Annotated in this window: 50 protein-coding genes, 5 tRNA genes and 2 pseudogenes (1 of these 57 only partly in view); 16 read left to right on the top strand and 41 right to left on the bottom strand. The window is 67.2% G+C overall.

The genetic code is table 11. From position 1 onward, the window contains the following. The 27 genes from rplC to ACFOLC_RS13770 all read right to left on the bottom strand — a co-directional run. Positions 1–488, bottom strand: partial view of a 50S ribosomal protein L3 gene (gene rplC / locus ACFOLC_RS13900; protein ID WP_386759856.1) — the 5' portion only. Its footprint begins 166 nt before the window's first position; 488 of the gene's 654 nt are visible here — the first part of the coding sequence; the start codon lies at positions 486–488; its stop codon lies off the left edge, out of view. 10 nt (positions 489–498) lie between these two features. Next, positions 499–810, bottom strand: a complete 312-nt coding sequence (gene rpsJ, locus ACFOLC_RS13895) for a 30S ribosomal protein S10 (RefSeq protein ID WP_027070119.1) — start codon at positions 808–810, stop codon at positions 499–501. Positions 811–1267: 457 nt separating this feature from the next. Beyond that, positions 1268–2458 (bottom strand): elongation factor Tu, encoded by a 1191-nt coding sequence (gene tuf, locus ACFOLC_RS13890; protein ID WP_386759845.1) that lies wholly within the window; start codon positions 2456–2458, stop codon positions 1268–1270. 84 nt (positions 2459–2542) lie between these two features. Next, complete coding sequence (gene fusA, locus ACFOLC_RS13885; protein ID WP_386759855.1) at positions 2543–4663, bottom strand: elongation factor G; 2121 nt, start codon at positions 4661–4663, stop codon at positions 2543–2545. Positions 4664–4812: 149 nt separating this feature from the next. Beyond that, the gene (gene rpsG, locus ACFOLC_RS13880; RefSeq protein ID WP_386759854.1) at positions 4813–5280 is read right to left on the bottom strand and encodes a 30S ribosomal protein S7; all 468 of its coding nucleotides are present in this window, start codon (positions 5278–5280) and stop codon (positions 4813–4815) included. A gap of 54 nt (positions 5281–5334) precedes the next feature. Beyond that, positions 5335–5709 carry a 30S ribosomal protein S12 gene (gene rpsL, locus ACFOLC_RS13875; RefSeq protein ID WP_036115437.1) on the bottom strand — a complete coding sequence of 125 codons (375 nt, stop codon included), beginning with the start codon at positions 5707–5709 and terminating at the stop codon, positions 5335–5337. Between the two features lie 270 nt (positions 5710–5979). Next, positions 5980–10200: a DNA-directed RNA polymerase subunit beta' gene (gene rpoC / locus ACFOLC_RS13870; protein WP_386759853.1), complete on the bottom strand. Its 4221-nt coding sequence runs from the start codon at positions 10198–10200 to the stop codon at positions 5980–5982. A 118-nt stretch (positions 10201–10318) separates the two neighbouring features. Continuing rightward, positions 10319–14470 (bottom strand): DNA-directed RNA polymerase subunit beta, encoded by a 4152-nt coding sequence (rpoB, locus tag ACFOLC_RS13865; protein WP_386759852.1) that lies wholly within the window; start codon positions 14468–14470, stop codon positions 10319–10321. Positions 14471–14761: 291 nt separating this feature from the next. Continuing rightward, on the bottom strand, positions 14762–15133 hold the full coding sequence (rplL, locus tag ACFOLC_RS13860) for a 50S ribosomal protein L7/L12 (protein WP_386759851.1): 372 nt from the start codon (positions 15131–15133) through the stop codon (positions 14762–14764). Between the two features lie 67 nt (positions 15134–15200). Continuing rightward, positions 15201–15737, bottom strand: a complete 537-nt coding sequence (gene rplJ / locus ACFOLC_RS13855; protein ID WP_386759850.1) for a 50S ribosomal protein L10 — start codon at positions 15735–15737, stop codon at positions 15201–15203. Between the two features lie 445 nt (positions 15738–16182). After that, on the bottom strand, positions 16183–16881 hold the full coding sequence (gene rplA / locus ACFOLC_RS13850) for a 50S ribosomal protein L1 (protein WP_386759849.1): 699 nt from the start codon (positions 16879–16881) through the stop codon (positions 16183–16185). Positions 16882–16884: 3 nt separating this feature from the next. Then, a complete protein-coding gene (gene rplK / locus ACFOLC_RS13845) occupies positions 16885–17313 on the bottom strand; it encodes a 50S ribosomal protein L11 (RefSeq protein WP_386759848.1) in 429 nt (142 codons plus the stop codon). A gap of 191 nt (positions 17314–17504) precedes the next feature. Next, positions 17505–18092: a transcription termination/antitermination protein NusG gene (gene nusG / locus ACFOLC_RS13840; RefSeq protein ID WP_386759847.1), complete on the bottom strand. Its 588-nt coding sequence runs from the start codon at positions 18090–18092 to the stop codon at positions 17505–17507. A 13-nt stretch (positions 18093–18105) separates the two neighbouring features. Beyond that, a complete protein-coding gene (secE, locus tag ACFOLC_RS13835; RefSeq protein ID WP_386759846.1) occupies positions 18106–18483 on the bottom strand; it encodes a preprotein translocase subunit SecE in 378 nt (125 codons plus the stop codon). Positions 18484–18568: 85 nt separating this feature from the next. Next, a tRNA-Trp gene (locus ACFOLC_RS13830) sits at positions 18569–18644 on the bottom strand. Between the two features lie 192 nt (positions 18645–18836). Beyond that, complete coding sequence (gene tuf, locus ACFOLC_RS13825) at positions 18837–20027, bottom strand: elongation factor Tu (RefSeq protein ID WP_386759845.1); 1191 nt, start codon at positions 20025–20027, stop codon at positions 18837–18839. 90 nt (positions 20028–20117) lie between these two features. Continuing rightward, positions 20118–20193, bottom strand: a tRNA-Thr gene (locus ACFOLC_RS13820). Positions 20194–20230: 37 nt separating this feature from the next. Beyond that, positions 20231–20304 (bottom strand) — tRNA-Gly (locus ACFOLC_RS13815). A 58-nt stretch (positions 20305–20362) separates the two neighbouring features. After that, positions 20363–20448: transfer RNA gene (locus tag ACFOLC_RS13810), tRNA-Tyr, on the bottom strand. A gap of 128 nt (positions 20449–20576) precedes the next feature. Further along, positions 20577–21668 carry a redox-regulated ATPase YchF gene (ychF, locus tag ACFOLC_RS13805; RefSeq protein ID WP_386759844.1) on the bottom strand — a complete coding sequence of 364 codons (1092 nt, stop codon included), beginning with the start codon at positions 21666–21668 and terminating at the stop codon, positions 20577–20579. Between the two features lie 85 nt (positions 21669–21753). Next, a complete protein-coding gene (pth, locus tag ACFOLC_RS13800) occupies positions 21754–22335 on the bottom strand; it encodes an aminoacyl-tRNA hydrolase (protein WP_386759843.1) in 582 nt (193 codons plus the stop codon). A 69-nt stretch (positions 22336–22404) separates the two neighbouring features. Further along, positions 22405–23061, bottom strand: a complete 657-nt coding sequence (locus tag ACFOLC_RS13795; RefSeq protein ID WP_386759842.1) for a 50S ribosomal protein L25/general stress protein Ctc — start codon at positions 23059–23061, stop codon at positions 22405–22407. A 118-nt stretch (positions 23062–23179) separates the two neighbouring features. After that, positions 23180–24139 (bottom strand): ribose-phosphate diphosphokinase, encoded by a 960-nt coding sequence (locus ACFOLC_RS13790; RefSeq protein ID WP_386759841.1) that lies wholly within the window; start codon positions 24137–24139, stop codon positions 23180–23182. An 83-nt stretch (positions 24140–24222) separates the two neighbouring features. After that, positions 24223–24299 (bottom strand) — tRNA-Gln (locus ACFOLC_RS13785). A gap of 47 nt (positions 24300–24346) precedes the next feature. Next, complete coding sequence (ispE, locus tag ACFOLC_RS13780; protein WP_386759840.1) at positions 24347–25222, bottom strand: 4-(cytidine 5'-diphospho)-2-C-methyl-D-erythritol kinase; 876 nt, start codon at positions 25220–25222, stop codon at positions 24347–24349. Then, complete coding sequence (gene lolB, locus ACFOLC_RS13775) at positions 25219–25845, bottom strand: lipoprotein insertase outer membrane protein LolB (RefSeq protein WP_386759839.1); 627 nt, start codon at positions 25843–25845, stop codon at positions 25219–25221. Before lolB ends, ispE begins: the two co-directional genes overlap by 4 nt. Then, complete coding sequence (locus tag ACFOLC_RS13770) at positions 25842–27521, bottom strand: tetratricopeptide repeat protein (RefSeq protein WP_386759838.1); 1680 nt, start codon at positions 27519–27521, stop codon at positions 25842–25844. The genes lolB and ACFOLC_RS13770 overlap by 4 nt, the downstream gene beginning before the upstream one ends. Before the next feature lie 118 nt (positions 27522–27639). Between ACFOLC_RS13770 and hemA the strand changes: the two genes are divergently transcribed. From hemA to ppk2, 7 genes are all read left to right on the top strand, one after another. After that, positions 27640–28944, top strand: coding sequence for a glutamyl-tRNA reductase (gene hemA, locus ACFOLC_RS13765; RefSeq protein ID WP_386759837.1), 1305 nt, complete (start codon positions 27640–27642; stop codon positions 28942–28944). Between the two features lie 63 nt (positions 28945–29007). Further along, positions 29008–30093 carry a peptide chain release factor 1 gene (gene prfA, locus ACFOLC_RS13760; protein ID WP_386759836.1) on the top strand — a complete coding sequence of 362 codons (1086 nt, stop codon included), beginning with the start codon at positions 29008–29010 and terminating at the stop codon, positions 30091–30093. Positions 30094–30113: 20 nt separating this feature from the next. Beyond that, positions 30114–30593: a GNAT family N-acetyltransferase gene (locus ACFOLC_RS13755; RefSeq protein ID WP_386759835.1), complete on the top strand. Its 480-nt coding sequence runs from the start codon at positions 30114–30116 to the stop codon at positions 30591–30593. Then, complete coding sequence (locus ACFOLC_RS13750) at positions 30590–32356, top strand: O-linked N-acetylglucosamine transferase, SPINDLY family protein (protein WP_386759834.1); 1767 nt, start codon at positions 30590–30592, stop codon at positions 32354–32356. Before ACFOLC_RS13755 ends, ACFOLC_RS13750 begins: the two co-directional genes overlap by 4 nt. 27 nt (positions 32357–32383) lie before the next feature. Then, the gene (gene moaB, locus ACFOLC_RS13745; protein WP_386759833.1) at positions 32384–32905 is read left to right on the top strand and encodes a molybdenum cofactor biosynthesis protein B; all 522 of its coding nucleotides are present in this window, start codon (positions 32384–32386) and stop codon (positions 32903–32905) included. An 18-nt stretch (positions 32906–32923) separates the two neighbouring features. Further along, on the top strand, positions 32924–33268 hold the full coding sequence (locus tag ACFOLC_RS13740) for a helix-turn-helix domain-containing protein (protein WP_386759832.1): 345 nt from the start codon (positions 32924–32926) through the stop codon (positions 33266–33268). Next, complete coding sequence (gene ppk2 / locus ACFOLC_RS13735; protein WP_386759831.1) at positions 33268–34044, top strand: polyphosphate kinase 2; 777 nt, start codon at positions 33268–33270, stop codon at positions 34042–34044. The genes ACFOLC_RS13740 and ppk2 overlap by 1 nt, the downstream gene beginning before the upstream one ends. Before the next feature lie 47 nt (positions 34045–34091). On the opposite strand, the gene ACFOLC_RS13730 is transcribed toward ppk2, so the two are convergent. The 3 genes from ACFOLC_RS13730 to ACFOLC_RS13720 are packed head-to-tail and all read right to left on the bottom strand — an operon-like array spanning position 34092 to position 36230. Then, positions 34092–34361, bottom strand: coding sequence for an acylphosphatase (locus tag ACFOLC_RS13730; protein WP_386759830.1), 270 nt, complete (start codon positions 34359–34361; stop codon positions 34092–34094). A gap of 2 nt (positions 34362–34363) precedes the next feature. Next, a complete protein-coding gene (locus tag ACFOLC_RS13725; protein WP_386759829.1) occupies positions 34364–34957 on the bottom strand; it encodes a TlpA family protein disulfide reductase in 594 nt (197 codons plus the stop codon). Between the two features lie 4 nt (positions 34958–34961). Beyond that, entirely contained in the window at positions 34962–36230 is a 1269-nt protein-coding gene (locus tag ACFOLC_RS13720) for a YihY family inner membrane protein (RefSeq protein ID WP_386759828.1), read from the bottom strand. A gap of 67 nt (positions 36231–36297) precedes the next feature. Here ACFOLC_RS13720 and wrbA point away from each other — a divergent pair, with 67 nt between their 5' ends. The 4 genes from wrbA (at position 36298) to ACFOLC_RS13700 (ending at position 38155) form a co-directional block, all read left to right on the top strand. After that, positions 36298–36891 (top strand): NAD(P)H:quinone oxidoreductase, encoded by a 594-nt coding sequence (wrbA, locus tag ACFOLC_RS13715; protein ID WP_386759827.1) that lies wholly within the window; start codon positions 36298–36300, stop codon positions 36889–36891. After that, positions 36888–37223, top strand: a complete 336-nt coding sequence (locus ACFOLC_RS13710; protein ID WP_386759826.1) for a DUF2069 domain-containing protein — start codon at positions 36888–36890, stop codon at positions 37221–37223. The genes wrbA and ACFOLC_RS13710 overlap by 4 nt, the downstream gene beginning before the upstream one ends. 67 nt (positions 37224–37290) lie before the next feature. After that, positions 37291–37779, top strand: coding sequence for an asparaginase domain-containing protein (locus tag ACFOLC_RS13705; protein ID WP_386759825.1), 489 nt, complete (start codon positions 37291–37293; stop codon positions 37777–37779). Positions 37780–37783: 4 nt separating this feature from the next. Further along, entirely contained in the window at positions 37784–38155 is a 372-nt protein-coding gene (locus tag ACFOLC_RS13700; RefSeq protein ID WP_386759824.1) for a DUF488 domain-containing protein, read from the top strand. Positions 38156–38181: 26 nt separating this feature from the next. On the opposite strand, the gene ACFOLC_RS13695 is transcribed toward ACFOLC_RS13700, so the two are convergent. The 8 genes and pseudogenes from ACFOLC_RS13695 to sufT all read right to left on the bottom strand — a co-directional run bounded on the left by ACFOLC_RS13695 (position 38182) and on the right by sufT (position 49739). After that, complete coding sequence (locus ACFOLC_RS13695) at positions 38182–40185, bottom strand: S8 family serine peptidase (protein ID WP_386759823.1); 2004 nt, start codon at positions 40183–40185, stop codon at positions 38182–38184. Between the two features lie 103 nt (positions 40186–40288). After that, positions 40289–40411, bottom strand: a complete 123-nt coding sequence (locus ACFOLC_RS13690) for a hypothetical protein (protein ID WP_386759822.1) — start codon at positions 40409–40411, stop codon at positions 40289–40291. 59 nt (positions 40412–40470) lie between these two features. Then, positions 40471–42687 (bottom strand): M20/M25/M40 family metallo-hydrolase, encoded by a 2217-nt coding sequence (locus tag ACFOLC_RS13685; RefSeq protein WP_386759821.1) that lies wholly within the window; start codon positions 42685–42687, stop codon positions 40471–40473. A 195-nt stretch (positions 42688–42882) separates the two neighbouring features. Then, positions 42883–45369: a M4 family metallopeptidase gene (locus ACFOLC_RS13680; RefSeq protein WP_386759820.1), complete on the bottom strand. Its 2487-nt coding sequence runs from the start codon at positions 45367–45369 to the stop codon at positions 42883–42885. 529 nt (positions 45370–45898) lie between these two features. Further along, entirely contained in the window at positions 45899–46333 is a 435-nt protein-coding gene (locus tag ACFOLC_RS13675; protein WP_386759819.1) for a hypothetical protein, read from the bottom strand. Positions 46334–46551: 218 nt separating this feature from the next. Further along, positions 46552–46782, bottom strand: a pseudogene (locus tag ACFOLC_RS13670) (proprotein convertase P-domain-containing protein); the annotation flags it as partial. Between the two features lie 138 nt (positions 46783–46920). After that, positions 46921–48654: pseudogene (locus tag ACFOLC_RS13665) on the bottom strand (S8 family peptidase); the annotation flags it as partial. Positions 48655–49181: 527 nt separating this feature from the next. Further along, a complete protein-coding gene (gene sufT / locus ACFOLC_RS13660; RefSeq protein WP_386759818.1) occupies positions 49182–49739 on the bottom strand; it encodes a putative Fe-S cluster assembly protein SufT in 558 nt (185 codons plus the stop codon). Positions 49740–49852: 113 nt separating this feature from the next. Between sufT and ACFOLC_RS13655 the strand changes: the two genes are divergently transcribed. Next, positions 49853–50272, top strand: coding sequence for a hypothetical protein (locus ACFOLC_RS13655; RefSeq protein WP_386759817.1), 420 nt, complete (start codon positions 49853–49855; stop codon positions 50270–50272). A 3-nt stretch (positions 50273–50275) separates the two neighbouring features. Here the strand turns inward: ACFOLC_RS13655 and pdxR are convergent, their stop codons facing one another. After that, positions 50276–51712, bottom strand: a complete 1437-nt coding sequence (gene pdxR / locus ACFOLC_RS13650) for a MocR-like pyridoxine biosynthesis transcription factor PdxR (protein ID WP_386759816.1) — start codon at positions 51710–51712, stop codon at positions 50276–50278. A gap of 125 nt (positions 51713–51837) precedes the next feature. On the opposite strand from pdxR, the gene ACFOLC_RS13645 reads away from it, so the two are divergent. The 3 genes from ACFOLC_RS13645 (at position 51838) to ACFOLC_RS13635 (ending at position 54224) form a co-directional block, all read left to right on the top strand. Next, the gene (locus ACFOLC_RS13645) at positions 51838–52377 is read left to right on the top strand and encodes a hypothetical protein (RefSeq protein WP_386759815.1); all 540 of its coding nucleotides are present in this window, start codon (positions 51838–51840) and stop codon (positions 52375–52377) included. A 350-nt stretch (positions 52378–52727) separates the two neighbouring features. Further along, the gene (locus ACFOLC_RS13640; protein WP_386759814.1) at positions 52728–53603 is read left to right on the top strand and encodes a helix-turn-helix transcriptional regulator; all 876 of its coding nucleotides are present in this window, start codon (positions 52728–52730) and stop codon (positions 53601–53603) included. 66 nt (positions 53604–53669) lie between these two features. Then, on the top strand, positions 53670–54224 hold the full coding sequence (locus tag ACFOLC_RS13635) for a hypothetical protein (RefSeq protein ID WP_386759813.1): 555 nt from the start codon (positions 53670–53672) through the stop codon (positions 54222–54224). Here the strand turns inward: ACFOLC_RS13635 and ACFOLC_RS13630 are convergent. Beyond that, entirely contained in the window at positions 54187–55578 is a 1392-nt protein-coding gene (locus ACFOLC_RS13630; RefSeq protein WP_386759812.1) for an NAD(P)(+) transhydrogenase (Re/Si-specific) subunit beta, read from the bottom strand. The two genes, ACFOLC_RS13635 and ACFOLC_RS13630, sit on opposite strands and share 38 nt — an antisense overlap. Beyond that, entirely contained in the window at positions 55575–55907 is a 333-nt protein-coding gene (locus tag ACFOLC_RS13625; RefSeq protein ID WP_386759811.1) for an NAD(P) transhydrogenase subunit alpha, read from the bottom strand. The genes ACFOLC_RS13630 and ACFOLC_RS13625 overlap by 4 nt, the downstream gene beginning before the upstream one ends. Before the next feature lie 134 nt (positions 55908–56041). Here ACFOLC_RS13625 and ACFOLC_RS13620 point away from each other — a divergent pair, with 134 nt between their 5' ends. Next, positions 56042–56320, top strand: a complete 279-nt coding sequence (locus ACFOLC_RS13620; protein WP_386759810.1) for a hypothetical protein — start codon at positions 56042–56044, stop codon at positions 56318–56320. Positions 56321–56329: the final 9 nt, after the last annotated feature.

The raw sequence follows: 56329 nt of genomic DNA, 5'->3' as shown, positions 1-56329 counted from the left end.
ACGCGGCCCGGCGTCTGGCGCTGGCCGATGGAGCCCGGCGAACGGTGCGACAACGAGTTACCGTGCGTCGCGTCGCCCATCTTGAAGTTCCAGCGCTTGATCGTGCCCTGGAAGCCCTTGCCCTTGGTGATGCCCTGGACGTCGACGATCTGGCCAACCTCGAAGATGTCGGCCTTGATCTCACCGCCGACTTCGAAATCGCCGATCTTGTCGGCTTCCACGCGCAACTCCCACAGGCCGCGACCGGCTTCGACCTTCGCCTTGGCGAGGTGACCGGCTTCCGGCTTGTTGACGAGCGCCGCGCGGCGCACGCCCACCGTGACCTGCACGGCGCTGTAGCCGTCGGTGTCGGGGGTCTTGATCTGGGTAATGCGGTTCGGAGTCGCCTCGATCAGCGTCACCGGCACCGACTTGCCATCTTCAGTGAAGAAGCGGCTCATGCCGGCCTTGCGACCGACGATGCCCAGCGAATATTTCTTCGCAGTCATTGTGGTGGCCTCAGGTCAGCTTGATCTGTACATCGACGCCAGCCGCGAGCTCGAGCTTCATCAGCGCGTCCACGGTCTTGTCGTTGGGGTCGACGATGTCGAGCACGCGCTTGTGCGTGCGGGTCTCGTACTGGTCACGCGCGTCCTTGTCGACGTGCGGGGAGACGAGAATGGTGTAGCGCTCGATCTTGGTCGGCAGCGGGATCGGGCCGCGCACTTGCGCGCCGGTCCGCTTGGCCGTCTCGACGATCTCGCTGGCCGAGCGGTCGATCAGACGATGATCGTACGCCTTGAGCCGGATTCGGATCTTTTGGTCCGCCATGACGGAATTCCTTGGTTAAAAGAGCGACGGGCCGGCCTCTGGGTGTGCCGAACCCCTTGAAAATGCCAATACTCCCGGGCTACACCCTCGCCCCGGAGCCTCCCTGCCTAGAAAAAACAAGGCAGACCGGTCACCCGGCCCGCCCAGACGGAGTAGAACGCACGAAGGGCCCCGTCTAGCGTTCCTTGGAAGCCGTGAACTTATTAAGTTCGGGGCCCGGAACGTACGGAGCGCTGCCGTGCGACATGTCCCTGTCTGGCGAATACGAGGCGCTTCCTGCACCTCATTTCGCTGGTCTGCGGCGGCTGAAATAAAGAAACACCGCAGTGGTCGAGCATTCTAACCGGATATCCACAGAAGGCGCAAGCACCTTCCGGGACTTTCGCCCCGCCCTGGCTTACACCGAGGCGGGGCGAATGCGACTCGAGCCGGATCAATGACCCGGTCGACGTCCGGATTACTTGATGATCTTGGCCACCACGCCGGCGCCGACGGTACGGCCGCCTTCGCGAATCGCGAAACGCAGGCCTTCGTCCATCGCCACCGGGTTGATCAGGCTCACCACCATCTTGATGTTGTCGCCCGGCATGACCATCTCCACGCCCTCCGGCAGCGTCACCGCACCGGTGATGTCGGTCGTGCGGAAGTAGAACTGCGGACGGTAGCCCTTGAAGAACGGCGTGTGACGGCCACCCTCGTCCTTCGACAGCACGTACACCTCGGCCTCGAACTCGGTGTGCGGGGTGATCGAACCCGGCTTGCACAGCACCTGGCCGCGCTCCACGTCGTCACGCTTGGTGCCGCGCAGCAGCAGACCGGCGTTGTCGCCCGCCTGGCCCTGGTCGAGCAGCTTGCGGAACATCTCGACGCCGGTGACCGTGGTCTTCTGGGTCGGACGGATACCGACGATCTCGATTTCGTCACCGACCTTGATGATGCCGCGCTCGATACGACCGGTCACCACGGTGCCGCGGCCCGAGATCGAGAACACGTCTTCCACCGGCATCAGGAACGGCTTGTCGACGTCGCGCTGCGGCTCCGGAATGAACGTGTCCAGCGCCTCGACCAGCTTGATGATCGACGGCACGCCGATCTCCGACTGGTCGCCTTCCAGCGCCAGGCGGGCCGAGCCGTGGATGATCGGGGTGTCGTCGCCCGGGAAGTCGTACTTGCTCAGCAGCTCGCGCACTTCCATCTCGACCAGCTCGAGCAGCTCGGCGTCGTCGACCATGTCGGCCTTGTTCAGGAACACCACGATGTACGGCACGCCGACCTGGCGCGACAGCAGGATGTGCTCGCGCGTCTGCGGCATCGGGCCGTCCGCGGCCGAGCACACCAGGATCGCGCCGTCCATCTGCGCCGCACCCGTGATCATGTTCTTCACGTAGTCGGCGTGGCCCGGGCAGTCCACGTGGGCGTAGTGGCGGTTCGGGCTTTCGTACTCGACGTGTGCCGTCGAGATCGTGATGCCACGCGCCTTCTCTTCCGGCGCCGCGTCGATCGCGTCGTACGCCTTGAACTCGCCGCCGAAACGCTCGGCACCCACCTTCGTCAGTGCCGCCGTCAGCGTGGTCTTGCCGTGGTCGACGTGACCGATCGTGCCCACGTTCACGTGCGGCTTGGTGCGCTCGAATTTACCCTTGGCCATGGTTGTCTCTCTTTAAAAATGAATGCTTTGTTGGTCTTTGTCGCGAGGGCCGGCCATCAGCCGACGCCTCGCGGGATGTCACGCTCAGCCGCCCTTCTTCATCACCGCATCGGCAATGTTGTTCGGCGCTTCGGCGTAATGGTCGAACTCCATCGTGAACGTCGCGCGCCCCTGGGTCAGCGAGCGGATGGTCGTGGCGTAACCGAACATTTCACCCAGCGGAACCATCGCGTTGATGGTCTTGCCCGAGGGCGTGTCGTCCTGGCCCTGCAGCAGGCCGCGACGACGGCTCAGGTCGCCCATCACGTCGCCGACGTACTCTTCCGGCGTCACGACTTCGACCTTCATGATCGGCTCGAGCAGGACAGGATCGGCCTTGCGGAAGCCTTCCTTGAACGCCATCGACGAGGCGAGCTTGAACGCCATTTCCGACGAGTCGACGTCGTGGTACGAACCAAACACGAGCTTGACCTTGACGCCCACGACCGGGAAGCCGGCCAGGGGACCGCTGGTGATCGTCTCGCGCAAGCCTTTCTCGACCGCCGGGATGAACTCCTTCGGAATCACGCCGCCGGCAATGTCGTTGATGAACAGGAAATCGTTCTTGACATCCTCGTTGGCACGGTCGGCTTCGTTCATCGGCGACAGCTCGATGACGACGTGGCCGTACTGACCCTTACCGCCCGACTGCTTGGCGTGCTTGTAATCCGACTTCACGTCCGACTTGCGGATGGTCTCGCGGTACGCAACCTGCGGCTTGCCGACGTTGGCCTCGACATTGAACTCGCGACGCATGCGGTCGACGATGATGTCCAGGTGCAACTCGCCCATGCCGGCAATGATCGTCTGGCCGGACTCTTCGTCGGTGCGCACACGGAACGACGGGTCTTCCTGTGCCAGACGGCCCAGTGCCATACCCATCTTTTCCTGGTCCGACTTGGTCTTCGGCTCGACCGCCATCGAAATGACGGGCTCCGGGAACACCATGCGCTCGAGGGTGATGACGTGGTCCTGAGCGCACAGCGTGTCGCCGGTGGTCACGTCCTTCAGGCCCACGGCCGCGGCGATGTCGCCGGCGCGGACTTCCTTGATCTCGTCACGCTGGTTGGCGTGCATCTGCAGGATGCGGCCCACGCGCTCCTTCTTCGACTTGACCGGGTTGTAGACCTGGTCGCCGGAGTTGAGCACGCCCGAGTAGACGCGGAAGAAGGTCAGCGAACCGACAAACGGGTCGGTCATGATCTTGAACGCCAACGCCGAGAACGGCTCGGAATCGGACGCCTTGCGCGTGTCTTCCTTCTCGTTCTCATCGATGCCCTGCACCGGCGGACGGTCGGCCGGCGACGGCAACAGGTTGATCACGCCGTCGAGCATGGCCTGCACGCCCTTGTTCTTGAACGCCGAACCGCAGAAGACCGGCACGATCTCGACACGCAGGGTGCGCTCGCGCAGGCCCGAGACGATCTCGGCTTCGCTCAGCTCGCCTTCGTTGAGGTACTTGTCCATCAGTTCTTCGGACGCTTCGGCGGCGGCTTCGATCATGAAGCTGCGCGCTTCCTCGGCCTTGCTCTGCAGGTTGGCCGGGATGTCGCGGTACTCGAACACGGTGCCCTGCGAGGCGACATCCCAGTGGATGGCCTTCATCTTGAGCAGGTCGACCACGCCCTCGAAGCCGTCTTCGGCGCCGATCGGCACCTGCATCGGCACGGCGTAGGCGCCCAAGCGCGAACGCAGCTGCTCGACCACCTTGTCGAAGTTGGCGCCGGTGCGGTCCATCTTGTTGACGAACGCCATGCGCGGCACCGCGTACTTGTTGGCCTGGCGCCACACGGTCTCGGACTGCGGCTGCACGCCGCCGACAGCACACAGCACGAACACCGCGCCGTCGAGCACGCGCAGCGAACGCTCGACTTCGATGGTGAAGTCGACGTGGCCGGGGGTATCGATGATGTTCAAGCGGTGCTCAGGCAGGGATTTGTCCATGCCCTTCCAGAACGCGGTCGTCGCGGCCGACGTGATGGTGATGCCGCGCTCCTGCTCCTGCTCCATCCAGTCCATCGTCGCGGCACCTTCGTGCACTTCGCCGATCTTGTGGCTGACACCCGTGTAGAACAGGATGCGCTCGGACGTGGTGGTCTTGCCGGCATCGATGTGGGCCATGATGCCGAAGTTGCGGTAACGCTCGATGGGAGTGGTGCGAGCCACGGGACCCTCTCGTAAGTTTTCAAATTCCAGATGGCCGGACGCCGCCTCTGGGGCGGCCTCCGGTTCGCATGGCGGCTTTCTCGCCGCCGCGGCAGCACGAGATGTGCTGCTGAGGCAGGCGACACCCGATATGGGGTCGCCGACTCAGATCACCAGCGGTAGTGGGCGAACGCCTTGTTCGCTTCCGCCATGCGGTGGGTTTCTTCGCGCTTCTTGATCGCGCCGCCGCGGTTTTCCGAGGCGTCGAGCAGTTCAGCGGCAAGCTTGCGCGGCATGGAGTTCTCGCCACGCTTGCGCGCCGACTCGATCAACCAGCGCATTGCCAGCGCCATGCGGCGCGAGGAGCGGACTTCGACCGGCACCTGGTAAGTGGCGCCACCGACGCGACGCGACTTGACCTCGACGGCCGGCGACACGTTGCCGAGCGCCTTCTCGACCAGCTCCAGGGCGTTCGGGTTCTTTTCCCCGATCACGTCCATGGCGCCGTACACGATCTTTTCGGCGATCGACTTCTTGCCGCTCTGCATGACCATATTGATGAAACGCGCGATCGTCTCGCTGCCGTGCTTGGGATCAGGCAGGACCGAACGCTGCGGAGTGGAACCTTTACGCGACATGTTGCGTACCTTTCGTCAAATCTTCGATTTGCCAGTTCGTCGAACGAACTGCGCTTAGGACTTCGGACGCTTGGCGCCGTACTTGGATCGGCTCTGGCGACGCTTGGCGACACCGGCGGCGTCGAGCGAGCCACGCACGGTGTGGTAGCGCACGCCCGGCAGGTCCTTGACGCGGCCGCCGCGGATCAGCACGACCGAGTGCTCCTGCAGGTTGTGGCCTTCGCCGCCGATGTACGAGATGACCTCGTAACCGTTGGTCAGGCGAACCTTGGCCACCTTGCGCAGCGCCGAGTTCGGCTTCTTCGGGGTGGTGGTGTAGACACGGGTGCAAACGCCACGACGCTGCGGGCAGTTCGCCAGCGCCGGCGAGGCGCTCTTGTAGGTGGTCGCCTGCCGCGGCTTGCGGACCAGCTGATTGATCGTCGCCATCTGGAACTCTTTGATGAAAGGCCGAAGTGGCCTTTGCGTGAAAACGAACGGCAAGCCGGATACAACCCAGCCCACCGAGACGAAAAAGTATAGCCCGCGTCAGACGTCGCCGTCAACGCGGACTAAACCGGATTCCCGGAACTGCCAGCGGCAGGCCCGGAGTACGCTGCGATCCCGCCCTTCCTGGGCCGAACACGAGGCGCTCCCTGCGCCTCATTTCGTGATCTGGACGGCCTCACATGGAGGCCGTCGATAGTGCACAAGTATAGCTTACGAAGCGCTCGATTCGTCGCCGTCGACTTCGGCGGTGACAACCACCTCGGCCGCCACCGGCGCGGCCAGCGCCTCCATCTCCGAGTCGGTCAGACCCGACGCGTTCTTGCGGCGCTGGGTGTGGTACGCCAGGCCGGTACCGGCCGGGATCAAGCGGCCGACGATCACGTTCTCCTTGAGGCCGCGCAGGCCGTCGCGGGTACCGCGCACGGCAGCCTCGGTCAGGACGCGCGTGGTCTCCTGGAAGGAGGCCGCGGAGATGAACGACTCGGTGGCCAGCGAGGCCTTGGTGATGCCCAGCAGGACCGGATCGAACTTGGTCAGGATCTCGTTGCGGGCAGCGAGCTTGGCGTTCTCTTCGATCACGCGCTGGCGCTCGACCTGCTCGCCGTGCAGGAACTTGCTGTCGCCCTGGTCGCTGATCTCGACCTTGCGCAGCATCTGGCGAACGATCACCTCGATGTGCTTGTCGTTGATCTTCACGCCCTGCAGGCGGTAGACATCCTGGATTTCCTTGGTCAGGTACACGGCCAGCGGCTCGACACCGAGCAGGCGCAGGATGTCCTGCGGGCTCGGCTCGCCGTCCACCACGGTCTCGCCCTTCTCCACATGCTCGCCTTCGAACACGATGATCTGGCGGTACTTCGGGATCAGCTCTTCGTGCTCGTCACCGTCGGTCGGCTTGATGATCAGGCGCTGCTTGCCCTTGGTGTCCTTGCCGAACGAGACGACGCCCGAGATCTCGGCGAGGATCGCCGGGTCCTTCGGCTTACGCGCTTCGAACAGGTCGGCCACGCGCGGCAGACCACCGGTGATGTCGCGGGTCTTCGACGCTTCCTGCGGGATCTTGGCGACGACGTCGCCCACGCCCACCGCTGCGCCGTCCTGCAGGTTGACGATCGAGCGCGGCGGCAGCAGGTACTGCGCCGGCAGGTCGGTACCCGGGATCTGCAGGTCCTTGCCGTTCTTGTCGACGATGCGCACGATCGGGCGCAGATCCTTGGCCTGGGCACCTCGGCGCTTCGGATCGGTGATCTCGCGCGAGGCCAGGCCGGTCAGTTCATCTGTCTTCTCGATGACGGTGACGCCGTCAACGAAGTCGATGAAGCGGATGAAACCGGCCACTTCCGACACGATCGGGTGGTTATGCGGGTCCCAGTTGGCGACCTGCTGGCCGGCCTTGATCTCGGCGCCGTCCTTGACGCTGATGGTCGCGCCGTACGGCAGCTTGTAGCGCTCGCGCTCGCGGCCGTGGCCGTCGAGCACCGACAACTCGCCCGAGCGCGACACGGCCACGCGGTGGCCCTGGCTGTGCTCGACGAACTTGAGGTTGTTGTACTTGATCGAACCGGTGGTCTTGACCGTGACGTTGTCGATGGCGGCCGCACGCGACGCCGCACCACCGATGTGGAACGTACGCATGGTCAGCTGCGTGCCCGGCTCACCGATCGACTGCGCGGCAACAACGCCGACCGCTTCACCGTGGTTGACCAGGTGGCCACGACCGAGGTCGCGGCCGTAGCAGTGTGCGCACACGCCGAAGGCGCTTTCGCAGGTGATGGTCGAACGCACCTTGATCGACTGCACGCTGGCGTCTTCCAGCTTCTGCACCCAGCCCTCGTCGAGCAGGGTGTTGCGGGTGACGATCGGCTCGTCGTCGTTGCCCGGCAGGAACACGTCCTCGGCCACGACGCGGCCCAGCACGCGGTCGCGCAACGGCTCGACCACGTCACCGCCTTCGACGATCGGGGTCATGGTCAGACCCTCGAGCGTGCCGCAATCGGTCTCGGTGATCACCACATCCTGCGCCACGTCGACCAGGCGACGGGTCAGGTAACCAGAGTTGGCGGTCTTCAGTGCGGTGTCGGCCAGACCCTTACGGGCACCGTGGGTGGAGTTGAAGTACTCCTGCACGTTCAGGCCTTCGCGGAAGTTGGCCTTGATGGGCGTTTCGATGATCGAGCCGTCCGGACGTGCCATCAGGCCGCGCATACCGGCGAGCTGACGGATCTGCGCCTGCGAACCACGCGCACCGGAGTCGGCCATGATGTACAGCGAATTCATCGACTTCTGGTCGACCATCTCGCCCTTGGCGTTCTCGACCTTGTCGGTACCGATCGCGTCCATCATTGCCTTGGCCACGCGCTCGTTGGTGCGCGACCAGATGTCGACCACCTTGTTGTAGCGCTCGCCGGCGGTAACCAGGCCCGACTGGTACTGCTCCTGGATTTCCAGCACTTCGCCTTCGGCCTCGGCCACGATGCCGTGCTTTTCGTCCGGGATGATCATGTCGTCGATGCCGATCGAGACGCCGGCGCGCGTGGCGTACGCGAAGCCGGTGTACATCAGCTTGTCGGCGAACACGACCGTGTCCTTCAAGCCGAGCATGCGGTAGCAGGAGTTGATCAAGCGGCTGATGTTCTTCTTGGTCAGCTCGACGTTGGCCAGCGCGAACGGCAGGCCTTCCGGCAGGATCTCGCGCAACAGGGAGCGGCCGACTGTGGTGTCGACGATCGAAGTCTTCTGCGCCTTGCTGCCGTCCTCGGCGATCACGGTCTCGGTGATGCGCACCTTGCACTTGGCGTGCAATTGCACGGCGCGGTTGTCGTAGGCGCGCTTGACCTCGGCGACGTTGGCGAACGCCATGCCCTCGCCCGCCTTGTTTTCCAGGGCGCGGGTCATGTAGTACAGGCCGAGCACGACGTCCTGCGACGGCACGATGATCGGCTCGCCGTTGGCCGGCGACAGGATGTTGTTCGACGCCATCATCAGCGCGCGCGCTTCCAGCTGGGCTTCCAGCGAGAGCGGCACGTGCACGGCCATCTGGTCACCGTCGAAGTCGGCGTTGAACGCGGTGCAGACCAACGGGTGCAGCTGGATCGCCTTGCCTTCGATCAGCACCGGCTCGAACGCCTGGATGCCGAGGCGGTGCAGGGTCGGCGCGCGGTTGAGCAGGACCGGATGCTCGCGGATCACCTCTTCGAGGATGTCCCACACCTCGGCCTCTTCGCGCTCGACGAGTTTCTTGGCGGCCTTGATGGTGGTGGCGAGGCCACGACGCTGCAGCTTGGCGAAGATGAAGGGCTTGAACAGCTCCAGCGCCATCTTCTTCGGCAGGCCGCACTCGTGCAGGCGCAGCGTCGGGCCGACCACGATGACCGAACGGCCCGAGTAGTCGACGCGCTTGCCGAGGAGGTTCTGGCGGAACCGGCCCTGCTTGCCCTTGATCATGTCGGCCAGCGACTTGAGCGGGCGCTTGTTGGTGCCGGTGATGGCACGGCCGCGACGGCCGTTGTCCATCAGCGCATCCACCGACTCCTGCAGCATGCGCTTCTCGTTGCGCACGATGATGTCGGGCGCGTTGAGTTCGAGCAGGCGACGCAGGCGGTTGTTGCGGTTGATGACGCGGCGGTACAGGTCGTTGAGGTCGGAGGTCGCGAAGCGGCCACCGTCCAGCGGCACCAGCGGGCGCAGGTCCGGCGGCAGCACCGGCAGCACGGTCATGACCATCCACTCCGGACGGTTGCCGGATTCGAGGAAGGCCTCAACCAGCTTGATGCGCTTGGTCAGTCGCTTGAGCTTGGTTTCCGAACCGGTGCTGGCGATGTCTTCCTTCAGCTGCACCATCTCGGACTGCAGATCGATCGTGCGCAGCAGGTCGTAGACCGCCTCGGCGCCCATCGCGGCTTCGAAGTCGTCGCCATGTTCCTGGCGCGCCTGCAGGAACTGTTCCTCGGTCAGCAGGTTGCCGCGCTCGAGCGGGGTCAGGCCCGGCTCGGTGACGACGTAGGCTTCGAAGTACAGGATGCGCTCGATGTCACGCAGGGTCATGTCCAGCATCAGGCCGATGCGCGACGGCAGCGACTTGAGGAACCAGATGTGCGCGACCGGCGAGGCCAGGTCGATGTGGCCCATGCGCTCGCGGCGCACCTTGGCCAGCGTGACTTCGGTGCCGCACTTCTCGCAGACCACGCCGCGGTGCTTCATGCGCTTGTACTTGCCGCACAGGCACTCGTAGTCCTTGATCGGGCCAAAGATCGCGGCGCAGAACAGGCCGTCACGCTCCGGCTTGAAGGTGCGGTAGTTGATGGTTTCCGGCTTCTTGACCTCGCCGAACGACCACGAACGGATCAGGTCGGGCGAAGCCAGCGCGATCTTGATGGCGTCGAAGTCGAGCGCCGGTCGCTGCTGGTTGAACAGGTTGAGCAGGTCTTTCATGACTTTCTCCGGGAATCGGGAATCGAGAATGGGGAATCGTCAGAGGCGGGAGCCGGGGGGGGGGGGGACTGGGTCGCTGTGCGATTCCCGACTCCCCATTCCCGATTCCCTGCGTTCCTCAGTTCTCTTCCAGCTCCATGTTGATCGCGAGCGAGCGGATTTCCTTCACGAGAACGTTGAAGGACTCCGGCATGCCGGCGACCATCTCGTACTCACCGTCGACGATGTTCTTGTACATCTGGTTGCGGCCCTGCACGTCATCGGACTTCACCGTCAGCATTTCCTGCAGGGTGTAGGCCGCGCCGTAGGCTTCCAGCGCCCAGACTTCCATTTCGCCGAAGCGCTGGCCGCCGAACTGCGCCTTGCCGCCCAGCGGCTGCTGGGTGACGAGCGAGTACGGACCGGTCGAGCGCGCGTGCATCTTGTCGTCGACCAGGTGGTTCAGCTTCAGCATGTGCATGTAGCCGACCGTGACCTGACGCTCGAACGACTCACCGGTACGACCGTCGAACAAGGTGGTCTGGCCGCTGCTCGGCAGCTCGGCGAGTTCGAGCATCTTCTTGATCTCGGCCTCGGTCGCGCCATCGAACACCGGTGTCGCCATCGGCACACCGTCGGTGAGGTTCTTCGCCAGCGTCAGCAGTTCGGCATCGCTGAACTGCTTCAGGTCGACGCGTTCGCCGTGCAGCTTGTTGTCGTGGTTGTAGATCTCGTCGAGGAACTTGCGCAGCTCGGCGATCTTCTGCTGTGCCTCCAGCATGCGCTGGATCTTCTGACCCAGGCCCTTGGCGGCCCAGCCCAGATGCACTTCGAGAATCTGGCCGATGTTCATACGCGACGGCACGCCGAGCGGGTTCAGCACGATGTCGACGGTCTGGCCGTCGGCCATGTACGGCATGTCCTGCACCGGCACGATGGTCGACACCACACCCTTGTTGCCGTGGCGGCCGGCCATCTTGTCGCCCGGCTGGATGCGGCGCTTCACGGCCAGGAACACCTTGACCATCTTCAGCACGCCCGGAGCCAGGTCGTCGCCCTGGGTGATCTTGGCGCGCTTGTCGGCGAAGCGTTTCTCGAACTCCTTCTCGTGCACGTCGATCTGCTTCTGGGCGCGCTCGATCGCCTCGACCGCGTCCTCGTCCTTCATGCGCAGCGTGAACCAGTCGGACTTCTTCAGACCGTCCAGCACCAGGCTGGTGACGGTGTCGCCCTTCTTCAGGCCACCGCCGCCGTTGGCGGTCTTGCCGATCAGCTGGGATTTCAGGCGGTCGTAGATCGCCGCTTCAAGGATGCGGAACTGGTCGTCGAAGTCCTTCTTGACGCGACGGATTTCCGATTCCTCGATCTGGCGGGCGCGCTTGTCCTTCTCGATGCCGTCACGGGTGAAGACCTGCACGTCGATGACGGTGCCGTCCATGCCCGGCGGCACGCGCAGCGAGCTGTCCTTCACGTCGGACGCCTTCTCGCCGAAGATCGCGCGCAGCAGCTTCTCTTCCGGGGTCAGCTGGCTCTCGCCCTTCGGCGTGACCTTGCCGACCATGATGTCACCAGCGCGGACTTCCGCACCGATGTACACCACGCCGGACTCGTCGAGGCGGTTGAGCGCGTTCTCGGAGACGTTCGGGATGTCTGCGGAGATTTCCTCCGGTCCCAGCTTGGTGTCACGCGCGACGCAGGTCAGCTCTTCGATGTGGATCGTGGTGTAGCGATCCTCCTCGACCACGCGCTCGGAGAGCAGGATCGAGTCTTCGAAGTTGTAGCCGTTCCACGGCATGAACGCGACCAGCATGTTCTGGCCGAGCGCGAGCTCGCCGATGTCGGTCGAGGGACCGTCGGCCAGCACGTCGCCACGGGCGATCACGTCACCGACCTTCACCAGCGGCGACTGGTTGATGCAGGTGTTCTGGTTGGAGCGCGTGTACTTGATCAGGTTGTAGATGTCGACGCCGGCATCGGTCTCGCCGACGATCTCGCTCTCGTTGACCTTGACCACGATGCGGGCCGCGTCGATCTGCTCGATCGTGCCGCCACGCAGCGCGTTCACGGTCACGCCGGAGTCGCGCGCCACGGCACGCTCGATGCCGGTGCCGACCAGCGGCTTCTGCGACTTCAGCGTCGGCACGGCCTGGCGCTGCATGTTGGCGCCCATCAGTGCGCGGTTGGCGTCGTCGTGCTCGAGGAACGGCACCAGCGCCGCCGCTACCGACACGGTCTGCATCGGCGAGACGTCCATGTAATGGATTTCGCTCGGCGGCTTCAGCAGCGACTCGCCCTGGAAGCGGCAGGCCACGAACTGGTCGGTCATCGCGCCCTTGTCGTCCTGGGTTGCGTTGGCCTGGGCGATGACGTACTCGTTCTCCTCGATTGCCGAGAGGAACTCGATGTCGTCGGTGACCTTGCCGTCCACGACCTTGCGGTACGGCGTCTCGAGGAAGCCGTACTTGTTGGTGCGGGCGAACACGGCCAGCGAGTTGATCAGGCCGATGTTCGGGCCTTCCGGCGTCTCGATGGTGCAGACGCGACCGTAATGGGTCGGGTGCACGTCGCGCACTTCGAAACCGGCGCGCTCGCGGGTCAGACCGCCCGGGCCGAGGGCCGACACGCGACGCTTGTGCGTGACTTCCGACAGCGGGTTGTTCTGGTCCATGAACTGCGACAGCTGCGAGGAGCCGAAGAACTCCTTGATCGCGGCAGCCACCGGCTTGGCGTTGATCAGCTCCTGCGGGGTCAGGCCTTCAGACTCGGCCATCGACAGGCGCTCCTTGACCGCGCGCTCGACGCGGACCAGGCCGACGCGGAACACGTTCTCGGCCATTTCGCCGACCGAACGCACGCGACGGTTGCCCAAGTGGTCGATGTCGTCGACCGTACCGCGACCGTTGCGGATCTCGGTCAGCACCTTGATCACGTCGAGAATGTCGGACATGCCGCCGCACTCGCCGCGCAGGCGCACCGACTCCTCGTCCTTGCGCTCGGCAAAGTACTTGGCGTCGTACAACACCGAGGCACCGGTGGTTTCCTTGCGGCCGATGCGGCGATTGAACTTCATCCGGCCCACGGCCGACAGGTCGTAGCGCTCGAAGGTGAAGAACAGGTTGTGGAACAGGTTCTGCGCGGCATCCTTGGTCGGCGGCTCGCCCGGACGCATCATCCGATAGATCTCGACCAGCGCTTCCAGCTGCGTCTTCGACGGATCGATTCGCAGGGTGTTGGACAGGTACGGGCCACGATCGAGGTCGTTGACCCAGATCGTGCCGACGGCGTCGATGCCGGCCTTGCGGAACGCGGTGAGCTGGTCTTCGTTGATCTCGTCGTTGGCCGAGGCCAGCAGTTCGCCGGTCTTGGCGTCGACGACGTCGTGCGAGAGGATGCGGCCGACCAGGTAGCTGTCCGGCACGGCCAGCGCGGCCACACCGGCCTGTTCAAGCTGCTTGACGTGGCGCGCGGTGATGCGCTTGCCGGCCTCGACGATGACCTTGTCGCCGTCGGCGAGGTCGAAGTCGAGCGTTTCGCCGCGCAGGCGTTCCGGCACCAGCTCGAGTTGCACGCCTTCCTTCGGATCGATGTGGAAGGTGTTGATCTCGAAGAACTCGGCCAGCATCTCTTCGTTGCTGTAACCGAGCGCGCGCAGCAGCACGGTCACCGGCAACTTGCGGCGACGGTCGATGCGGGTGAACAGCGCGTCCTTCGGGTCGAACTCGAAGTCCAGCCAGGAGCCGCGATACGGAATGATGCGGGCGCTGTACAGCAGCTTGCCCGAGCTGTGGGTCTTGCCGCGATCGTGGTCGAAGAACACGCCCGGCGAGCGGTGCAGCTGCGAGACGATGACGCGCTCGGTGCCGTTGACGATGAAGGTGCCGTTGCCGGTCATGAGCGGAATCTCGCCCATGTAGACCTCCTGCTCCTTCACGTACTTGATGGCCTTGGTCGACGACTCGCGGTCGTAGATCACCAGGCGCACGGTCACGCGCAGCGGCGCGCCGTAGGACAGGCCGCGGTTGCGGCACTCGCGCTCGTCGAACGCCGGCTCGCCGAGCTTGTAGCCGACGTACTCCAGCGCGGCGTTGCCGCTGTAGCTGGCAATCGGGAACACCGACTTCAGGGCGGCGTGCAGGCCGCGGTCTTCGCGCTTGGCGGGATCGGTGTGCTCCTGCAGGAACTCACGGTAGGAATCGACCTGGATGGCCAGCAGGAACGGCACTTCGAGGATCGACCGGCGCTTGCCGAAGTCCTTGCGGATGCGCTTCTTTTCGGTGAACGAGTACGTCATGGTGAGCTACCGCCTCGATGTTTTCTCAGCGGGCCGCGCGTCCGCGACCCTGGGGGATCAAACTTGCTGATCGGGAAGAATTGCCAGTGGGAAGTCGCTGGTATTGCCGGCACCAGCACGCCTTCTCCCGCTACTTCCAACTGTCAACTCGGATACGTGTTGCTTGTGTCGCGATGGCACGCCCTTCGGAGCAACCCTTCAGGAACGGCCAAAGGCCGGGGGCTCTCGCCCCCAGCCTCAGGTGGTCGCCAGTACTACGCTCTGATCAAGAGCAGGCGACGCAAGTGCTGCTTACTTCAGCTCGACGGTCGCGCCGGCAGCTTCGAGGTCCTTCTTGAACTTCTCGGAGTCTTCCTTCGAGACGGCTTCCTTCACGGTCTGCGGGGCGCCTTCGACGAGGTCCTTCGCTTCCTTCAGGCCCAGGCCGGTGATGGCGCGGACGGCCTTGATGACTTCGACCTTCTTCTCGCCGGCAGCCTTCAGGATGACGTTGAACTCGGTCTGCTCTTCGACGACGGCAGCGGCAACGGCCGGGCCGGCAGCGACGACCGGGGCGGCGGCGGAGACGCCGAACTTCTCTTCGATCGCCTTGACCAGCTCCATCACTTCGAGAAGGGTCTTCTCGGCGATGGCGTCGACGATCTGTTCGTTGGACAGGGACATGTTATTAACCTCTGGAAATTGATCTTACGAATCGATTCTGTAAAGCGAGCCCGTGTACGGTCGGCGCTTACGCCGGTTCCGCCACTGCCTCGACTTCGGCGTCGGCAACATCGCCACCGCCCTGCTTGTCGGCCACGGCCTTGACGGCGCGGGCGAACATCGTTGCCGGCTCGTTGAGGACGCGGGCCAGCATGGCCAGGGCCTGTTCGAGGGTCGGCAGCGAAGCCAGGACTTCCACGTGGCTGGCCGGATAGACCTGGCCACCCATGGCGACGACCTTGGCCTGCAGCTTGTCGTTACCCTTGGCGAATTCCTTGATCAGACGCCCGGCAGCGCCGGGTTCTTCCATCGAGAACGCGTACAGCAGCGGACCGACGAGGGCGTCTTGGGCGCACTCGTATTCGGTACCGACGACGGCGCGCGAAGCCAGGGTGTTCTTGACAACTTTCAGGAACACACCGGTTTCACGAGCCTTCTTGCGCATCGCGGTCATCTGACTGACCGTGGTGCCCGCGTACTCGACAGCAATCAAGGAGTGGGCCTTGGCGGCGACGTCTGCCAGCTCGGCGACTACTTCTTGCTTCTGGGACAGATTGAGAGCCATTGCACTCCTCCAAATTGACTCCGCTCACGGCTCCTGCCGCTTGCGGTCCTGGGCGATACCGTCCCTGGCATCGGGGATGCGCGAACATCCCGGTGGTGGCCACTCCAGAAAGATTTCCAGAAGGCACCATCTACGCAGGCCGACCCGAACGAGTCCGGATTAAGCAGCCCCGCTTCCACCGACGGCGATTCCCTGCCATGTCGAGCATCCGTGCCCGTCGCCGGTAGGCGCTGACCGCACCTGCGGTCTTTGACGGCTACCGCTTCGGGTTTACACCCTGGGCGATGCCCTCAAAATTTCGCCCCGTCATTCCCGCGGAGGCGGGAACCCAGGGACTTTGCTTGTTTCTCCGACGACTCCAGGCCGAGACCTGGAGTCGCTGGACCCCCGCCTTCGCGGAGATGACGATTTGACAAAGCCACGCGCCTTGCGCGCGGTCAATTCGTCACTTCAACGTCAGCGAGGCCTGGTCGACGGCAACGCCGGGACCCATGGTCGAGCTGATCGAGATCTTCTGCAGGTACTGGCCCTTGGCGGTCGACGGCTTGGCCTTGATCAGGTCAAGCAGCAGCGCGGTCAGGTTTTCCTTCAACGAGGCGTCTTCGAACGAGGCCTTGCCGATGGTGCAGTGGATGATGCCGGCCTTGTCGGTGCGGTAACGCACCTGGCCGCCCTTGGCGTTCTTGACCGCTTCGGCCGGGTTCGGCGAGACGGTGCCGACCTTCGGGTTCGGCATCAGGCCGCGCGGGCCGAGCACCTGGCCCAGCTTGCCGACGACGCGCATGGCGTCCGGGGTGGCGATGACGACGTCGTAGTTCAGGTCGCCGGCCATCATCTTCTCGGCCAGGTCGTCCATGCCGACGGCTTCGGCACCCGCGGCAACGGCTTCGTCAGCCTTGGCGCCGGCCGGGGCGAACACCGCCACGCGCACCGACTTGCCGGTACCGGCCGGCAGCACGGTCGAACCGCGCACCTGCTGGTCGGACTTCTTGGCGTCCACGCCCAGACGCACGGCCACGTCAACGGACTCGACGAACTTGGCCTTGGTCGCGGTTTTGACGATCTTGACGGCCTCGTCGAAGGAATAAGCCTTGCCCGGAACCACGGCGGCCTTGATTGCTTTTTCGCGCTTGCTGATCGCCATGTCTTAACCCTCCACCACGAGACCCATGCTGCGGGCCGAACCTGCAATCGTCTTCACCGCCGCATCCAGGTCGGCCGCCGTCAGGTCGGCTTCCTTCTGCTTGGCGATGGCCTCGAGCTGGGCGCGGGTGACCTTGCCCACCTTGTCGGTGTTCGGGCGCTTGGAACCGGACGTGATACCCGCCGCCTTCTTGAGCAGCACGGTGGCCGGGGTGCTCTTGGTGACGAAGGTGAACGTACGGTCGGAGTACGCGGTGATGATGACGGGGGTCGGCAGACCCGGCTCGAGCTTGGAGGTCGCGGCGTTGAACGCCTTGCAGAACTCCATGATGTTCAGGCCGCGCTGACCGAGGGCCGGACCCACCGGCGGCGACGGATTGGCCTGACCGGCCTTGACCTGCAATTTGATGTAACCGACTACCTTCTTAGCCATTGCTTTCTCTCCGGGTGCAAGCGCCTGGACCTCAGGCTCCCCATCGCGCCGGGAAAATCACGTGTCCCGACATCACGTTGTTAATGCGTTGTTCTGCAGCACGCCGACGGCCGCCATGCGGCGGCCGGGACTTTGCGCTCGCCCTCAAGGGCAGCGAGCCAGTAACTATATCAGAATTTCAAACCGGAGTTTCAGGCCTTCTCGACCTGGCCGAACTCCAGCTCGACCGGGGTCGAGCGGCCAAAGATCAGCACCGCCACGCGCAGGCGGCTCTTCTCGTAGTTGATTTCCTCGACCACGCCGTTGAAGTCGTTGAACGGGCCGTCGATGACGCGGACCATCTCACCCGGCTCGAACAGGACCTTCGGCTTGGGCTTTTCCACACCTTCCTGAACGCGCTGCAGGATGGCGTCGGCCTCATGGTCGGCGATCGGCAACGGACGGTCGGCGGTGCCGCCGATGAAGCCCATCACCTTCGGGGTTTCCTTGATCAGGTGCCAGCTTTCGCTGTCGATGCGCGGGATGCCCGATTCGTCATGGGTTGCGATCTGCACCAGCACGTAGCCCGGGAAGAACTTGCGCTCGGAACGGCGCTTCTGGCCGGAGCGCATCTCGACAACCTCTTCGGTCGGCACCAGCACTTCGCCGAACCGGTCCTGCATTTCGTTCCGGACGATGCGATCGCGCAGCGCCTGCGCCACCGACTTCTCGAATCCGGAGTACGCATGCACCACGTACCAGCGCTTATTCGAATCCGACTTGTTATTGCTTTCCGACACTTCGGTCATCTCCTCAGCGCCCCAACAGGAATTTCACAGCGGCCTGAATGACCACGTCGAAACCGGCCAGGATCAGGCTCAACACCGCCACCGCGATCATCACCACCCAAGTTGTGCGCATCGCTTCCTGACGGGTCGGCCAGACCACTTTGCGCAGCTCAAAGCGCGACTCCGAGAGGAACTCGCGGGTCTGCACGCCCTTGGCGGTAGTCAGGAACACGACCGCGCCAAGCACCAGCCCCGCTGCACAGGCCAGCGCGCGCAGCGCCCCGGCCCACTGCTCGAAATAGATGTAGGCGAACACGCCGGCGGCCACCAGCAGCAGCGCCAGCGCGTATTTGACGATATCGCCGGCGGAGGAGGATCCGTGTTGTTCGACCTTGCTGTTCATCCGATCCATCGCGCGACGCCAAGCCGCGTTTCTTGTGTAAAAGTCCGACCGCGAGGGCGAGCTTTTGCGGAGGACCCGCATGGTGTGGCACGCCAGGAGGGACTCGAACCCCCAACCTGCGGTTTTGGAGACCGCTGCTCTGCCAATTGAGCTACTGGCGTATCTAAATTGTGCACTTTCCCGAGACAGCGACGGCGAGCCGTCGCCGACTCGCCCTTCGCTCGTCACCGAAGTGCTGCGATCTCTTCAGACCGTCATCACAACGGGAAGTTGCCAATCCGCCTGAACCCCGCCTTCGCGGGGATGACGAACTGGTAACCCCGGGCGCGCTTGTGCGCACCCGGGGCAATTCGTCACTTGATGATCTTGGCCACCACGCCGGCGCCGACGGTACGGCCGCCTTCGCGAATCGCGAAACGCAGGCCTTCGTCCATCGCCACCGGGTTGATCAGGCTCACCACCATCTTGATGTTGTCGCCCGGCATGACCATCTCCACGCCCTCCGGCAGCGTCACCGCGCCGGTGATGTCGGTCGTGCGGAAGTAGAACTGCGGACGGTAGCCCTTGAAGAACGGCGTGTGACGGCCACCCTCGTCCTTCGACAGCACGTACACCTCGGCCTCGAACTCGGTGTGCGGGGTGATCGAACCCGGCTTGCACAGCACCTGGCCGCGCTCCACGTCGTCACGCTTGGTGCCGCGCAGCAGCAGACCGGCGTTGTCGCCCGCCTGGCCCTGGTCGAGCAGCTTGCGGAACATCTCGACGCCGGTGACCGTGGTCTTCTGGGTCGGACGGATACCGACGATCTCGATTTCGTCACCGACCTTGATGATGCCGCGCTCGATACGACCGGTCACCACGGTGCCGCGGCCCGAGATCGAGAACACGTCTTCCACCGGCATCAGGAACGGCTTGTCGACGTCGCGCTGCGGCTCCGGAATGAACGTGTCCAGCGCCTCGACCAGCTTGATGATCGACGGCACGCCGATCTCGGACTGGTCGCCTTCCAGCGCCAGGCGGGCCGAGCCGTGGATGATCGGGGTGTCGTCGCCCGGGAAGTCATACTTGCTCAGCAGCTCGCGCACTTCCATCTCGACCAGCTCGAGCAGCTCGGCGTCGTCGACCATGTCGGCCTTGTTCAGGAACACCACGATGTACGGCACGCCGACCTGGCGCGACAGCAGGATGTGCTCGCGCGTCTGCGGCATCGGGCCGTCCGCGGCCGAGCACACCAGGATCGCGCCGTCCATCTGTGCCGCACCCGTGATCATGTTCTTCACGTAGTCGGCGTGGCCCGGGCAGTCCACGTGGGCGTAGTGGCGATTCGGGCTTTCGTACTCGACGTGTGCCGTCGAGATCGTGATGCCACGCGCCTTCTCTTCCGGCGCCGCGTCGATCGCGTCGTACGCCTTGAACTCGCCGCCGAAACGCTCGGCACCCACCTTCGTCAGTGCCGCCGTCAGCGTGGTCTTGCCGTGGTCGACGTGACCGATCGTGCCCACGTTCACGTGCGGCTTGGTGCGCTCGAATTTACCCTTGGCCATGACAGTCACTTCTCGCTTTAGGACGGATTTACTGGGTGGTTCGCGACCGGGTAGGCCGCTTGAAAAAATTGCACTGCGTGCACCGCAATATGGTGCTCACGAAAGGAATCGAACCTTCGACCTCCTCCTTACCAAGGAGGTGCTCTACCGACTGAGCTACGTGAGCAAGTTGTTCCAGCAAGTCATAACGTCGCGGCGTTCAATGGAGCGGGAGACGGGAATCGAACCCGCACCATCAGCTTGGAAGGCTGAGGTTCTACCGTTGAACTACTCCCGCGCCGGACTGACCTGCTTGGGTATTGCACTGACGGATGGTAACGCCGTCAGCTTGTTGCTGGTGGAGGGAGGTGGATTCGAACCACCGAAGGCGTAAGCCAGCAGATTTACAGTCTGCCCCCGTTGGCCGCTTGGGTATCCCTCCAAAAGAGCCCGCAATTCTGGCGCTGCTTGCGAAGGTTGTCAACGCATTGGACGCGAGATTTTTCGCCCGGAGGCGATTTAGCCCGATCGGGCGCGGACGTCACCGCCCAACCCGACCCGACCGCATTATCAGACGTTGAAACGGAAGTGCAGCACGTCGCCTTCCTGGACACGGTATTCCTTGCCTTCCAGGCGCAGGCGACCGGCGTCGCGGGCGCCGGCCTCGCCCTTGTACTTGATGAAGTCGTCATAGCCGATGGTCTCGGCGCGGATGAAGCCCTTCTCGAAGTCGGTGTGGATCACGGCGGCGGCCTGCGGCGCAGTCGAGCCGGCCTTCACCGTCCAGGCACGGACCTCTTTTACGCCGGCGGTGAAATAGGTCTGCAGGCCGAGCAGCTTGTAGGCGGCGCGGATGACCCGGTTCAGGCCCGGCTCGTCCAGCCCCAGGTCGTGCAGGAAGGTGTCGCGGTCGGCGTCGTCGAGCTGGCTCAGCTCCTCCTCGATGGCGGCCGAGACCGGCACCACCTCGGCGCCTTCGCCGGCGGCACGGGCGCGCACGGCATCCAGGTGCGGGTTGTTCTCGAAGCCGTCTTCGAGCACGTTGGCCACGTACATCACCGGCTTCAGGGTCAGCAGGAACAGGTCGCGGACCGCCGCCTTGTCGTCGTCGGACAGGCCCAGCGAGCGCGCGGACCTGCCTTCGCTGAGGCCGGCACTGATGCGACCGAGCACCTCGGCGCGCGCCTTGGCGTCCTTGTCGCCGGTCTTGGCCGAGCGCTCGGCCCGCTGCAGGGCGCGATCGACCGAATCCAGGTCGGCCAGGGCCAGCTCGGTGTCGATGGTGTCGATGTCCGAGATCGGGTCGATCCTGTTGTTGACGTGGATGACGTCATCGTTCTCGAAGCAGCGCACCACGTGGGTGATCGCGTCGACCTCGCGGATGTGGGCCAGGAACTTGTTGCCCAGGCCCTCGCCGCTGGCGGCGCCCGCGACCAGACCGGCGATGTCGACGAACTCGACCGCGGTCGGGATGCACTTCTGCGGCTTGACGATCTCCGACAGCGCATTCAGGCGCGGGTCCGGCACCGGCACCACTCCGACGTTGGGCTCGATCGTGCAGAAGGGGAAGTTGGCCGCGGCGATGCCGGCCTTGGTCAGGGCGTTGAAGAGGGTCGACTTGCCGACGTTCGGCAGGCCGACGATGCCGCATTTGATGCCCATGATTTAAATCCGTGATTCGTGATTCGTGATTGGTGACTCGTTCGAAGGCGCCTGCTCTTGCCAATCACGAGTCACCAATCACCAATCACGGCCTTGCCGTATGCAGCTGCTTCATGGCCTCGTTGAAATCGCCCGTCACCGCCAGCGGCAGCACGTCCAGCGCATCGTCAATGGCGCGCGCGATCGCGGCCTCGTCGTCGCGGCCGGGCCGGCCCAGCACCCACGGCGTGACTTTGTCCTTGTGGCCGGGATGGCCAATGCCGATCCGCAACCGGTGAAACTGACCGTTCCCGAGCAGGCGCATGGTGTCGCGCAGGCCGTTCTGGCCGCCGTGGCCGCCGTCGAACTTGAGCCGCGCGGTGCCTGGCGGCAGATCGAGCTCGTCATGCGCCAGCAGCGCCTGCTCCGGCTCGATCTTCCAGTAGCGCAGGGCCGCGGCGATCGACTTGCCGGACAGGTTCATGAAAGTGGCTGGCTTGAGCAGCCAGACCGGCTGGCCGGCGATCTCGACCTTGCAGGTTTCGCCGAACAGCTTGGATTCGAGACCGAAACGGCCGCCCAGACGGTCCGCCAAGGCGTCCACAAACCAGAACCCGGCGTTGTGCCGGGTCCGGGCGTGTTCGGGACCGGGGTTGCCCAGCCCGACGATGAGGCGCAAGCCAGCCATCGCGGTCGAATCGGGAAGCAGCACGCGACCCGCCCTGCCCGCGGTAACGGACAGGACAGGCAGACGCGATTACTTCTCGTCGTCCTTCTTGGCGACCTTGGCCGCCGGCACGTCGGCCGACTCGCCTTCCGCCGGAGCCTCGGCCTCTTCCCGGCCGTGCTTGGCGGTGACGACGGCGACGTCGTGCTCCTTGCCCAGCTTCAGCTCGGGAATCTCCACGCCCTTCGGCAGCTTCAGCTCCGACAGGTGGACGATGTCGCCGACCTTCAACGCAGCCAGGTCGATCTCGATGAACTCCGGCAGGTCCTTGGGCAGGCAGCTGACGGTGACTTCGTTGAGCTCGTGCATCACCACGACGTCGGCCGACTTGCCGGCCGGCGACTTGTCTTCGTTGATGAAGTGCAGCGGCACGGCGGCCTTGAGTGCCTGGTTCTCGTCCACGCGCTGGAAGTCCAGGTGCATGATGATCTGCTTGAACGGATGGCGCTGCATGTCACGCAGCAGCACCTTCTGCACCTTGCCGTCGATATCGAGGCTCAGGATCGACGAGTAGAACCACTCGTTCTGGCTGGCCAGCCAGGTCTTCTCGTGCTCAAGCTGGATCGGCTGCGGAGCGGCGGCGCCGCCGTAGACGATGGCCGGGATGCTGGCTGCACGACGCAGGCGGCGGCTCGCACCCTTCCCCTCGACGTTGCGGCCAGTGGCCTTGATGATGTGTTCGGACATTTTCGTTACTCACTGTTGTTGCGTTGATCCGCCTCGCGGCGGGAAGAACGCTCACCCGCGACCAGGTGAGCGGTGGTTGCGATAACGGCCGGAGCCGGCACCGCAGATTTCATAGGCCTCAGTCGACGTAGAGCGAGCTCACCGACTCGCCGAAGGCGATGCGGCGGATCGTCTCGGCCAGCAGCTCGGCGACGCTGAGCTGGCGGATGCGGCCGGTTTCGCGCGCCGCGTCGGTGAGCGGAATGGTGTCGGTCACCACCAGTTCGTCGAGCTGCGACTTGGCGATGTTGGCCAGCGCCGCGCCCGACAGCACCGGGTGCGTGCAGTACGCGACCACCTTGGTCGCGCCCTGCGCCTTCAGCGCGGCGGCGGCGGCGCACAAGGTGCCCGCAGTGTCGACGATATCGTCGACCAGCACGCAGGTCTTGCCGCTGACGTCGCCGATGATGTTCATCACCGTGGCGACGTTGGCGCGCGGGCGGCGCTTGTCGATGATCGCCAGGTCGGCGTCATCGAGGCGCTTGGCGATCGCGCGGGCACGCACCACGCCACCGACGTCGGGCGAGACCACGATCAGGTTGTCGGTGCCGTGCGCGCGCCAGATGTCGGCGAGCAGCAGTGGCGAGGCGTACACGTTGTCGACCGGGATATCGAAGAAACCCTGGATCTGGTCGGCATGCAGGTCAACCGTCAACACCCGGTCGGTGCCGACCGCGCTGAACATCTTGGCCGCGACCTTGGCGGTGATCGGCACGCGCGAGGAGCGCGGGCGACGATCCTGGCGGGCGTAACCGAAGTACGGCACCACCGCGGTGACGTTGCTGACCGAGGCGCGCTTGAGCGCGTCCACCAGCACCAGCAGCTCGACCAGGTTCTCGGCGCTCGGCGCGCAGGTCGGCTGGATCACGAAGACCTCCTGACGACGCACGTTCTCCTCGATCTCGACCTGCACCTCGCCGTCGGAGAAACGGCTCACCAGCGCCTTGCCGGGACGGATGCCGAGCTCCTTGCACACGGCCTCGGCGAGCGGGCGGTTGGCATTGCCGCTGAACACCAGCAGATTACGATCGTTTTGCACTGTCTTACTCCGCTGCGCTCTGACCGGGGCGGGGTGACGTCCTGTCCGACCCGGCACGCACCGGATCAGTCCGCGTGATTAAGTGGCAGGGGCGGTAGGATTCGAACCTACGAATGCCAGGATCAAAACCTGGTGCCTTGGGCCTCTTGGCGACGCCCCTGCGGATTTTGGTTTGGTTGACCTCGAACCCGCTCGCTGGAACGGGCCCTAAAGGCCACTCGCTTCGAGCGCGTCACGCAACGGTGACCGCGCCGCTCCCGGCGCCAGCCAGGCCCGAAGACCCGATGGCAGCCTCGCCAGCGCGGCCTCGGCGGCTTCGCGTGTGGCGAACTCGACGAAACAGCCGCTGCCGGAGCCGGTCAGTCGCGGTGAACCGACCCGCGCCAGCGCAGCAAACGCGGCCTCGACGGCCGGCTCGCGCGCGCGCAGAACCGGCTCGAACGCATTCCCGAGCGGCACACCCGAAACGAAGTCCGACATTGTCGCGGGCGGGGCATCGCGCGTCAATTCGGGAGCACGGAACAGGCTCGCGGTCGGCGCATGCACGCCGGGGTCGGCCAGCACGTACCAGGCCGGCGGCAAGCTGACCGGCGCAAGTCGCTCGCCGACACCTTCGGCCCAGGCGTTGTCACCGCGCACGAACACCGGCACGTCGGCGCCCAGCTGCAAGGCCAGACCGGCCAGCCGCTCGACCCCCAGCCCGGTGCCCCAGAGCGCATCCAGGGCAACCAGCACGGTCGCCGCATCGGACGAGCCGCCGCCGAAACCGCCCCCGGACGGAATGCGCTTTTCGATGACGATATCCGCACCAAGCAGTGCTTTCGTCTCCGTTTGCAGCAGATTGGCCGCCCGCACAGTCAGGTCATCGGCCTCGGCCACACCCGCCACCGACACCCCGTGGCGGCGCACCAGGCCGTCTTCGCGGACCCGCAGCCGGATTGAATCGCCCCAGTCGAGCAGGCGGAACACGGTCTGCAGCAGGTGATAGCCGTCATCGCGACGACCAGTGATGCGCAGAAACAGGTTCAGCTTGGCCGGTGCCGGCCACAGCGACCAGTCGGTCGGCTCGGTGACCGGATTCATTCGCGGCCGCCGACCGACCACTCGTCGACGATCAGGCGCACCCGCGCCTCGCCGCGGCGGGCATCGAGCCGCTCCGGCAAGGCATCGGTCGCGGTCGATTCGGGCCAGCGGTAATCGATGCCCCAGCCGCCCTGCTCGATCCGTGCCGGGCGGCCGTCGGCGCCGTAGCGCACCTGCGCCGGCCCCAGGCCGGCGGCGCGGGCGCCGCGCACCCACTCGGCCAGGGCGACCACCGGAATTTCCCAACCGGTCGTCTCGCGCAACAGCGCGCCGGCGTCCAGCCCCTGGCGCGGGCCGCCTTCGAGGCCCTCCAGCAACGCGCTGGAATCGTCCCCGGACAAGCGCCAGCTCTGCCGGGTCACCGGCGCGCTCAGCGCGACTTCGTAATGGGCGCCGGCCTGCGCCCATTCGATCCGGCCGCTGCCACCCTTGCTGCCGTTCGACACCGCAATGCGCCCCTGCAGCGACCAGGCCTGCTGCGCACGCAGGCCCGCCTCGCGCGCGATCTGCCGGGTTTCGGCGGCCGCGACCTGCTGCTGCGGCAGGGTCGGTCGCGGCGTCTGCGCGGCGCACGCCGCCAGCAACACGGTCAGGGCCGCGGTCGTGAGGGCGCGCCGGCTCATGCCCCGGTCTTTTCCAGCGCGCGCTTGAGCGAGCGGTTGTCCGGGTCGATCTTGCGCGCCTGCTCGAAGTACTTGCGCGCCTCGTCCTTGCGGCCAAGCTCCCACAGCACCTCGGCCAGGTGCGAGGCGATCTCGGCGTCCTTCTGCAGGGTCAGGGCGCGGCGCAGCTCGACCAGCGCCTCCTCCTTGCGGCCGAGCCGGTACAGCACCCAGCCGTAGCTGTCGATGATGGCGGCGTTGTCGGGCTCGGCGGTGCGGGCACGCTCGATCAGCTGCAGCGCTTCCCGGTAGCGGGTGGTGCGATCGGCCAGGGTGTAGCCGAGCGCGTTGAGCGCGGCGACATTGTCGGGTTCGGCGACCAGGATCTTGCGCAGGTCGGCCTCGGCGCGCGGGACGTTGTCGCGGCGCTCCCAGCCCAGGGCACGGGCGTAGAGCAGTTCCGAATCGTCGGGAAACGCAGCCAGGCCGCGCGCGTAGGCGTCGAGTTCGCCGGCGTCGTCCTTGTCCTTCTGGCGCAGCGCGGCCTCGAGCAGGTAGGCGTCACGGCGCGCGTCGTCCTCGACCGCGGCGTCGGACTGGAGATCGCGCAGCGACCGGTAGGCCTCGTCGGACCGGCCCAGCTCGTGCAGCACGTTGGCGCCGCGCAGCCGCGCCTGCAGGCGCTGGGGGCCACCGGGCACGCCGCGGTACCAGTCCAGCGCTTCCTCGTTGCGCTCAAGGAACTCGGCGAGCTGGCCCAGCAGCAGGCGGCGCTGCGGGTCAGGTTGGCTGGCGTTGCCGCGCAGCTCGTCGTAGAGCCGGGTCAGGGTCGGCTTGTCCTCGGCCTGTGCCAGCAATGCGGCGCGCAGGGCGTAGCTCTGGTCGTCCTGCGGGCCCTGCGCGATCACGGCCTCGGCGGCGTGGTAGTCGCCCAGGCCGTGGTACTCGTCGGCGATGGCACGGCGCAGCGGCGCATCGCTGCCGGCCCCGGCCGCCACCGACTCGAGCACCCGGCGGGCCTCGTCGGGCTTGCCGGCCTCGCGCAGCTGGTTGGCGCGTAGCAGGCCGACACGGGCTTCGCCGGGGAAGCGCTTGACCACCTCGGCGACGATGCGCTCGACCAGCTGCGGCTGCTCCAGCCCCTGGGCCAGGCCACCGAACGCGAGCCAGGCCTGCAGCTTGTTGGGGATGGTGCCGTCGTCGACCAGCCGCTCCAGCAGGCGTGCGGCCTGCTGGGGATCGCGCGCGCCGGCACCGAGCACGCCCAGTGCCTGACGCCAGCCGCTGTCGCCGGGCGCTTTCAGCAACTGGGTGAGGTACTTGCGGGCACTGCGCTCGTCACCGCGGCGCGTGGCCAGTACTGCCTGCGCCGCGGCCAGGTTGAGGCCTTCCCCGCCCTGCTCGCGCCACAGCGCCAGCGCCTGCGCGGCACGCTTGTCGTCCTTGGCCAGCAGCGCGATGCGGGTGGCGCGTTCGGCCAGGGCGATGTCATCGGCGGCGCGGGCGGCGCCCAGGTAAGCCTGGGCGGCCTCGTCGAGGCGGCCGGACTGCAGTGCGAACTCTCCGACCAGCAGCGACTCGAGCGAGGCACTGGTCGGATCGGCGGGGGTGGTCTTGCGTTCGGCTGCCGGCAGCGGTCCGCTGGACACGAGCACGGCGGCGAGAATGAAACACAGCGTGCGCGAGGCAACGGGCATCGATCCAGCCTGCAGGGAACCGGGAAGAGACGGGGCCGGTAGAATGGCCACCCATCGGAAGCCAGCAGCTTATCGCAAGCACCTGAACGGAAGAGTCCGGCGCAGTGAGTTCGACGTAATGAGTTTGTTCGTACTAGGCATCAACCACCAGACCGCGCCGGTCAGCCTGCGCGAGCGCGTCGCGTTCTCGGCCGACACCGTGCCGGCCGCGCTCGATGCACTGCGCGCGTTGCCGCAGGTCAGCGAGGTGGCGCTGCTGTCGACCTGCAACCGCACCGAGCTCTATGCCGTCGCCGACGACGACGGCCAGGCGCTGGCCGACTGGCTGGCCACGCACCCGGACGAGGTCGGCGACCTGCACGCCTACCTGTACCGCCACCGCGATGCCGACGCCGTGCGCCATCTGTTCCGTGTCGCCACCGGCCTGGATTCGCTGGTGCTCGGTGAGCCGCAGATCCTCGGCCAGGTCAAGGATGCCTGGGCGACCGCGCGCGGCGCCGGCAGCCTCGGCAGCCAGCTCGACCGCCTGTTCCAGCATGCCTTCACCACCGCCAAGCGCGCCCGCACCGACACCCGCATCGGCGCCAACCCGGTCTCGGTGGCCTCGGCGGCGGTGCGGCTGGCGCAGGAGTCGTTTGCCCGCCTCGACGACTCGACCGTGCTGCTGATCGGCGCCGGCGAAACCATCGAGTTGGCCGCGCGCCACCTGGTGCAAGCCAAAGCGAAGCGCCTGCTGATCGCCAACCGCACCCTCGCCCACGCCCAGGAGCTGGCCAGCCGCCACGGCGGCGTTGCCCTGCCGCTGAGCGAGCTCGACAAGCACCTGGGCGAAGCCGACGTGGTGATCTCCGCCACCGCCAGCCGCGAGCCGATCCTGCACAAGCCGCAAGCCGCCGCCGCGCTGGCCACGCGCAGGCACCGGCCGATGCTGCTGCTCGACCTGGCGGTGCCGCGCGACATCGCAAGCGATGTGGCCGAGCTGCGCGACGTGTTCCTGTACACCGTCGACGATCTGGAGCGCGCCATCGAGGACAACCGTCGCAGCCGCCGCGAGGCCGCCACCGAGGCCGAAGCCATCGTCGAGCTGCAGGTCGCGCGCTTCACCGAGACCCTGGCGGCAAGCACCCGCACCGCCCCGCTCAAGCGCCTGCGCGCGCACGGCGAGCAAGCCAAGGAGGAGGCGCTGGGCAAGGCCCGTCAGCAGCTCGCCGCCGGCGCCGAGCCGGAGGAAGTGCTCAACTTCCTCGCCCACACCCTCACCAACCGCCTGCTGCACGCACCGACCGTGGCCCTGCGCGAGGCCGCGCTGACCGGCAACGCCGACCTGGCCCGCGCCGCCGACAAGCTGTTCCCGGAAACGGGAATCGACAATCGGGAATCGGGAATCGAACAACAGCCGCCAGAATCTGCCGACAATGGCTAGCGCGGTCGCTTGCCGGTTGCCGCAGCTCCGATTCCCCATTCCCGATTGTCGATTCCCGGCTTCATGACTCCAACCCTGCGCCGCAAACTCGAAGCCCTGGCCGAACGGCGCGAGGAACTCGAACGCCTGCTCTCCGATCCCGGCGTGATCGGCGATGCCGAGCGTTTCCGCAAGCACTCGCGCGAGTTTGCGCAGTTGGAGCCAGTCGCCAACGCCCTCGCCGCCGAGGCCCAGGCCCAGCACGACCTGGCCACGGCCGAGGCGATGCGCGGCGACGCCGAGCTGCGCGAGCTGGCCGAGGAAGAGATCGCCGCGGCCAGTGCGCGCCTGCAGCAGCTCGATGCCGAACTGCTCGCCCACCTGATCCCCAAGGACGCGCGCGACGACGGCGATCTGTACCTGGAAGTGCGCGCCGGCACCGGCGGCGACGAGGCGGCGATCTTCGCCGGCGACCTGTTCCGCATGTACGCGCGCTACGCCGAGCGCCAGGGCTGGAAGGTCGAGATCGAATCGGCCAGCGCCGGCGAGCACGGCGGCTACAAGGAAATCATCGCCCGCATCGAAGGCCGCGGCGCCTACTCGCGCCTCAAGTTCGAATCCGGCACCCACCGCGTGCAGCGCGTGCCCGCGACCGAATCGCAGGGCCGCATCCACACCTCGGCGGCGACGGTGGCGATCATCCCGGTCGAGGCCGAGGGCGAGCCCATCGAGATCAACCCGGCCGACCTGCGGATCGACACGTTCCGCTCCAGCGGCGCCGGCGGCCAGCACGTCAACAAAACCGAGTCGGCGATCCGCATCACCCACGTGCCCAGCGGGATCGTGGTGGAAAACCAGACCGAGCGCAGCCAGCACGCCAACCGCGACAAGGCGATGAAGCGGCTGAACGCGATGCTGGCCGAGGCCCAGGCTGTCAAGGCCGCCGCCGCCCAGGCGGAAACGCGCAAGCTGCAGGTCGGCAGCGGCGACCGCAGCCAGCGCATCCGCACCTACAACTTCCCGCAGGGCCGCATTACCGACCATCGCGTCGAGGGCCTGACCCTCTACGATCTGCCCAACGTCATCGAAGGCGACCTGGACGCGCTGATCGGTCGCCTGCAGCACGAGCACCAGGCCGACGAACTCGCCCGGCTCACCGCATCGGCGTGACACCCATCGCAGGAGGCAGCATGCGTACCCTCGCCACCGCCCCGGCCGTCCGCCGTGCCGGGCCCGACGACCTCGACGCACTGGTGCCGCTGTTCGACGGCTACCGCCAGTTCTACCAGCAGCGCAGCGACGAAGCGCTGGCGCGCGAGTTCCTGGGCCAACGGCTGCATCGCAATGAGTCGATCGTGCTGCTGGCGACGCTCGACGGTGCCCCCGCCGGCTTCACCCAGCTCTATCCGATGTTCTCCTCGGTCCGCGCCGCGCGGGTGTGGGTGCTCAACGACCTGTACGTGGCTGCCGCCGCACGCCGTCGAGGCGTGGCGCAGGCGCTGCTGCAGGCCGCGACCGACTTCGCGCGCGACGGCGGCGCGATCCGGCTCGAACTGGAAACCACCGGCGACAACCGCGAGGCGCAGGCGCTGTACGAGCGCACCGGCTGGCAGCTCTACGACGGCACGCTGCGCTACCACCTCGCGCTGACCGCGCCCGCCGCGACGTGAGTGATCCACGCCCCGACAATCCGCGCCTCGACGATCGGCACGGCAACGACCCGCGCCTCGAACTGCGGCGCGTGCTGGAGCGCAATCCGGGCGATGCGTATGCCTGGATCGTGCTGGCCGAGCACGAACTCGATGCCGGCGACGCCCACGCCGGCGAGGTCGCGGCGCAACGCGCGCTGACACTGCGCCCCGGTCATCCGGAAGCTCTGGCCCGGCTCGGCCGCGCGCAATGGATGCAGGGGCAACGCGCCGAGGCGGTCGCCAGCCTGCGCGCCGCCACCGCCAACGCACCGAACCACCCTGGCATCGCGGTCTGGCTCGGTCACGCGCTGGAGGACGTCGGCGAAGCCGAGGCCGCGTCTGAGGCCTACGCCCGCGCGCACGCGCTGGCGCCGGACGAGCCACAGATCGCGGCCTACCTGCTGGCCTGGCGCCGCAAGCTGTGCGACTGGCGCGATCTCGATGCCTTGGCACAGCAGGTGCGCGCGGCAGTCAGTGCCGGAAGCGCGTCAGTCGAGCCGTTCGCGTTTCTCAACGAGGACGCCAGCGCGGCCGAGCAGTTGCGCTGCGCACGACTGCGCGCCCACGCGATCGCGCAGTCGGTGCATCCATTGCCACCGCCGCCCCATGCCGCCGCGAATCCGGACGCCGTGCGCATCGGCTTTCTCTCCAACGGCTTCGGCGCGCACCCGACCGGATTGTTGACGGTGGCGATGTTCGAAGCGTTGCGGGCGCAGGCCGGCATCGAGCTGCACCTGTTCGCGCTCAACCGCGACGACGGCAGTCCGATCCGCCAGCGGCTGCACGCCGCCGCGCACGCGCTGCACGACGTGTCGATGCGGCCGCATGCGCAGGTCGCTGCCGCGATCCGCGACGCCGGCATCGAAGTGCTGTTCGACCTGCGCGGCTGGGGCGGCGGTGGCGCGCCGGAAGCGCTGGCGATGCGGCCGGCGCCGGTGCAGGTCAACTGGCTGGCCTACCCGGGCACGTCGGGGGCGCCGTGGATCGACTACGTGCTGGCCGACCGCTACACCCTGCCGCCGGCGCTGGCGGCGGATTTCAGCGAGGCCGTGGCCTGGTTGTCGCGTTGCTTCCAACCGTCCGACACGACGCGCGCTGCGGCTGTGCCGCCGTCGCGCAGCGAGTGCGGCCTGCCCGCGACCGGCGTCGTCTACGCCTGCTTCAACAACAGCTACAAGCTCAACCCACGCAGCATCGGCCGCGCGCTGGCGGTGCTGCGCGAGGTGCCGGGCAGCGTGCTGTGGCTGCTGTCCGGCCCCGGCCACGCCGATGCACGCCTGCACGCGTTCGCGCAGGCACAGGGCGTCGATCCGCAGCGGCTGGTGTTCATGCGCAAGCAGCCGCATGCGGACTATCTGGCGCGACTGCAGCACGCCGACCTGTTCCTCGACACCGAGCCCTACAACGCCCACACCACCGCCTCCGATGCCCTATGGGCCGGTTGCCCGGTGCTGACCCGGCCCGGCACCACCTTCGCCGCGCGGGTCGCCGGCAGCCTCAACCACCACCTCGGCCTGCCGACAATGAACGTCGACAGCGATGCGGCCTTCATCGCCCGCGCGGTCGAACTCGGCCGCGACCCGCAGGCGCTGGCGGTCTTGCGTGCGCAGCTCGCGCAGCAGCGCCGCGACAGTGGCCTGTTCGACATGAGCGGCTTCGCTGCCGACTTTGCCGCCATCGTCACGCGCATGGCGCAACGCCAGCGGCAAGGACTGCCACCGGCCCCGCTCGGCGACGACTGAGCCGCACGATGCGTTAGGCTGCGCGCCATGACTGCCGAACGCGACCTCATCCCGTTGAACCTGTGCGTGCTGACCGTGTCGGACTCGCGCAGCCTGGCCGAAGACAGCTCCGGCGATTACCTGGTGCAGGCGTTGACCGCGTCCGGCCATCGCCTCGCCGAGCGCCAGCTGCTGCGCGACGATCGCTACCAGTTGCGCGCGACGGTGTCGCAATGGATCGCCGACGACGCCGTCGACGGCATCCTGGTCACCGGCGGCACCGGCTTCACCGGCCGCGACTCCACACCCGAGGCGTTGCTGCCACTGCTCGACAAGGAGATGCCCGGCTTCGGCGAGCTGTTCCGCGCGATCAGCTTCGACGAGATCGGCACCTCGACCTTGCAGTCGCGTGCGTTCGCGGGGCTGGCCAACGGCACCTTCGTGTTCGCCCTGCCCGGCTCGACCTCGGCCTGCCGCACCGCCTGGGAGAAGATCATCCAGGCCCAGCTCGATGCCCGCACCAAGCCCTGCAACCTCGCCACGCTGCGCCCGCGCCTGAAGGAACGCTAGCCCAAACGGAGTGACGCCATGCCGTTCGACACGACCTTGCGCATGCTCGCCAAGGCCCGCGGCCTGAGTGCCGCCGACATCGCCACGGCGATTCCGCGCGTCGGCGCGGCCACCGTCAGCGCCTGGCTGAAGGGCGACAAGCTGCCCGGCCAGGACCAGCTCAATGCGCTCGCCCGTGCGTTCGGCGTGCCGGCCGGCGCCCTGCTCGCGGAACTGGCCGGCACGCTCGACCCCGCCCGCACCCAGGGCGAGCACGATCTGCTCGCCGCCTACCGCGCGCTCAACACGCGCCAGCAGGGCGCCCTGCTCGAAGTCGCGCGCAGCATGGCCGGCGCCAAGCCCACCCGCCGCCGGGGCGCGTGATGGGCAAGCTCAAGCGCAAGGAGTACGAGGCCCTGCTGCTGTCGTTGCAGATCGAGCTGGCGGCGATGGCGCGTTGGGCGCACAAAACCGGGCAGCGCGTGGTGGTGCTGTTCGAGGGCCGCGACACCGCCGGCAAGGGCGGCGCGATCCAGGCCATCGCCGAGCACCTCAATCCACGCCAGTGCCGCGTGGTCGCCCTGCCCAAGCCCACCGAGCGCGAGGCCGCGCAGTGGTACTTCCAGCGCTACGTGCCGCACCTGCCCGCGGCCGGCGAGATCGCCCTGTTCGACCGCAGCTGGTACAACCGCGCCGGCGTCGAAAAGGTCATGGGCTTCGCCAGCGACGCGCAGGTCAAGGCATTCCTGCGGCAGACGCCGACGTTCGAGCAGTTGCTGGTCGACGACGGCATCGTGTTGTTCAAGTACTGGCTGTGCTGCGACCAGGCCAAGCAGGAAGAGCGTTTCGCCGAACGCCTCGACGACCCGCTCAAGCGCTGGAAGCTGTCACCGATCGACCTGCACGCCCGGCAGAAGTACGCCGACTACACCCGTGCGCGCGAAGCCATGCTCAAGGCCACGCACACCGGACACGCGCCCTGGACCCTGGTCGATTTCAACGACCAGCGCCGCGGCCGCCTGACCCTGATCCGCGACCTGCTCGACCGCCTGCCCGACACACACGTGGCCGGCGAGCCGATCGCACTGGCGCCGCTGCCCGGCAAGCCGCGCAAGGAGCGCTACGGCGTGCTCGAGCCCATCGAACCGGTGCGCGATTGAGCGCCGTCGCTTCACCGCGGTCACCTGCGCGCCGCTAGCCGATCACGCTAGCCGATCAAGAACGCGTCGCCCGCCTCATCGTCGCGTGCCGGCAGCCGCTCCAGGTCCTCGACCTGCGCCAGCGGCGGCCCCTGCCGCAACCACGCCGTGAGCGTGTCGAGCGCCAGCGCGTCGCCGGCTGCCAGCACCTCGACGCGGCCGTCGGCCAGGTTGCGCGCATAACCGCTGAGGCCCAGCGCGCGCGCCTGCTCCTGGGTGGCGGCGCGGAACCACACGCCCTGCACCTTGCCGCTGACGATGAAACGCGCGGCGCTCATGGCTACGCGCCTGTCGCCTTGGGACCGCCGGCCCTGGCGATCGCCGCCTCGATGTCGTGCGCGGTGACCGGCCCGAGAAAACGGTCGACGATGCTGCCGTCGGGCCCGATCAGGTACGTCATCGGCAGCCCGCGCGGCGTGTCGAACGCCTTGGGCGGGTCGTAGGTATCGACGATCGCGATCGGGTAGACCACCGGGTGCTTCTTGAGGAAGGCCTGCATGGCGGCCGTGTCGATTTCCTCGTAGGCCAGGCCCAGCACTTCGACGTGGTCGCGCATCGCGTCCAGCGCCGACAGCTCCGGCATCTCCTTCAGGCAGGGTTTGCACCAGGTCGCCCAGAAATTGACCACCACCCATTTGCCGCGATGCGCGGCCAGGTCGTACTGGCCGCCGTCCAAGGTCGCGACATTCAGCTCGGGTGCGGCTTGCGGCGCGGCCGCGTTGGGCTTCACTTCGGACGGCGACGGCGCGGCCGGCGTGGTCGCAGCGGGTGCGACGGGAGCGGGCGGCGGCACCTCGGCGGGCTTGTTGCAGGCGCCCAGCGACAGCGTGATCAGCGCCAAGGCGAGGAAGGGAGAGGTACGGCGGGAAAGCATTCGGTCAGTCCTCGTCGGCGGCGTGGATGGTGGATACGCGGCGCTTCAATAGTTCGCGCAGGGGCAGGCGCAATTCGTCGAGCGCGGCGACCGCGGACTGCCCCAGCGAGTCGTCGCGGCACGGCAGGTGCGTCTCGGCGATCGGGATGCGCAGCTGGCAGGCCTCGTACAGCTCGGCCAGCGACAACTCGTCGAGGTCGCGCGCGAGCAGCCACTCGCCGCTCTCGGCGCGGCGTACCACGTTGATCTCGCACAGCTGCGCCAGCATCTGCTGCACCAGCGAGTCGGTCAGCATCGGTTCGAGCTGCTGGATGTCATCGCTGTGCAGGCCGCGGCCTTCGCGACGGGTCTCGTTGAAACGCGCCAGCAGGCGCAGCAGGCCGTACATCTCGTAACCCAACGGCAGGCGCATGCCGACCGGCTGGTAGCGGAACGCCGAGATCGACGAGGCCAGCGACGCGCCGAGCAGCACCGCAATCCAGCTCAGGTAGATCCACAGCAGCAGGATCGGCACCACCGCCAGCGCACCGTAGATCTTCGAGTACGAGCCGAAGCTGCCCAGGTAGATGCCGATGCCCCACTTCACCGTCTCGAACAGCAAAGTCGCCAGCAACGCGCCGGCAATGGCGTGGCGCCAGTGGATCGTGCGGTGCGGCACCACCCGGTAGATCGCAGCGAAGGCAAACAGCTCGATCAGCATCGGCGCCAGCCGCAGCATCAGGCCCTGCAGGAGGTGGCCGGCCTCGGTCTCGAACACCGACATGGCGAAGAACCGCGCCGACAGCGCCAGGCTCGCCGCGGCCATCAGCGCGCCCAGGGTCAGCACCGTCCAGTACACCAGGAAGCGCCCCAGCCGCGGCCGCGCCGACTTGACCCGCCAGATCCGGTTGAAGGTGGCCTCGACGCCGTTGAGAGTGATCAGCAGTGACACCACCAGCGCGACCACGCCGGCGGTGGTGAGCTGGCCGGCATTGGCGGAGAACTGCTTGAGGTACGCCTCGACCGAACGCGCCGCGCTCGGCACGAAGTTGGAGAAGATGTAGTTGCTGAGCTGGTCGCTCCACTGGCTGAACACCGGGAACGCCGACAGTACCCCGAACACCACCATCGACAGCGGCACCAGCGCGAACACGGTGGTGTACGACAGCGCGCCGGCGGCCTGGAACAGGTTGTCGTCGAGGAAGCGCCGCGCCAGGAAACGGAAGAACGTGCCGGCACGCGCACGGTCGCGCATGCGGTCGCTCCAGCGGTTCAAGGAGTCCAAGGGTTCCATCGTCGCGAGGGTAACCGATGCGCGGTGGCCGCGGCATCGCCTATCCTGTGCGCACGAGGAGAACGCGATGACCGAAATACTGGTGCTCTACTACAGCCGCGGCGGTTCGGTGGCGCGGCTGGCGCGGCAGATCGCGCGCGGCATCGGCGAGGTCGAGGGGGTCAGCGCGCGCATCCGCACCGTGCCGCCGGTGGCGGCCGTGACGCAGACCGCGGCGCCGCCGGTGCCCGAGGACGGCGCGCCGTACGTCGAGGCGCGCGACCTGGTCGAATGCGCCGGCCTCGCGCTCGGCAGCCCCACGCGCTTCGGCAACATGGCCGCGCCGGTCAAGCACTGGCTCGACGGGCTGGTGGCCGAATGGGCCAGCGGCACGCTGGTCGGCAAGCCGGCGGCGGTGTTCACCTCGACCGCGAGCATGCACGGCGGCCAGGAATCGACCCTGCTGACGATGATGGTGCCGCTGCTGCACCACGGCTGCGTGCTGCTGGGCATTCCCTACACCGAGCCGGCGTTGAGCAGCACGCGCAGCGGCGGCACGCCGTACGGCGCCAGCCACGTTGCCGGCAGCGACGACGACCCGCAGCCCAGCGACGAGGAAGCGCAGCTGGCGCGTGCGCTCGGCCGCCGCCTCGCCGCGCTGGTCGCCAAGGTGGCGGCATGAGCGCGCGTCAGGTGCTGGTAGCGGCGCTGCTGGCGCTGACCGGCGTGTTCATCGCCTGGTTCGGGCAGCAGCCGTCGCCGCTGGCCGAACTGCTGGTGTTCGCGCTGCCGCCGCTGGCACTGGCCGCGGGCGCCCTGCGAGGCTCGCGCCGGGCCGCGTTCTGGGCCGGCGTGTTGGCGCTGGCGTGGTTCAGTCACGGCATCATGGTCGCCTACTCACGCCCGGGCGAGCGCGGCTACGCCGTCGCCGAGCTGGTGCTGGCGATCGTGATCGTGTTTGCCGCCAGCCTGCCGGGGCTGCGCGCGCGTTTCGCCAGGAAGCGCACGCCGTAAGGCGGGTCAGGGCCCGCCTGCCCACACCGCTATAATCGCGGCGATTCCCCAGCACGCGACTATCACGATGGACCAGCTCTGCATCGTCACCACCGGCGGCACGATCGACAAGATCTACTTCGACGACAAGTCGGATTACCAGATCGGCGAGCCGCAGATCGGTGGCATCCTGCGCGAGCTCGGCGTCACCTTCCAGTTCAACGTCATCCCGATCATCCGCAAGGACTCGCTGCACATCAGCGCCGATGACCGCGAGCTGATCCGCGCCGCGATCGCCGCGCAGCCGGCCCGGCACGTGCTGGTCACCCACGGTACCGACACCATGGTCGAGACCGCCAAGGTGCTGTCCAGCCTGACCGACAAGACCATCGTGTTGACCGGCGCGCTGAGCCCGGCGCGGTTCCGCGGCTCCGATGCCGAGTTCAATGTCGGCTGCGCGGTCGGCGCGGTGCAGACCCTGCCGCCGGGCGTCTACATCGCCATGAACGGCCGCATCTGGGACCCGGCCAAGGTCCGCAAGAACGTTGCCGCCAACCGTTTCGAGGCGACGGGCTGAGGCCATGCCAGCGCCGCGGCTCAAGCGCGTTTACGACGCCGCCGCGGCCGACGACGGCCTGCGTCTCCTGGTCGACCGCCTGTGGCCACGCGGCCTGAGCAAGGCGAACGCGCACATCGACCGCTGGATGAAGGAGATCGCCCCCAGCAATGCGCTGCGCAAGCAATTCCATGCCCACCCCGAGCACTGGGACGCGTTCCGCAGCGCCTATGCCGAAGAACTGGCCGGCAACCCGGCGCTGGCCGAGTTGCGCAGGCTGGCGCGCGCGCAGACGCTGACCCTGCTCTACGCGGCGCACGATACCGAGCACAACAATGCGCGTGCCCTGGCCGAGATCCTCAAGCAAAAGAAAGCCCCGGCACACGGCCGGGGCTGAAAGGGCGACGCGTTCGCCGCCGCGCCTCAGAAGGTGACGCTCCAGCTGTTGATATAGCCGGTGTCGAGGTTGGCGTTGTCGTTGACGCGCAGCTTCCAGCTGCCGTTGAGCGCTTCGGTCGACAGATTGCGCGTGTAGGTCTGGATCAGGTTGTCAGCACTGCCACCGGTGCGGTTGTGCAGGTTGTAGAGCGTGCCATCCGGCGCCACCAGGTCGACGCGCAGATCGCCGCGGTAGGTGTGGACGATGTTGACCGAGATCGATGCGTTGGTCGGCGCATTGCCGGTCCGTCCCGACACCGTGATCGGGCTGTCGACCGTGGCGTTGTCGTTGACCGGGAAGTCGGCGCTGTTGCTGTAGGTCTGCGGGCCGCTGCCATCACTCACCGTGACCGAGTTGGTCTTGGTGTTCGTCGCACCACCGTTGTCGGTGACCGTGAGCGTGACCGTGTAGGTGCCGGACGCCGCGTAGGTCTTGCTGGGATTGGTCGCGGTCGAAGTGGTGCCGTCGCCGAAGTTCCAGCTGCGCGAGGCGATGGTGCCATCGCTGTCGCTGGAGCTGTCGGTGAAGGTGGCGGTCAGGCCGCTGGTGGTGAAACTGAAGTTCGCCGTCGGCGACACGTTGCCGCCACCGCCGGCCGCATCGACCACGCGCTTGGCGTCGAGGATGCCCGGACCGATCGTCTGCGAGGGCGTGACCGGGAACGGCCGGAAGTTGGCCTTGATCAGCGACTCGACCTGCGCCGGCGTCTTCGGCGTTGCCGCCACCGACTGCAACAGCGCAACCACGCCGGCGACGTGCGGGGTCGCCATCGAAGTGCCGTTGTAGCTGGCGTAGCTTTCAGCGCCCGGCGTGGTGGTGCCGGCATTGAGCGTGGAGGTGATGCTCGAGCCCGGCGCGGCAATGTCGATCAGCGCACCGTAGTTGGAGAAGCTCGAACGCTGGCCGGTGCTGGTGATCGAGGCCACCGCGATGACGTTGTTGCAGTTGGCGGGCGTGAATCCCGAGGTGTTGGCGTTGCTGTTGCCGGCCGCGATCACCAGGGTGGTGCCGCGGCCGACCGCGCCGTTGATCGCGGTTTGCATGGTCGCGCTGCACGAGCCGCCGCCGCCGAGGCTGAGGTTGATCACTTCGGCCGGGTTGGCATTGACGGGGATGCCACTGACCGTGCCGCCGGACGCCCAGGTGATCGCATCGGCGATGTCGGAGATGCTGCCGCCGCACTTGGCCAGCACGCGCACCGGTTGCACCTTGGCATTGAACGCGGTGCCGGCGACACCAACGCCGTTGTTGGTCAGGGCGGCGACGGTGCCGGCGACGTGGGTGCCGTGCCAGCTGGAGTTCGACCCGACGGCCTGCCCGCACTCACCGGCGCTGTACCAGTCACCCTGGTCAGCGGGATTGGCATCGCGGCCGTTGCCGTCGCGGGCCGCGGTGGCGTCGCTGACGAAGTCGTAGCCGGCGATCACGTTGCCGTTGAGGTCACTGTGGCTGGTGATGCCGGTATCGAGCACAGCCACGACCACGCCGGTACCGGTGGCGGTGTCCCAGGCCTCGTTGGCGCGGATGCCCGCGTCGGAATCCTGGTAGCCCCATTGCTGCGGGTACTGGGGGTCGTTGGGCGTGAGCACGGCCTGCAACAGGCGGTCGACCTCGACGTACTCGACGTTGGGGTCGGCGGCCAGCTGCCGCATCAGCGACTCGGCTTCGGCGCGATCGAGCTTGCGATCGCTGCGTACCACTTCGGCCCCGACCGCCAGGCGGCGCAGGTGCTGCAGGCCCAGTGCCCTCCCCGCGCCACTGTGCGTGGCGGCGCTGTCGAGCGAACGTTTCAAGGTCGTGGCGCTCGCGCGCTCGGCGCTGCCTTCACGGTACTTGACGATGAAGCGATCGTGCGTCTGCGCGGACGCCAGGCCACTGAAGTCCACGCGCCCGGCCGCGGAAGCCGGCAGCAGGGAAGACGACAGAACCACCGCGGTGGCGGCGGCCAGTGCATGCACGCGCATGCGACGCGATTTTGACTGAGACATCTTGATACCCCGAAATGTGCGAAAGAGCCGCTTGGTGCGGCGGGATGGCTGGACACGGCCCGCCGGCCTCACGACCGCCCGGGCTGCGCCAGCCTCACGATGGTTACGGATGCCGCCGCAACGAACGGCCGCGATAGCCGATGCCTGCCCCGGCGTTGATTGCCGGAATGTCTGCCCAGGCACCGAAGCCGTAACCGCTTCGATCGATCACGGGCGAGCGGTTCATGCCCACCCGTATCGATAACGACGCCTGCGCAGGCGTCGATGCCGCTTGCTGGAGTGACCTCAGAACGTGATGCTCCAACTGTCGATGCGACCGGTGTCCTGCGCGGCGTTGTCGTTGGCACGCAGCTTCCAGGTGCCGTTGAGGGCCTCGCTCGACAAGTTCAACGTGACCGTCTTGTTGATGTTGTCGGTGCTGCCGCCGGTGCGGTTGTGGAGGTTGTAGAGCGTTCCATCCGGCGCCACCAGGTCGACCTTCAGGTCACCGCTGTAGGTGTGCACGATCGCGACGGCGATCGACGCAGGGGTCTGGACGTTGCCGCTGCGACCGGACACGATGATCGGACTGTCGATCGTGGCGTTGTCGTTGATCGTGTAGTCGGCGGTGTTGCTGTAGGTGCGGATGCCGTCGCCGGCGGTGAAGCTTCCGGTCAGGCTCACGCCCGAAAACGCCGAGTAGCCGCGCAGCATCACGTAGTAGGTCCCGGCCTGCGCGCTCGCCATGTTGCAGGTCTCGGCGTTGCTGCTGCCTTCGGACTTGCAGTCGTAGCTGGTCGTCGTCGGGGGCGCGCCGTACTTCACGTACAGGTCGACATCGCCGGAGCCGCCGTTGGTGACGAACTTCAGGTTGCTGATCGCGCCATCGGTCGGTATCGGCAGCATCCAGAACTGCTCACTGCCCGCCGCGCCGGCAATGCCGGTCTTCGGCACGCCGTTGCTCAGCACGTTGTCGCCCGGCGCCGCCGTGACGGTGACGGCCTGGCTGGCGGTGTGGCTCGCGCCGCCGTTGTCGGTTACCGTCAATACCACGGTGTAGGTGCCGGCTGCGGCGTAGGTGTGGCTCGGGTGGGTGGCGGTCGAAGCGGCCGTGCCGTCGCCGAAGTTCCACGAGCGCGAAGCGATGGTGCCGTCGCTGTCGGTCGAGGCATCGGTGAAATTCGCGGTCAGGCCATTGCGGGTGACGCTGAAATTCGCCACCGGCGCCGTGTTGCCCGGCGTACCGCCCGTGGTCTTGGCCAGCTCGCCGAGGAACGCGAGGCCGAGCTTGGCGAACTTGACGCTGTGCTCGGCCGACTCGCCCATGTTGGCAAGGGTGTCGTTGGCGGTGTGGATGTGCGGGAAATAGCCGCCGCTGTCGCCGGCCTCGAACATCATCGCCGAGGGATAGCCGGCACTGGTCCAGGACGCGTGGTCGGAGCAGCCGTAGCCACAGGTGTAGGTACCGCGACTCAGGCCGAGCGGTGCCAGGTAGGTGTCGAACAGCTGGGTCAGGAAGGTCTTCAGGTCGGCGTTGGAGTAGTCGCTGACCAACTGCATGTCCTCGACCGCGCCGGACTTGTAGTTGGTCATGTCCAGTTGCAGCACGCCGACGACATTGCGGTTGCCACTGCGGAATGACTGGGCGATGGCATTGGAGCCGCGCAAGCCGACTTCCTCGGCGGCATAACCCATGAACTTGACCGTGCGCCTGGGCCGCCAACCGCTGGCCATGGCGACGCGGATCACTTCGGTGAGCGTGGCGATGCCGGATGCGTCGTCGTCCGCACCCGGGGCCAGCTGGGTCGTGCTGCCGCCGCCGTTGCTGTTGATCGAATCCAGGTGCGCGCCGAGCACGACGATCTCGTCGGCCAGTTCGGTGCCCTGCACCGTCAGGATCACCGACGGCTGCGTCGAGCAGTTGCTGCAGGCAGTGAACAATTCGGTGCTGGCGTCACTGCGACCGGCGGCCAGTGCCTGCCAGCTGTCGCGGATCCACTCGGCCGAGCTCTTGCCGGTGGTGCTGGCGTAATAACGGTTGCGGTAGCTGGACAGGTGATTGATGGCGTCGTAGATGCGGCTTTCCTGCACCTGCGGCAACCACGGGTTGACCGTGGCCTGGTTGTCGATGGTGTAGCTGACCAGCAACGGGCGGGCCAACGCCTGCGCCGCGCGGTCGCTGCGTACGAACGCATCGGCCTGCGCGCGGCTGGCAAAGGCGAAGTAACCACCGCAGCGCAACTCGCGCTGGTGCACGTAGCGGTTGATCTCGGCCAGCCGGTGGGCAGGCAGCTCGGATACCACCAGTGGGGTGCCGAGGCTGTCGCGGCGGGCGACCCCGTTGCGGACCAGGCCCTGCACGCCGAGATAGGTGTCGTGCGAGGTGACGATGTAGACCGGCGCCATCGGGTCGTGCTCGGCAGACACCTGCCGATCGTCCCCGGGCGTTGCCGCCCGCACCGGGCAGGTGCCCAGGGTCATGGCGGCGGCCAGCGCCATCAGGATCGAACATCTGGATTTCATCGCAATGCTCCTGCACCGACGACGCAGTCGCCAGTGAATGGCCGGGCGTACGACCCGGCTGGATGGAAGTGATGCGCGTGGGCTGCGACCTGCTCGGGCGGCCAGCGAAGCGCTCGGGGATGCGATCGCTGCGACAACCCCGGCCTGGACCGGGGTTGCCGCGGTGTTGCGACTGGACAGGCTCCGATCAGGCGATCAGAACGTGATGCTCCAGCTGTCGATGCGGCCGGTGTCCTGCGCGGCGTTGTCGTTGGCGCGCAGCTTCCAGGCGCCGTTTAGGGCCTCGCTCGACAAGTTCAACGTGACGGTCTTGTTGATGTTGTCGGTGCTGCCGCCGGTGCGGTTGTGGATGTTGTAGAGCGTGCCGTCCGGCGCCACCAGATCGACCTTCAGGTCACCGCTGTAGGTGTGCACGATCGCCACCGTCACCGAGGCGTTGCTTGGCGCGTTGCCGCTGCGGCCGGACACCGTGATCGGGCTGTCCACCGTGGTGTTGTCGCCGATCGCGTAGTCGCCGGTGTTGCTGTAGGTCTGGGTGCCGCCACCGCCGGCGGTGTAGCTGCCAGTGAGGCTGAGCCCCGAGAACGCGCTGTAGCCCAGCAGCATCACGTGGTACGTGCCCGCCTGAGCGGTGGCGATGTTGCAGGTTTCGGCGTTGCTGCTGCCCTGCGAGCGGCAGTCATAGCTGCTCGTGGTCGGCGCCGAACCAAACTTCACGTACAAGTCGGCATCGCCGCTGCCGCTGCTGGTGACGAACTTGAGCGCGCTCGCCCCGGCCGGCACCACCAGCGTCCAGAACTGCTGACTGCTCGCCGCGCCCGACACACCAGTGACCGGTACACCATTGCTCAGCGATCCGCCGCCACCGCCGCCACCCACCGTGACCGACTGGGTCTTGGTGTTGCTGGCGTTGCCGTTGTCGGTGACCGTCAGGGTGACGGTGTAGGCACCCGCCGCCGCGTAGGTCTTGCTCGGATTGGTCGCGGTCGAGGTGGTGCCGTCGCCGAAGTTCCAGCTGCGCGAGGCGATCGAACCGTCGCTGTCGGTCGAGGTATCGGTGAACTGCACGGTCAGGCCGCTCGGGCTGGCGGTGAAGTTGGCCACCGGCGCATTGTTGCCACCGGTCGGGCAGTCGACGCCGACGGTGAGGAACGCCGCCTGGACATCGGCCACGTTGTAGCCATAGTCGGCGGTGGCCGTCTCGACGCCGCAGGCACCCTGGTTGAAGGTGCTGCTGGCCGTCCAGTAGTCCATGTTGGCCTTGGCGAAGACCTGGAACGCCTTCTTGGTATCCCAACCCGGCTTGGTCGCGATCAGGTAGAACGCCTTGTTGTAGATGCCAGACGAGTAGTGGACATCCACACTGTCGCTGTAGTTGCTGGTGTGGTCGATGGAACGGCCGTCCTGCGGCGGATTGGCCATGTAACGCAGGGAACCGCTGCCCTTGAAGATCTGCGCGCCGACCAGGAAGTCGTTGCTGCCGTTCATGAAGAACTCGGCCGCTTCGCCCGCCATGTCAGAGAACGCCTCGTTCATGCCGCCCGACTGGTTGTCGTAGATCAGGCCGGACTGCTGCTCGGTGAAACCGTGCGAGACCTCGTGAGCGGACACGTCGAGGCTGACCAGCGGGTAGAAGGTCGTGGCGCCGTCGCCGAAGGTCATCGCCGAGCCGTCCCAGAACGCGTTCTCGTAGCTGTTGCTGTAGTGCACGCGCATGCTCAACTGGAAGCTCAGTGGCGCGGTGTTCATGTACGCCTGGTACATGTTGAACACGACACCGCCGAAGTAATGCGCGTCGTTGAGCGGCGAATAAGCGCCGTTGATGGTCTTCACGGTGTTGCGCGGGCAGGTGTACGCGAACGCGGTGCTGCCGCTGGTGCCGTGGTTGAGGTTGACCGTCTTGACGTTGGCGTTGGTCATCGTGCAGTTGCTGCCGCTCTGCGCCACGTCGTTGAAACCGAAGTCGGTGCCGTACTCGTACTGCCCGGTCTTCTGGTTGCCGCCGGGGCCGGTACCGACCAGGGCGTGTTGCAGGTTGTCCCACTGCTTGAGCACCGTGCCGGTGTTGGCGTCGATAATCACCAATGGGCGCGCAGGCGCACCGCCACCGGCGGCATCGGCGAAGTACGAGACGACATAGGCCATATGGGCGCGCCCGGCGTCGTCGATGTAGATCATCTGGCGCGTGCTTTCATCGCGTGTGGCCATCGTGCCGGCACGGCTGCCGAGCCCGGCGCGCTTGGCGATCGACAAGGCCTGGGCCTGGGCCAGCCGCGGCGCCGTGGCCGGCAGTTCGGCGGCGAGGTCGTTGACCAGCTGCCCGAACAGCGCGCGCACGGTGCCGTTGGCATCCTCGCTGACCACCACCTGCTCGCCGAAGATCGGCACGTCGCGGAACGTCTGCTGGTAGCGGTAGTTGCGCACGCCGTTGCTGGAGCGGCGGCTCTTGAGTTCGGTCAGGCGCGACTCGGGCTCCATCGCCAGCAGTTCGGCATGGCGGTCGCGGGCGACGGTGGGCGTGCCGACGGCGGCGCTGGCGGCACGGTATTGCCGGTTGAGCTGGGCGACATCCTGCTGGTGCAGGTCGACGCGGGTCGCCGCTTGCGCGGGAACCAGCGTCACGGCGAGCGCCAGCGGCGACAGCGCCACCAGCAGTCGTGAACGGTGTTTGGAACTCTTCATGATTCAGTATCCCTACTAGGTTGGAAAAAACATCGCGTGATGGCGATGGCGCTTTTTCCCGGCGAGCAGAACTGCCATCGATGCACGCCCTGCCTGAGCAGGACACGATCGAAACCACCATCCCCCTGAGGGTCGCGAAGCCGGATGGCGACCCAAGCCGGCGAGCCCGAAACGTGGGTTTCACCGGCGTCCTTCATGGCCCTGGATCCGGGCCGTTGCATTCCAATCCGGGGACGACCGCCGTTGGCGCCGTCCCGATGCTGCGGTCCGTCAGCCTGGCTCTGGCGACGCGGCGCTGTCGCGTATCCCTGCGCGGCCCAATGCGGTCTTCGACGTCATCCTTGCTACCCCCGAGTGAGTCAGCCGCCCTGGCGGCGATTCGGCGCCGATCCCTCTGGCGCCGGACGAAGCTAGACGAGGGAGAAAGCTCACAACAAGCGGAAAACCAACGATTCCAAGCCAATATTTGTGACGAAAGTCATGAAACTGGGCGGTAAACGGTTTCATCCGTAACAATACCCTGGCGTGCTCACAGCCGCCGGGAGGACTGGATGGTCATCATCCGGTCGACCTCGATGTAGTCGACTTCCGGGTCGGCGGCGAACTGCCGCATCAGGCACCCGGCCTGCTCGCGGTCGAGCGGATGGGTGGTCCGGATCACGTCGGCCTCAACCGCCAGGCGGCGCTGCCAGATCACTTTCACGCCGGGCTGCTGCGCATCACCGGCCGCGTCGGCACCGTCCAGGCCGGTAGCGGCCACGGTTGCGTCAACCCGCGCCGGCACGGCAGCCGGGTCGTTCGCGGGTGCGCTGCCTGCTCGGTATTTGACGATGAACTGCTGGTACGGCCCGTGCTCGGGCAAGGCGCCGACCCGCGCCAAGGGCGGCTCAGCAGCCGCCATGCCGCACCCCAACAGCGCCATCCAGACGACGGCATGGAAAACGCCGATGCAACGTGCCGGCATGCGCGTCCTCCTGCGAGGGTGATGTGGCCATGGAGTTCGTCCTCGGTGGTCGCCGCTGCACGACGATGAAGCGGCACACCGCGCTTGAGACGGGCCGGCACGGTGGAAGCCAGGCACGGGCCGCGACATGCGAGCCAGGTGCCCTGCGTGTGCGTCGTTGCCGGACGGAAGCCACCCCCGGTCTTGCCGGGGGTGGCGGTGCTACGGGTTCCGCTGGATCAGAACGTGACGCTCCAGCTGTTGATGTAGCCGGTATCGCCCGCCGCGTTGTCGTTGACGCGCAACTTCCAGCTGCCGTTGAGCGGTTCGCTGGAGAGGTTCAGCGCCACGGTCTTGACCACGTTGTCGGCGCTGCCGCCGGTGCGGTTGTGGAGGTTGTAGAGGCTGCCGTCGGGCGCGACCAGGTCCACCTTCAGGTCGCCCTGGTAGGTGTGCACGATGTTGACCGACACCGACGCATTGCTCGGGGCGTTGCCGCTGCGACCGGACACCGCAATCGGGCTGTCGACCGTGACGTTGTCGCCGACTGCATAGTCGGTGGCATTGCTGTAGGTCTGCGTGCCGCCACCACCACCACCGCCGGTGCTGTAGCTGCCGGTCAGGCTGACGCCGGAGATCGCGTTGTAGGCCTTGACCAGCACGTGGTAGGTGCCGGCCTGCGCGGTGGCGATGCTGCAGGTCTCGGCACTGGTGCTGCCTTCCGACTTGCAGTCGTTGCTGGTGGCGGTCGGTGCGCTGCCGAACTTCACGAACAGGTCGGCATCTCCGCTGCCGCCGGCGGTGACGAACTTCAGGCTGGTGGCGCCCGCGGGCACGACCAGGGTGAAGCGCAGCTCGGTGCCGGTGGCACCCGACAGGCCGGTCTTGGCGACGCCGTTGGCCAGCTCGGTACTGCCGCCGCCCCCGCCGCCGTTGGCCGCGTCGACCGCCGCCTTGGCGTCGACGATGCCGGCGCCGATGGTCTGCGACGGCGTCACCGGGAAGGCACGCGCGGTGCTCTTGATCAGGCTTTCGATCTGCGCCGGTGTCTTGGGCGTGGTCGCATGCGCCTGGATCAGTGCCACCACGCCGGCGACGTGCGGGGTCGCCATCGAGGTGCCGTTGTAGGACGCGTAGGTCTCGCTGCCGGGGGTGGTGGTGCCGGCGTTGAGCGTGGACAGGATGTTCGAGCCCGGTGCGGCGATGTCGATCAAGGCGCCGTAGTTGGAGAAGCTCGAACGCGCGCCGGTGCTGGTGATCGACGCCACCGCGATGACGTTGTTGCAGTTGGCCGGTGACGCGTTCGACACGTTGGTGTTGTCGTTGCCGGCGGCGATGACCAGGGTGGTGCCACGGCCGACGGCGCCGTTGATCGCAGTCTGGGTGGTGGTGCCGCAGGCGCCGCTGCCGCCGAGGCTGAGGTTGATGACCTCGGCCGGGTTGGCATTGGCCGGCACGCCGCTGACGGTACCGCCGGAGGCCCAGATGATGGCGTCGGCGATGTCGGAGTCGTAGCCGCCGCAGGTGCCGAGCACGCGCACCGGCACGATCTTGGCACCGTGCGCGGTGCCGGCCACGCCCTTGGCGTTGTTGGTCACCGCGGCAATCGTGCCGGCGACGTGGGTGCCGTGCCAGCTCGAGTTCTGCGCCGCATGCGTGCCACCGCACTGGTTGGCGGTGATCCAGTCGCCCGGATCGCTCGGGTCGGCGTCACGGCCGTTGCCGTCGTTGGACACGCTGGTGTCGATGATGAAGTCGTAACCGGGCAGGACGTTGGCGTTGAGGTCACTGTGGTTGGTGATGCCGGTGTCGAGCACCGCGACCACCGCGCCGCTGCCGGTGGTGACGTCCCAGGCCTCGTTGGCGCGGATGCCGGCGTCGGCGTCCTGGTAGCCCCACTGCTGGCTGTAGCTGGTGTCGTTGGGGGTCAGCAGCGGCTTGTTGAGCTTGTCGACCTCGACGTAGTCGACGTCCGGGCCGGCCGCGATCTGGCGCATCAGCGTCTCCGCCTCGGCCCGGTCGAGCTTGCGCGAGGCACGGACCACGTCGGCGCCCGTGGCGGTACGGCGCAGGTGCTGGAGCCCCGGCGCCTTGCCGGCACCCAGGCTGGCGGTTGCGGCCGAGCTCAGCGAGCGCTGCAGCGTGGCCGCGTTGCTCCGGCTGGCGCTGCCGTCCTTGTACTTGACGATGAAGCGATCGTGGCTGGTGCCGGCCTCCAGGCCGGACAGGTTGATGCGGGCCTGCTGGGCGAAGGCCGGCACGGCGAGCGTGGAAGACAACGCGACCACGGTGGCCGTGGCGAGTGCATGCATGCGGAGACGACGCTGACAACGAACGGACATCTGTGAAACCCCCGAAATGAAACCGCGTGATGGATGACCACCCGAGGCCACGTCGCGGGGTACCGGTGCGCAGTCACCGAGCGGCGCTGCGACCAGCCCGCCGCCGTGGCGACCGGATGAGGCGAACGGACATCACCGGAGCCGCAGCCGTGCTGCGGCCAGCCCCGTCACGACGGACATGCGCCTGCGACCGGTCTGCGACGTGGGAGAGAGAGGGATGACACGTCGCAGCCGGGCGCAAGCGGGTTCCTGCGCGCCGGGTAATGCGCCTCCGAACGGCCCGGCGCCGCGGCGGAGTCGGCAGCGGCCCCCTCCGCTTCCAACCTCCCGCAACGCGGGGACACCGGCCGCCCCCTACCGCCAACCGACACAGCCAAAGCGGCAAAGCCGCACAGTGCGACGCTGGTCACGAATTCGCACCTGCTGGAAAGGCAAGCAACAGGCACGCGCTGCCGGCGCGGATCGGGCGCGCGATGAGGATTTGCCAGGAGACAAGGCGGGCCGGGCCCGCCGGACGGCCACCGCCGTCAGAGCATGCCGGTTTCGAGCCGGGCCGCCTCGGACATCATGGTGCGGTTCCACGGCGGGTCGAACACCAGCTCGACATCGGCCTCGGCCACGGTCGGGATCATCTCGAGCTTGTCGCGCACGTCCGACACCAGGATGTCGCCCATGCCGCAGGCGGGCGCGGTCAGGGTCATGCGGACCTCGACCCGGCGCTGCCCGGACTGCTCGGGATGCGGCCTGATCTGGGCCTCGTAGACCAGGCCCAGATCGACCACGTTGATCGGGATCTCGGGGTCGAAGCAGGTGCGCAGCTGCCGCCACACCAGTTGCTCGACCGCCTCATCGTCGGCGCCGGCGGGCAGCTCCAGCGGCTCCGGCGGCTCCTTGCCGATCGCGTCGGCGTCCTTGCCGGCAATGCGGAACAGGTTGCCTTCGACGAACACGGTGTAACTGCCACCGAGCGCCTGGGTGATGTAGCCGACGCTGCCCGCGGGCAACGTCACCTGCTCGCCCTGCGGCACGAGGACGACGGCGCAATCGCGCTCGAAACGGACGGGTTCGCTGCTGCGGGAATACATGCCGGAAAGATTGGGGTGCCGTACGCCGGCACAAGGTCGCTCATTCTACCGGTGCGCCACCGCGCAAGGGCGGCGGCTATGCTGTGCGGCTTGAGCTGCCCGATGAGCCTTCGATGACCCCACCTGCCCCGTCTGCCCGCCGCGCCTCGTGGCTCTCGTGGTTGTTGCTGTTGCTGGGTGCGTGCGGGTTCGCCGCGGTGTGGGTGCTGCTGAGCCTGTACACCGGCCGCCAGCACAGTTGGATGGCGGTGCTGGGCGCGCTCGACATCGCCTGGATGCTGCGCCTGGGCGGCTGGCGGCCGGGACCGCGCCGGCGGGCGCTGGGCGTGCTTGCGACCGCGGCGATCGTCGCCCTGGCCAACTGGTGGATCACCGCGTCGCAGCTCGGCGCCACGCTGGGGCTGGACCCGTGGACCTCGGCACTGCGGCTGGGCCGGCACCACGCCTGGATGCTGATCCAGCTCGCCAACGGCGCCGCCGACCTGGCCTGGATCGTGGCCGGCCTGATCGTCGCGGCCTGGCTCTCGCGCTGAGCCTCAGCCTTCCTGCAGGCAGATCTCGAACAGCTTCATCGCCTCGTTGATCTCGGCCACCGACAGGCCGCCGTAGCCGAGCAGCAGGCCGGCGCGGTCGGGCGGATCGAGGTAGTACGGTGCGATCGGGTACAAGCCCAGGCCTAGGCTGCGGGCACGCGCGATGAACGCTTCGCCCTCGGCCGCAGAACGGTTCTTCAGCCACACCACCAGGTGCATGCCAGCGTGCGAGTCGGCGACCTCCAGGCGATCGCCGTGGGCACGCAGCGCCGCCAGCAGCGCGGCGCGGCGTTCCTTCAAGGTCTTGCTGGTGCGGGCGAGGTGACGCTCGAAACCGCCGTCGACGATGAACCGAGCCAGCGCCGCCTGCTCGATGCCGGCCGAGCCGAAGTCGTCCTGCCACTTGGCGTTGACGTAATCGCCGCGCAGCCCGGCCGGCACCACCAGGTAGCCGAGCCGCAGCGACGGGAACATCACCTTGGAGAACGTGCCGACGTAGATCACCCGCCCGTGCTCGTCGAGCGAGCGCAATGCCGCCAGCGGCCGCGCGTCGTAGCGGAACTCGCCGTCGTAGTCGTCCTCGAGGATCCAGCTGCGGTGTTGCCGTGCGTAGTCGAGCAGGGCCAGCCGGCGCGGCAACGACAGCACCGCGCCACTGGGAAACTGGTGCGACGGCGTCACGCAGATCAGCTTGGGTGCGCGCTCGGGCAAGGCCTCGCAGCACAGGCCGTTGTCATCGACTGCCAGTGTGCGCACCCGCGCACCGTGGATCTGCAACGTCTCGCGCATCGCCGCGTAGTGCGGCTCCTCCAGCAGCACCTCGTCACCGGGGTCGAGCAGCACGCGCGCGGTCAGCGCCACCGCCTGCTGGGTGCCGTCGACGATCACCACGTCGTCCGGTACCGCCTGCACGCCACGGCGCCGGCCGAGGTAGTCGCAGACCGCCTCGCGCAGCGCCGGCAATCCCTGTGTCTTCGGGTAGTTGGGCGCGGTGTAGGCGGCGGCGTGGGCGAGCTCGCGCGCCCAGGCGCTGGTCAGCGCCGGATTGGTCAACGGCACGCCGTACTGGAAGGCATGACGCACGCCGGGAATGCGCATGCCGGGGATGCGCAGGTGGTCGTGGTAACGGCGGCCGCGGCGGGCAAACTCGGACTGCGGCTCCAGCACCGGCTCGGCGTCGGCGGCCGGGCGCACCACCTGCAACGGCGGGGTGACATAACTGCCCGAGCCGACGCGGCCGTCGACGAACCCCTCGGCACGCAGCTGCTCGTAAGCGGCCAGCACGGTGTTGCGCGACACTCCAAGCTCGCGCGCCAGCAGCCGCGTCGCCGGCAGGCGCGCGCCCTGGTGGACGCGGCCGGCAAACACCGCTGTCTTCAACGCCCGCGTCAGCTGCGCATGCAGCGGACCGCGTCCATCCAGTTGCAGGTGCATCTGCATGTGCGAGCCCTCGAACCGGTGGTCGCCGATTGGCCCCATTCAAGCCCAGCGGATTGGACCTTGCCAGTGCCAATTCCAATCGGCTTCATCAGTGCCATTCCGCGGCGGCCTCCCAGGAGTTCGGCATGAAAGCGATCGGCAGCCCCAGCCTCGACGCTTCGACCCGCACCCCGGCTGTCGGCACGCGCAACACCCGCTCCGGACTTGCGTCCGCCTGGTCCTGGATCGTGCTCGGCGGCCTGATCGTCGGTACGCTCGACCTGGTGTTCGCGATGAGCTTCTGGGCACTGCGCGACGTGGCGCCGATCCGCGTCGTCCAGGGCGTGGCCGCCTGGGTGCTGGGGCGCGACGACGCCCGCGCCGGCGGCTGGACGACGGCCCTGCTCGGTGCCGGACTGCACTACTACCTGATGACCGCGATCGTCGCCGTCTCCCACTTCGCCAGCCAGCACCACACCAGGCTGCTGCGCCACCCGCTGCGCTACGGCGCGCTCTATGGCGCGGCGTGCTTCGTGCTGGTCCACGTGATCGTGGTGCCGCTGTACTCGGCCGCGCCGCCGCGGACGATCCAGTTCGACTGGTACGGCGCCTGCTTCGCGGCGCATGTGGTGCTGGTCGGCATTCCCTGCGGCTTGCTGGCGCGCTACTGGCACACGCGCGGCTGAGCGGCGCGCCCTGCTCGCCTCACGCTTTCCTGAACGGGAAACGGACGCTGCCGTAACAAACCCCGGCGCATGCTGCCGCCGTCTGCGGTGCTCGTCTCTCTCTCCCCAGCAAGGTCGATAGCCCGTTCCATCGGCTCGAAATCACGGGACGGCTCACCTCCGTCCGCAGGCATGCCCGGGACCGCGTTCCCGGGCAATTTTTGTCGGCACTGTAATGGCGCTTTGATTAGGCGCTTTTATCAGATGCTCCACCGGCAATTGGCTCCCTCGAAGCCGGCCGGATTGGCTCTCCAGCATCCCCGCAAGGCCCGCTACGGTTGGGACCAATGCGGTTGCTGCGAGACCTGCCCATGGCCCTGCGCTATCACGTCGTCCGCTTCGCCGAGCACCTCGACCTGGCCGCCCTGCCGATCGACGGCCTGCACCTGCTGCACGGCTCCGGGCGCGGCGTGCAGGTGCAGCAGCCCGCCGGTTGGTTGTCGCTGTGGCTGCCGTTGACCGGCGCCCTGCATCTGGAGACCCCGGGCAGCGCCTGGACCCTGGAATCCGGACACGCCCAGCTCTGGCGTGAAGGCCGCCTGCGCTGCAGCTCGCACCTGCCGTGCTGGTGGCTGGCACTGGCCGGACCCGTCGCCGCCTGGAGCCATTGCCTGCAGACCCTGCCGGGCCACAGCGACAGCGAACTGTTCCCCTGGGAAGGCCCCGCCCCGCGTGCAGTGCGCCACCTGCTGGTCTGGCTGGCACGACAGGCGCGACGCGACGGCGCCGACAACAGCTTGATCGCCCCACGGCTGCAGGCGCTGTGCGCCGCGCTGCTCGACCAGCAGCAGGAACTGCATGCGCGTCTACCACGCTGCAGCGGCCGCACCCTGCGCAGGCGCCAGCAGACCATGCTGCGCTTGTTGCGCGTCCAGCACCTGGTGCGCCGCGATGCCGACAGCCGCCTCGACCTGGCGCGGCTGGCCCGCAGCGCCAGCTATTCGCCCTGTCATCTGATCCGCATCTACCGCGACGTGTTCGACGAAACGCCGTCGGAGTACGCCGCGCGGCTGCGCACCGACCGCGCCTGGCGCATGGTCCGCGACACCGCGATGCCGGTCTGCGAAATCACCGAAGCGCTCGGCTTCGAAAGCCAGAGCGCTTTCTGCCGCGCGTTCAAGCAGTGCTTCGGCCTGACCGCGACCCAGGCGCGTCGGTTGGACCACTACGCCGCGCATGCGGCCTGAGCCGCGCAACAAACCGGCACCGGCCGGATGTGGCAACACGCCTTGATCACGCCTTGGAGCGAATCGATGCAACCGATCCACCGCAATCGCCTGCGCTCGCCGGGTCTGCTCTCACCAGGCATGGTCTCGCCGACACTCTGGCTGCTGACCGCCGGCCTGGTCGCCGCCACGCTCGACATCCTCTACGCCACCGGCTTCTGGGCGTTGCGCGGCGTGGACCCTACGCGCGTGTGGCAAAGCATCGCCGCCGGCCTGCTGGGCAAGGCCAGTTTCAGCGGTGGCGCCGACACCGCCACCTTGGGGCTGGCCCTGCATTACCTCATCGCCCTCGCCATGGCGGCCGCGTATTTCATCGCCGCGCGTCGGCTGCCGAAGCTATGGCAGCAGCCGTGGCGCTACGGCGCGCTGTACGGCCTGCTGCTGTACGCGGTGATGAACCTGATCGTGGTGCCGCTGTCGGCCGCGCCGGGCGGCGGCGCGAAACCAATGCTCTGGGTCGTGCTGAGCCTGCTCGCACACGTGCTGCTGGTCGGACTGCCGATCGCCTGGTGCGCGCGGCGCGCGTATGGTCTGTCCGCCCCGCTCAGTGCCCGCCGCCGTCCAGTGCCTTCAGTTCGCTGACCAGCGCGCTGGCCATCTCGGCGCCGTCGCCGTACAGCATGCGCGTGTTGTCCTGGTAGAACAGCGCATTCTCGATGCCGGCAAACCCGGTGCCCTTGCCGCGCTTGATGACGATGGTGTTCTTCGAGTTGGCCACATCGAGGATCGGCATGCCGTAGATCGGCGAGGCCGGGTCGGTCTTGGCCACCGGATTGACCACGTCGTTGGCACCGATCACCAGCGACACGTCGGCGTTGGGGAACTCCGGGTTGATGTCGTCCATGTCGACGATCAGGTCGTAGGGCACGCCGGCTTCGGCCAGCAGCACGTTCATGTGGCCGGGCATGCGCCCGGCGACCGGATGGATCGCGAACTTCACCTTGACCCCGCGCTCGATCAGCTTCTGCGTCAGCTCCCAGATCTTGTGCTGCGCCTGCGCCACGGCCATGCCGTAGCCGGGCACGATCACCACGCGTTCGGCGTAGGCCATCATCGCGGCGACGTCACCGGCCTCGATGGGCTTTTGCGCGCCGCTGATTTCCTGCGCCTGGCCGCCGCCACCGAAGTTGGAGAACAGCACGTTGCGGATCGGCCGGTTCATCGCCTTGGCCATCAACCGCGTCAGCAGCATGCCCGCGGCACCGACCATGGTGCCGGCGATGATCAGCGCCTCGTTGCCAAGCACGTAACCCTCGAATGCCACCGCCAGACCGGTCAGCGCGTTGTACAGCGAGATCACCACGGGCATGTCGGCGCCGCCGATCGGCAACGTCATCAGCACGCCCAGCGCGAGCGCCAGCACGAAGAAGGCAATGACCGCCGGCACGCTCAGCGTATGCACGACGATGCCACCGAGCACCAGCACCGCCACGAACACCGCCAGGTTGAACAACTGCTGGCCCGGGAACACCACGCGCTTGTCGAGGCGGCCGTCGAGTTTGGCCCAGGCGATCACCGAGCCCGACAGCGACACCGCACCGATCGCCGCGCCCAGCACCGCCAGTACCGAGGCGATCATCGACGGGGCCTGGCCGGCGCCGGAGAAGCGCAACAGCTCGACCGCGCCGATCGCCGCGGCCGAGCCGCCGCCCATGCCGTTGTACAGCGCGACCATCTGCGGCATGTCGGTGATCGCGACCTTCTTGCCCGACACCCACGCCAGCACGGTGCCGATCACCAGCGCGGTGACGATCAGGCCGAGGTTGTGCAGCCCCGGCAACAGAAACGTGGCGACGGTGGCGATGACCATGCCCCAGCCGGCCCACTGGATGCCGCTGCGCGCCGTCACCGGCGAGGCCATGCGCTGCAGGCCCAGCAGGAACAACGTCGCGGCAACGAAATAACTGGCGGCGGCGACCCCACCGAGCAGACTCATGCCGGGTCTCCGTTCCGGGCCGGCGCGGCGGGCTTCCTGCTGGACTTGAACATCTCCAGCATGCGCTCGGTGACCACGTAGCCGCCGGCGGCATTGCCGGCACCCAGCAGCACCGCGACGAAGCCGATGACCTTCTCCAGCGTGGTGTCGGCATGACCGAGCACGACCATCGCGCCGATTAGCACGATGCCGTGGATGAAGTTGGAGCCGGACATCAGCGGCGTGTGCAGGATCACCGGCACCCGCGAGATGATCACGTGGCCGGCGATGGCCGCCAGCATGAAGATGTAGAGCATCGTAGAAGCGTGCGCCACCAACCCGTCGCCCATCATCCGTTCCCCATCGCGATGTCCTCGGCATCATAACCGCCCCTGAATCGGGCGCCAGCGCTGTCAACCGGTGCCTGGCCCGGGCGTTGTCATGTCACACAAGGTCGATCACCGGCCGGCCACGAGGAGCACCCATGAAGCCGATCATCCGCCTGGCCGCTGCCCTGCTGTGCGCTGCAGTCGCCGCTCCCGCGATGGCCAGCTATTCCGGCGACCGTGTCGAATACCGGATGGATCGCCACGGAGAACGGATCGAACGACGACTCGACCAGCGCGGCGAACACATCGAGGCCCGCAGCGACCGCCGGGGCGAGCACATGCAGGCCCGGCTCGACAGGCGCGGCGACCTCGCCGAAGCCCGCGGGGAACGGTGCGGCGAACGCTTCGACCGCCGCTGGGGCCGCCGGCATTAAGGCCGCCAC

Origin of the sequence: Lysobacter cavernae (genome assembly GCF_042648505.1) — a bacterium.
GTDB lineage: Bacteria > Pseudomonadota > Gammaproteobacteria > Xanthomonadales > Xanthomonadaceae > Lysobacter_L > Lysobacter_L cavernae.
The sequence above is the reverse complement of the archived record's forward strand: the minus strand, read 5'-3'. Positions and strand labels throughout refer to the sequence as shown.

Coding starts and splice junctions, on each gene's coding strand:
- hemA (WP_386759837.1), top strand. CDS start 27,640: ATGAGTTTGTTCGTACTAGGCATCAACCACCAGACCGCGCCGGTCAGC.
- rpsL (WP_036115437.1), bottom strand. CDS start 5,709: ATGGCGACGATCAATCAGCTGGTCCGCAAGCCGCGGCAGGCGACCACC.
- ACFOLC_RS13620 (WP_386759810.1), top strand. CDS start 56,042: ATGAAGCCGATCATCCGCCTGGCCGCTGCCCTGCTGTGCGCTGCAGTC.
- rpsG (WP_386759854.1), bottom strand. CDS start 5,280: ATGTCGCGTAAAGGTTCCACTCCGCAGCGTTCGGTCCTGCCTGATCCC.
- ACFOLC_RS13680 (WP_386759820.1), bottom strand. CDS start 45,369: ATGAAGAGTTCCAAACACCGTTCACGACTGCTGGTGGCGCTGTCGCCG.
- ACFOLC_RS13795 (WP_386759842.1), bottom strand. CDS start 23,061: ATGTCCGAACACATCATCAAGGCCACTGGCCGCAACGTCGAGGGGAAG.
- ppk2 (WP_386759831.1), top strand. CDS start 33,268: ATGGGCAAGCTCAAGCGCAAGGAGTACGAGGCCCTGCTGCTGTCGTTG.
- lolB (WP_386759839.1), bottom strand. CDS start 25,845: ATGAGCCGGCGCGCCCTCACGACCGCGGCCCTGACCGTGTTGCTGGCG.
- ACFOLC_RS13755 (WP_386759835.1), top strand. CDS start 30,114: ATGCGTACCCTCGCCACCGCCCCGGCCGTCCGCCGTGCCGGGCCCGAC.
- ACFOLC_RS13645 (WP_386759815.1), top strand. CDS start 51,838: ATGAAAGCGATCGGCAGCCCCAGCCTCGACGCTTCGACCCGCACCCCG.
- ACFOLC_RS13690 (WP_386759822.1), bottom strand. CDS start 40,411: ATGAACCGCTCGCCCGTGATCGATCGAAGCGGTTACGGCTTCGGTGCC.
- ACFOLC_RS13705 (WP_386759825.1), top strand. CDS start 37,291: ATGGACCAGCTCTGCATCGTCACCACCGGCGGCACGATCGACAAGATC.
- moaB (WP_386759833.1), top strand. CDS start 32,384: ATGACTGCCGAACGCGACCTCATCCCGTTGAACCTGTGCGTGCTGACC.
- rplJ (WP_386759850.1), bottom strand. CDS start 15,737: ATGGCTCTCAATCTGTCCCAGAAGCAAGAAGTAGTCGCCGAGCTGGCA.
- ACFOLC_RS13770 (WP_386759838.1), bottom strand. CDS start 27,521: ATGCCCGTTGCCTCGCGCACGCTGTGTTTCATTCTCGCCGCCGTGCTC.
- wrbA (WP_386759827.1), top strand. CDS start 36,298: ATGACCGAAATACTGGTGCTCTACTACAGCCGCGGCGGTTCGGTGGCG.
- rpoC (WP_386759853.1), bottom strand. CDS start 10,200: ATGAAAGACCTGCTCAACCTGTTCAACCAGCAGCGACCGGCGCTCGAC.
- ACFOLC_RS13655 (WP_386759817.1), top strand. CDS start 49,853: ATGACCCCACCTGCCCCGTCTGCCCGCCGCGCCTCGTGGCTCTCGTGG.
- rpsJ (WP_027070119.1), bottom strand. CDS start 810: ATGGCGGACCAAAAGATCCGAATCCGGCTCAAGGCGTACGATCATCGT.
- ACFOLC_RS13740 (WP_386759832.1), top strand. CDS start 32,924: ATGCCGTTCGACACGACCTTGCGCATGCTCGCCAAGGCCCGCGGCCTG.
- pth (WP_386759843.1), bottom strand. CDS start 22,335: ATGGCTGGCTTGCGCCTCATCGTCGGGCTGGGCAACCCCGGTCCCGAA.
- prfA (WP_386759836.1), top strand. CDS start 29,008: ATGACTCCAACCCTGCGCCGCAAACTCGAAGCCCTGGCCGAACGGCGC.
- tuf (WP_386759845.1), bottom strand. CDS start 2,458: ATGGCCAAGGGTAAATTCGAGCGCACCAAGCCGCACGTGAACGTGGGC.
- ACFOLC_RS13695 (WP_386759823.1), bottom strand. CDS start 40,185: ATGTCTCAGTCAAAATCGCGTCGCATGCGCGTGCATGCACTGGCCGCC.
- ACFOLC_RS13725 (WP_386759829.1), bottom strand. CDS start 34,957: ATGCTTTCCCGCCGTACCTCTCCCTTCCTCGCCTTGGCGCTGATCACG.
- ACFOLC_RS13640 (WP_386759814.1), top strand. CDS start 52,728: ATGGCCCTGCGCTATCACGTCGTCCGCTTCGCCGAGCACCTCGACCTG.
- ACFOLC_RS13720 (WP_386759828.1), bottom strand. CDS start 36,230: ATGGAACCCTTGGACTCCTTGAACCGCTGGAGCGACCGCATGCGCGAC.
- sufT (WP_386759818.1), bottom strand. CDS start 49,739: ATGTATTCCCGCAGCAGCGAACCCGTCCGTTTCGAGCGCGATTGCGCC.
- ACFOLC_RS13700 (WP_386759824.1), top strand. CDS start 37,784: ATGCCAGCGCCGCGGCTCAAGCGCGTTTACGACGCCGCCGCGGCCGAC.
- secE (WP_386759846.1), bottom strand. CDS start 18,483: ATGAACAGCAAGGTCGAACAACACGGATCCTCCTCCGCCGGCGATATC.
- pdxR (WP_386759816.1), bottom strand. CDS start 51,712: ATGCAGATGCACCTGCAACTGGATGGACGCGGTCCGCTGCATGCGCAG.
- rplK (WP_386759848.1), bottom strand. CDS start 17,313: ATGGCTAAGAAGGTAGTCGGTTACATCAAATTGCAGGTCAAGGCCGGT.
- ACFOLC_RS13675 (WP_386759819.1), bottom strand. CDS start 46,333: ATGCCGGCACGTTGCATCGGCGTTTTCCATGCCGTCGTCTGGATGGCG.
- ACFOLC_RS13625 (WP_386759811.1), bottom strand. CDS start 55,907: ATGGGCGACGGGTTGGTGGCGCACGCTTCTACGATGCTCTACATCTTC.
- rplA (WP_386759849.1), bottom strand. CDS start 16,881: ATGGCGATCAGCAAGCGCGAAAAAGCAATCAAGGCCGCCGTGGTTCCG.
- ACFOLC_RS13730 (WP_386759830.1), bottom strand. CDS start 34,361: ATGAGCGCCGCGCGTTTCATCGTCAGCGGCAAGGTGCAGGGCGTGTGG.
- rplL (WP_386759851.1), bottom strand. CDS start 15,133: ATGTCCCTGTCCAACGAACAGATCGTCGACGCCATCGCCGAGAAGACC.
- ACFOLC_RS13685 (WP_386759821.1), bottom strand. CDS start 42,687: ATGAAATCCAGATGTTCGATCCTGATGGCGCTGGCCGCCGCCATGACC.
- ACFOLC_RS13710 (WP_386759826.1), top strand. CDS start 36,888: ATGAGCGCGCGTCAGGTGCTGGTAGCGGCGCTGCTGGCGCTGACCGGC.
- tuf (WP_386759845.1), bottom strand. CDS start 20,027: ATGGCCAAGGGTAAATTCGAGCGCACCAAGCCGCACGTGAACGTGGGC.
- ispE (WP_386759840.1), bottom strand. CDS start 25,222: ATGAATCCGGTCACCGAGCCGACCGACTGGTCGCTGTGGCCGGCACCG.
- ACFOLC_RS13630 (WP_386759812.1), bottom strand. CDS start 55,578: ATGAGTCTGCTCGGTGGGGTCGCCGCCGCCAGTTATTTCGTTGCCGCG.
- ychF (WP_386759844.1), bottom strand. CDS start 21,668: ATGGGCATCAAATGCGGCATCGTCGGCCTGCCGAACGTCGGCAAGTCG.
- rpoB (WP_386759852.1), bottom strand. CDS start 14,470: ATGACGTACTCGTTCACCGAAAAGAAGCGCATCCGCAAGGACTTCGGC.
- ACFOLC_RS13635 (WP_386759813.1), top strand. CDS start 53,670: ATGCAACCGATCCACCGCAATCGCCTGCGCTCGCCGGGTCTGCTCTCA.